43 protein-coding genes (1 of these 43 running past the window's edge) are annotated in these 46,622 nt (G+C 61.2%); 21 read left to right on the top strand and 22 right to left on the bottom strand.

The window, feature by feature from the left end; all coding sequences use genetic code 11:
- From ABL914_RS03225 to ABL914_RS03200, 6 genes are all read left to right on the top strand, one after another.
- Positions 1–376 (top strand): antibiotic biosynthesis monooxygenase family protein (locus ABL914_RS03225; protein WP_391561710.1); only part of this gene is annotated, 376 nt, incomplete at its 5' end.
- Entirely contained in the window at positions 373–717 is a 345-nt protein-coding gene (locus ABL914_RS03220; protein ID WP_391561709.1) for an arsenate reductase, read from the top strand. The genes ABL914_RS03225 and ABL914_RS03220, both read left to right, overlap by 4 nt.
- Entirely contained in the window at positions 699–1,289 is a 591-nt protein-coding gene (gene pnuC, locus ABL914_RS03215) for a nicotinamide riboside transporter PnuC (protein ID WP_391561708.1), read from the top strand. Before ABL914_RS03220 ends, pnuC begins: the two co-directional genes overlap by 19 nt.
- Positions 1,286–1,801, top strand: coding sequence for an AAA family ATPase (locus ABL914_RS03210; protein WP_391561707.1), 516 nt, complete (start codon positions 1,286–1,288; stop codon positions 1,799–1,801). The genes pnuC and ABL914_RS03210 overlap by 4 nt, the downstream gene beginning before the upstream one ends.
- A 13-nt stretch (positions 1,802–1,814) precedes the next feature.
- Positions 1,815–3,353: a hypothetical protein gene (locus tag ABL914_RS03205; protein ID WP_391561706.1), complete on the top strand. Its 1,539-nt coding sequence runs from the start codon at positions 1,815–1,817 to the stop codon at positions 3,351–3,353.
- Between the two features lie 145 nt (positions 3,354–3,498).
- Positions 3,499–3,699 carry a hypothetical protein gene (locus ABL914_RS03200; RefSeq protein WP_391561705.1) on the top strand — a complete coding sequence of 67 codons (201 nt, stop codon included), beginning with the start codon at positions 3,499–3,501 and terminating at the stop codon, positions 3,697–3,699.
- On the opposite strand, the gene ubiG is transcribed toward ABL914_RS03200, so the two are convergent.
- Positions 3,686–4,444, bottom strand: coding sequence for a bifunctional 2-polyprenyl-6-hydroxyphenol methylase/3-demethylubiquinol 3-O-methyltransferase UbiG (gene ubiG, locus ABL914_RS03195; protein WP_391561704.1), 759 nt, complete (start codon positions 4,442–4,444; stop codon positions 3,686–3,688). The genes ABL914_RS03200 and ubiG overlap by 14 nt on opposite strands.
- Positions 4,445–4,509: 65 nt before the next feature.
- On the opposite strand from ubiG, the gene ABL914_RS03190 reads away from it, so the two are divergent.
- Positions 4,510–5,775, top strand: a complete 1,266-nt coding sequence (locus tag ABL914_RS03190) for an aspartate kinase (protein ID WP_391561703.1) — start codon at positions 4,510–4,512, stop codon at positions 5,773–5,775.
- Here the strand turns inward: ABL914_RS03190 and ABL914_RS03185 are convergent, their stop codons facing one another.
- Both ABL914_RS03185 and ABL914_RS03180 read right to left on the bottom strand, forming a co-directional pair.
- On the bottom strand, positions 5,776–6,273 hold the full coding sequence (locus tag ABL914_RS03185; RefSeq protein WP_391561702.1) for a hypothetical protein: 498 nt from the start codon (positions 6,271–6,273) through the stop codon (positions 5,776–5,778). It abuts the gene before it with no gap.
- 65 nt (positions 6,274–6,338) lie between these two features.
- Entirely contained in the window at positions 6,339–6,644 is a 306-nt protein-coding gene (locus tag ABL914_RS03180) for a PadR family transcriptional regulator (RefSeq protein ID WP_391561701.1), read from the bottom strand.
- A 176-nt stretch (positions 6,645–6,820) separates the two neighbouring features.
- Here ABL914_RS03180 and ABL914_RS03175 point away from each other — a divergent pair, with 176 nt between their 5' ends.
- The 4 genes from ABL914_RS03175 to ABL914_RS03160 all read left to right on the top strand — a co-directional run bounded on the left by ABL914_RS03175 (position 6,821) and on the right by ABL914_RS03160 (position 18,256).
- Positions 6,821–7,798 (top strand): NAD(P)H-dependent flavin oxidoreductase, encoded by a 978-nt coding sequence (locus ABL914_RS03175; RefSeq protein ID WP_391561716.1) that lies wholly within the window; start codon positions 6,821–6,823, stop codon positions 7,796–7,798.
- A 622-nt stretch (positions 7,799–8,420) separates the two neighbouring features.
- Positions 8,421–15,059 carry a peroxidase family protein gene (locus tag ABL914_RS03170; protein ID WP_391561700.1) on the top strand — a complete coding sequence of 2,213 codons (6,639 nt, stop codon included), beginning with the start codon at positions 8,421–8,423 and terminating at the stop codon, positions 15,057–15,059.
- A 130-nt stretch (positions 15,060–15,189) separates the two neighbouring features.
- A complete protein-coding gene (locus ABL914_RS03165; RefSeq protein WP_391561699.1) occupies positions 15,190–16,911 on the top strand; it encodes a type I secretion system permease/ATPase in 1,722 nt (573 codons plus the stop codon).
- Entirely contained in the window at positions 16,904–18,256 is a 1,353-nt protein-coding gene (locus ABL914_RS03160; RefSeq protein ID WP_391561698.1) for an HlyD family type I secretion periplasmic adaptor subunit, read from the top strand. The genes ABL914_RS03165 and ABL914_RS03160 overlap by 8 nt, the downstream gene beginning before the upstream one ends.
- A gap of 145 nt (positions 18,257–18,401) precedes the next feature.
- Here ABL914_RS03160 and ABL914_RS03155 read toward each other — a convergent pair whose 3' ends face one another.
- From ABL914_RS03155 to ABL914_RS03105, 11 genes are all read right to left on the bottom strand, one after another.
- A complete protein-coding gene (locus ABL914_RS03155; RefSeq protein ID WP_391561697.1) occupies positions 18,402–19,826 on the bottom strand; it encodes an ammonium transporter in 1,425 nt (474 codons plus the stop codon).
- A 40-nt stretch (positions 19,827–19,866) separates the two neighbouring features.
- The gene (locus ABL914_RS03150; protein WP_391561696.1) at positions 19,867–20,205 is read right to left on the bottom strand and encodes a P-II family nitrogen regulator; all 339 of its coding nucleotides are present in this window, start codon (positions 20,203–20,205) and stop codon (positions 19,867–19,869) included.
- Positions 20,206–20,467: 262 nt separating this feature from the next.
- A complete protein-coding gene (locus ABL914_RS03145; RefSeq protein ID WP_391561695.1) occupies positions 20,468–21,067 on the bottom strand; it encodes a hypothetical protein in 600 nt (199 codons plus the stop codon).
- Positions 21,068–21,221: 154 nt separating this feature from the next.
- Complete coding sequence (locus ABL914_RS03140) at positions 21,222–22,160, bottom strand: IS1595 family transposase (RefSeq protein ID WP_391561694.1); 939 nt, start codon at positions 22,158–22,160, stop codon at positions 21,222–21,224.
- A gap of 48 nt (positions 22,161–22,208) precedes the next feature.
- The gene (locus ABL914_RS03135) at positions 22,209–22,913 is read right to left on the bottom strand and encodes an endonuclease/exonuclease/phosphatase family protein (RefSeq protein ID WP_391561693.1); all 705 of its coding nucleotides are present in this window, start codon (positions 22,911–22,913) and stop codon (positions 22,209–22,211) included.
- A complete protein-coding gene (locus ABL914_RS03130; RefSeq protein WP_391561692.1) occupies positions 22,913–23,470 on the bottom strand; it encodes a pyridoxamine 5'-phosphate oxidase family protein in 558 nt (185 codons plus the stop codon). Before ABL914_RS03130 ends, ABL914_RS03135 begins: the two co-directional genes overlap by 1 nt.
- A gap of 118 nt (positions 23,471–23,588) precedes the next feature.
- A complete protein-coding gene (locus ABL914_RS03125) occupies positions 23,589–25,106 on the bottom strand; it encodes a peptide chain release factor 3 (RefSeq protein WP_391561691.1) in 1,518 nt (505 codons plus the stop codon).
- 38 nt (positions 25,107–25,144) lie between these two features.
- On the bottom strand, positions 25,145–27,154 hold the full coding sequence (locus ABL914_RS03120) for a TonB-dependent receptor plug domain-containing protein (RefSeq protein ID WP_391561690.1): 2,010 nt from the start codon (positions 27,152–27,154) through the stop codon (positions 25,145–25,147).
- Between the two features lie 131 nt (positions 27,155–27,285).
- Positions 27,286–27,858, bottom strand: coding sequence for a Smr/MutS family protein (locus ABL914_RS03115; protein ID WP_391561689.1), 573 nt, complete (start codon positions 27,856–27,858; stop codon positions 27,286–27,288).
- On the bottom strand, positions 27,855–29,048 hold the full coding sequence (locus ABL914_RS03110; RefSeq protein ID WP_391561688.1) for a murein transglycosylase A: 1,194 nt from the start codon (positions 29,046–29,048) through the stop codon (positions 27,855–27,857). Before ABL914_RS03110 ends, ABL914_RS03115 begins: the two co-directional genes overlap by 4 nt.
- A gap of 5 nt (positions 29,049–29,053) precedes the next feature.
- A complete protein-coding gene (locus ABL914_RS03105; RefSeq protein WP_391561715.1) occupies positions 29,054–29,683 on the bottom strand; it encodes a Tim44/TimA family putative adaptor protein in 630 nt (209 codons plus the stop codon).
- Positions 29,684–29,934: 251 nt separating this feature from the next.
- Between ABL914_RS03105 and secB the strand changes: the two genes are divergently transcribed.
- The 4 genes from secB to ABL914_RS03085 all read left to right on the top strand — a co-directional run bounded on the left by secB (position 29,935) and on the right by ABL914_RS03085 (position 33,967).
- Positions 29,935–30,456: a protein-export chaperone SecB gene (secB, locus tag ABL914_RS03100; RefSeq protein ID WP_391561687.1), complete on the top strand. Its 522-nt coding sequence runs from the start codon at positions 29,935–29,937 to the stop codon at positions 30,454–30,456.
- Positions 30,457–30,478: 22 nt separating this feature from the next.
- Positions 30,479–32,098 carry a murein biosynthesis integral membrane protein MurJ gene (murJ, locus tag ABL914_RS03095; RefSeq protein ID WP_391561686.1) on the top strand — a complete coding sequence of 540 codons (1,620 nt, stop codon included), beginning with the start codon at positions 30,479–30,481 and terminating at the stop codon, positions 32,096–32,098.
- A gap of 9 nt (positions 32,099–32,107) precedes the next feature.
- Entirely contained in the window at positions 32,108–33,127 is a 1,020-nt protein-coding gene (gene trpS, locus ABL914_RS03090; RefSeq protein WP_391561685.1) for a tryptophan--tRNA ligase, read from the top strand.
- Between the two features lie 150 nt (positions 33,128–33,277).
- A complete protein-coding gene (locus ABL914_RS03085) occupies positions 33,278–33,967 on the top strand; it encodes a DUF4136 domain-containing protein (RefSeq protein ID WP_391561684.1) in 690 nt (229 codons plus the stop codon).
- Between the two features lie 60 nt (positions 33,968–34,027).
- Here the strand turns inward: ABL914_RS03085 and dut are convergent, their stop codons facing one another.
- Positions 34,028–34,513 (bottom strand): dUTP diphosphatase, encoded by a 486-nt coding sequence (dut, locus tag ABL914_RS03080; RefSeq protein ID WP_391561683.1) that lies wholly within the window; start codon positions 34,511–34,513, stop codon positions 34,028–34,030.
- The gene (locus ABL914_RS03075) at positions 34,482–36,110 is read right to left on the bottom strand and encodes a bifunctional phosphopantothenoylcysteine decarboxylase/phosphopantothenate synthase (RefSeq protein WP_391561682.1); all 1,629 of its coding nucleotides are present in this window, start codon (positions 36,108–36,110) and stop codon (positions 34,482–34,484) included. Before ABL914_RS03075 ends, dut begins: the two co-directional genes overlap by 32 nt.
- A gap of 106 nt (positions 36,111–36,216) precedes the next feature.
- Here ABL914_RS03075 and ABL914_RS03070 point away from each other — a divergent pair, with 106 nt between their 5' ends.
- Entirely contained in the window at positions 36,217–36,615 is a 399-nt protein-coding gene (locus ABL914_RS03070) for a hypothetical protein (protein WP_391561681.1), read from the top strand.
- Here the strand turns inward: ABL914_RS03070 and ABL914_RS03065 are convergent.
- Positions 36,612–37,769: a hypothetical protein gene (locus ABL914_RS03065; RefSeq protein WP_391561680.1), complete on the bottom strand. Its 1,158-nt coding sequence runs from the start codon at positions 37,767–37,769 to the stop codon at positions 36,612–36,614. The genes ABL914_RS03070 and ABL914_RS03065 overlap by 4 nt on opposite strands.
- Before the next feature lie 113 nt (positions 37,770–37,882).
- On the opposite strand from ABL914_RS03065, the gene ftsH reads away from it, so the two are divergent.
- Positions 37,883–39,808: an ATP-dependent zinc metalloprotease FtsH gene (ftsH, locus tag ABL914_RS03060; RefSeq protein ID WP_391561679.1), complete on the top strand. Its 1,926-nt coding sequence runs from the start codon at positions 37,883–37,885 to the stop codon at positions 39,806–39,808.
- Positions 39,809–39,818: 10 nt separating this feature from the next.
- Here the strand turns inward: ftsH and ABL914_RS03055 are convergent, their stop codons facing one another.
- Positions 39,819–40,895, bottom strand: coding sequence for a DUF3667 domain-containing protein (locus tag ABL914_RS03055; RefSeq protein ID WP_391561678.1), 1,077 nt, complete (start codon positions 40,893–40,895; stop codon positions 39,819–39,821).
- 54 nt (positions 40,896–40,949) lie between these two features.
- Between ABL914_RS03055 and ABL914_RS03050 the strand changes: the two genes are divergently transcribed.
- On the top strand, positions 40,950–41,327 hold the full coding sequence (locus ABL914_RS03050; RefSeq protein ID WP_391561677.1) for a hypothetical protein: 378 nt from the start codon (positions 40,950–40,952) through the stop codon (positions 41,325–41,327).
- 171 nt (positions 41,328–41,498) lie between these two features.
- On the opposite strand, the gene rpoZ is transcribed toward ABL914_RS03050, so the two are convergent.
- The gene (gene rpoZ / locus ABL914_RS03045; protein WP_391561676.1) at positions 41,499–41,843 is read right to left on the bottom strand and encodes a DNA-directed RNA polymerase subunit omega; all 345 of its coding nucleotides are present in this window, start codon (positions 41,841–41,843) and stop codon (positions 41,499–41,501) included.
- Between the two features lie 116 nt (positions 41,844–41,959).
- The gene (locus ABL914_RS03040; protein WP_391561675.1) at positions 41,960–43,468 is read right to left on the bottom strand and encodes a replicative DNA helicase; all 1,509 of its coding nucleotides are present in this window, start codon (positions 43,466–43,468) and stop codon (positions 41,960–41,962) included.
- Positions 43,469–43,587: 119 nt separating this feature from the next.
- Between ABL914_RS03040 and ABL914_RS03035 the strand changes: the two genes are divergently transcribed.
- The 3 genes from ABL914_RS03035 to ABL914_RS03025 are packed head-to-tail and all read left to right on the top strand — an operon-like array spanning position 43,588 to position 45,212.
- On the top strand, positions 43,588–44,070 hold the full coding sequence (locus ABL914_RS03035; RefSeq protein WP_391561674.1) for a UPF0262 family protein: 483 nt from the start codon (positions 43,588–43,590) through the stop codon (positions 44,068–44,070).
- A gap of 18 nt (positions 44,071–44,088) precedes the next feature.
- On the top strand, positions 44,089–44,787 hold the full coding sequence (locus ABL914_RS03030; RefSeq protein ID WP_391561673.1) for a glycoside hydrolase family 25 protein: 699 nt from the start codon (positions 44,089–44,091) through the stop codon (positions 44,785–44,787).
- Complete coding sequence (locus tag ABL914_RS03025; protein WP_391561672.1) at positions 44,784–45,212, top strand: cytidine deaminase; 429 nt, start codon at positions 44,784–44,786, stop codon at positions 45,210–45,212. Before ABL914_RS03030 ends, ABL914_RS03025 begins: the two co-directional genes overlap by 4 nt.
- A 183-nt stretch (positions 45,213–45,395) precedes the next feature.
- Here ABL914_RS03025 and ABL914_RS03020 read toward each other — a convergent pair whose 3' ends face one another.
- A complete protein-coding gene (locus ABL914_RS03020) occupies positions 45,396–46,196 on the bottom strand; it encodes a methyltransferase domain-containing protein (protein ID WP_391561671.1) in 801 nt (266 codons plus the stop codon).
- Positions 46,197–46,208: 12 nt separating this feature from the next.
- Positions 46,209–46,622, bottom strand: the 3' end of a protein-coding gene (locus tag ABL914_RS03015) for a M14-type cytosolic carboxypeptidase (RefSeq protein ID WP_391561670.1). It continues 729 nt past the right edge of the window; only the last 414 of its 1,143 coding nucleotides appear in the window; its start codon lies off the right edge, out of view — the gene reads right to left on this strand; it ends in the stop codon at positions 46,209–46,211.

Raw genomic sequence — 46,622 nt, 5'->3', positions numbered from 1 at the left:
GACCCAGGGTTGGCCCGCACTGGGTCCCCGCTTTCGCGGGGATGACGAATGCGTTAGGGGGGAGGCCATGTTCCTGGTCGTCTTCCGCAACCGCAAGCGCGCCGATATCGATGCGGCTGCCTATTCCGCAGATGCCGACCGCATGGAGGACTTGGCCCGCGCACAGCCAGGTTTCCTCTCGTTCAAAAGCTATACCAGCGATGATGGCGAAGTAATCGCGCTCAGCGAATGGGCCGATGCCAAGGCCGCGCAGGCCTGGGGCAGCCACCCTGATCACGCCCGCACCCAGGCCAGGGGCCGCGCCGAATTTTATGAGAGCTACACGCTCTACACAGCCGAATTTCCCCGCACCCACAGTTTTGAGAGGCCCGCGTGAGCATCACCCTTTACGGTATCCCCAATTGTGACACGGTGAAAAAGGCCTGCACCTGGCTTGATCAGCGCGGGCTGGATCATGTGTTTCACGATTACAAGAAAGCCGGGACTGATCCCGAAAAACTGGCCCAGTGGTGCGCAGCAGCAGGCTGGGAGAGAGTGCTCAACCGGGCTGGAACAACCTTCAGAAAGCTGCCCGATGCCGATAAGGCCGGATTGGACGAGGCCAAGGCAATTGTGCTGATGGCGGCCAATCCCAGCTGCATCAAGCGGCCGATTGTTGAACATGGTGGCGGCTTGCTGATCGGCTTCAAGCCCGAAGATTGGGCCGCCGCACTGTGATTGCCAGCTGGACTGAAATCGTCGGGGCCGCACTGGGCCTGATCCAGATCTTGCTGCTGGTGCGCCGCTCGGTCTGGAATTTCCCGGTGGCGATGGCGATGGTCAGCCTGATCGCCGTGACCCTGTATGAGGCGCGGCTCTACGCCGAAACCGGATTGCAGGCGTTTTTCTTCGTGGTCAACGCGGTCGGCTGGTATCAGTGGCGCAGCGCCATCGATACCGGGCATCGGGTGCCGGTGGGCTGGATGCGCTGGCAGGGCCGGGCGATTTGGGCCGCGATCACCGCGTTGCTATCGCTATCGCTGGGCTGGATGATGTACCGCTTCAGCGATGCCGCGCTGCCGTTTGCGGATGCAGCAGTAACCGGGGCCAGCGTGGCCGCGCAATTGCTGCTGAACCTGCGCCGGATCGAAAACTGGGTGCTGTGGGTAGCGATCGACGTGGTTTCAATCGGCCTCTACCTCAGCCGCGATCTCTATTTTCTGGCGGTGCTCTATTTTGCTTTTCTGATCATTTCGGCAATCGGCTTGCGGCAATGGATGGCAGCCGGGAAAGGCACGGCCGCAGCATGATCACCGTCTGTTTTCACGGTGCCGAAAGCACCGGAAAATCGGTGCTGGCCGAAGCGATCAGCCGCAAATTGGGCGCCACCTGGGTGCCCGAATATGGCCGGACCTATTGCGAGGAACGCGGCACCGATCTGGCCATGGCAGACCTGTTGGCGATCGCCGAAGGCCAGGCTGCAGCGGTCCGGGCGGCGCAGGCAAATGGCCCTGGCTTGCTGATCCTTGATACCGATCAGTTGATGACCGCAGCTTGGGCTGAAATGCTGTTTGGGCAAGTGCCCGAAGCCTTGATGCACTATCCCAAGGCCGATCTCTATCTGCTGTTCGAAGCCGATGTGCCATGGATCGATGATGGCACACGCTTTTTTGGCAAGGGCCCGCTGCGCAGCCGCTTTGCAGCGCTGGCCGAAGCGATGCTGGTGCGCGCGGGCGTGCCGTTCCGCCGGATCACCGGCAGCTGGGCCGAACGCGAACAGCAGGTCGATGCCGCAGTCAGTTCCATGCTGACAGTGTCTTGAGGGAGATAGCATCATGAAAGTGCGTACATTTGCCGTTGTGGCCCCGGTCCTGGCGCTTGCCAGCATGGCTTGGGATGCAGCCCCGGCCAGCCGGAAAAATCCCGGCTGGAATCTGTCGGCATTGCCGATGATCGCCAAAGTTGATCGTCGGTTTCAATCCTACAACATCGAAATGGTCGAAGTAACGGGCGGCCGGTTTTGGGCTCCTTATGGCGGACCGCCCGAAGAGGTCTATCGCCAGCGCCCACCAATCGATCTGGCCAATCCCCGGCTGCGCCGGATCGCCAGTCTGCTGGGGCCGGCCTATGTCCGGATCAGCGGAACCTGGGCCAACAACACCTATGTTCCGCTGGAAGGCGAAGCAATGGCCGGTCCGCCGCCAGGCTTCAAACAGGTGCTGGGCCGCGATCAGTGGCGCTCGGTAATCGCGTTTTCGCGCGCGGTTGATGCCCCGATCATCACCAGCTTTGCCGTATCAGCCGGGACCCGTGATGCCGCGGGCCGCTGGCAAACCGATCAAGCCCAGCGCCTGTTAGACCTGACCCGCGCTGCCGGCGGCAAGCTGGCGGGCGCAGAGTTTTTCAACGAACCGAATTTGCCAAGCCTTGCAGGCGTTCCAGCGGGCTACAACGAAGCCGACTATCTGCGCGAATTTGCAGTCTTTCACGATTGGGCCCGCAGGGCCGCCCCAGAAATGAAAATCCTGGGCCCCGGAAGCGTCGGCGGGGCAATTGTCGATGGCAAGGTTCCAGCCAATGCCAGCGGCGCACTCAATTCCGATAGCTCGCAAACCCTGATTGGCGGAACAAAAGGCAAGGTCGATGCCGTTTCCTACCATTTCTATGGTTCGGTTTCCCAGCGCTGTGCCTTCCTCAACATCGGGACCGCGCAGAAGGACGAGGCGTTGAGCCCGGCCTGGCTTGACAAGACACTGCGTGACCAGGCCTTCTTTGCCGATCTGCGTGACCGGTTTGAGCCGGGCAAGCCGCTGTGGCTGACCGAAACTGCGCAGGCAGCCTGTGGCGGAAGCCCCTGGGCATCCAGCTTTCTCGACACGTTTCGCTACCTCAACCAATTGGGCGTTTTGGCGCAGCGCAACGTGCAGGTGGTGATGCACAATACCCTTGCCGCATCAGACTATGCCCTGATCGACGGGGATACGCTGGAACCACGGCCCAGTTTCTGGGCTGCGGTGCTGTGGCGCCGAACGATGGGGCAAGTGGTGCTGGCATCGCCGCCGGTGACGCGTGAAGGCCTACGGATCTTTGCCCACTGCCTGCCTGATAGCCGAACCGGAATTGGCTTGCTGGCAATCAACACCGGCACGGCTGCGGCGGATCTGCCAATCACGGCCCGCGGCACAAGCTGGACCTTGCGCGCGGTTCCGCTCGATTCGCGCAAGCTTCTGATCAACGGGCGCGAACCGGCCCTTGCCGCAAGCGGACAGATCAGCGGTCTGGCCGGGCGAAGCTTTGCCAAGGGCCTGATCGTCCCTGCCCATGCGATTGTCTTTGCCCGCATTGCCGGGATATCAAACCCCGCCTGCCGTTAGATTCTGCTTCAGTAGCGCCGAAGCGGGCCGTTGGTGGCTCCACGAAAGTGGAAAAGCCTCCAAACCTGGCCGTGCCTGTAATTTGCCCGGCTTGACCTGATCCGAATTCCAAGCTTCGTTGGCCTCGCAAAGCGGGGGCATAGTCATGGATTTCGTCAAGGCACTGGTGCCAGGAACAGTTCTGACCCTGGTGGTCTGCGCATTGATGGGTGCGGGCGGATCGAAAGGCGCGTGGCTGAACATCACGCATCACTATGTTCAGGGCTATGGGTTCTATTGGTCGTGGGTGCTGTTTGCGCTGGCAACCGGCCTGTCATGGATCCTGATCGCAATTACGCCAAAGTAGCGGTCACGATATAGTTCAACGCCAAATCGCTCGACAGGTGCAGGCCTTGCATTGGTGACCAGGCGATCCCGCGCGGGGTGCGCATTGTCAGCCCGGCTTCGGCCAGTAGCCCGCTCAGCTCCTCTGGGGCAATGAAATCGTCCCAATGGTGTGTGCCGCGCGGGACCATGCCCAGCCGTTCTGCCGCTTCCACCATCAGCAACCGTGATTTGGCGGTGCGATTGGGGGTGGACATGATCATCAAGCCGCCAGGGGCCAATCGGGCCGCCAGCGCCGCCACAAACGCCGCCTTGTCGGCCACATGTTCGATCACCTCCATTGCCGTGACCAGATCGAATTGGCCAAGTTCAAGAGCCGCCAGATCGCCGCAGTGGTAGTTGATTTCAAGGGCCCCGCCTGCGGCATGGGCCTGGGCAGCGGCAACGTTTTCTTGCGCCGCATCAACCCCGGTTATTTGCGCGCCCAGCCGGGCCAGCGGTTCGCACAACAACCCCGCCCCGCAGCCGACATCAAGCGCCGTCCTGCCGGAAAGCGGGCGAATTCCGCGCGAATCCGTGGGGGAATCCGTGCTCCAATGGTCATCAATTGCCCCGCGCACAAAGCCCAGCCGCACCGGGTTAAGCCGGTGGAGCATCGCCGATGAACCCTTGGGATCCCACCAATCGGCTGCCAATCGGCCGAAATGGGCGGCCTCTTCAGCCCGAATCGTCGGCACCATCATCGCGGGAGAACTTGCATTAGCCATGCACCCTTCCTAACAGGACGCCCGCCCGGACGCGAGTGCTGGGTTGCAAACGTGGAGCATTCGCCGTGGGGCGCATCGTGATGAAATTTGGCGGCACGTCGATGGCCGGGTCTGAACGGATCCGCCGCGTCGCCAATATCGTGCGCCGCCAGCAGGCCGCCGGGCACGAAGTGGCCGTGGTGGTTTCAGCCATGGCGGGTGAAACAGACCGGCTGGTGGGCTTTGCCCGCGAGGCCAACCCGCTTTATGATCCGGCCGAATACGATGTGGTGGTTGCCGCAGGTGAACAGATTACATCGGGGCTGCTGGCGATGACCCTGCAGGCACTGGGCGCGCCGGCGCGTTCATGGCTGGGCTGGCAACTGCCGATCCAGACCGACGGTGCCCATGCCAAGGCCCGGATCGAGGCGGTTAACAGCGATGCGCTGCTGGCCAGCATGGCCGCCGGAGAGATCGCGGTGATCCCGGGCTTTCAGGGGCTGTCCCCGCAGGGACGCGTAACCACACTGGGGCGCGGCGGATCGGATACCTCGGCAGTCGCCGTGGCGGCGGCAATTGGCGCGGAACGCTGCGATATCTACACCGATGTTGATGGGGTCTATACCACCGATCCCAGGATCGTGGCCAAGGCCCGCAAGCTCAAATACGTTACCTACGAGGAAATGCTCGAGCTGGCTTCGGTTGGTTCCAAGGTGCTGCAAACCCGCTCGGTCAGCCTGGCGATGAAGGAGGGAGTGCGCGTTCAGGTGCTCTCCAGCTTCATCGACGATGACAGCCCGCTGGCCGACGAAATACCCGGCACGATGATCGTCAGCGACGATGAACTAGAAGGATTGGATATGGAACGCCAGCTGATCACAGGCATCGCTGCCGACAAGAACGAAGCCAAGGTGATCCTGACCCGCGTGCCCGATCGGCCCGGCGCGGTCGCCACGATCTTTGGCCCGCTGGCAAATGCCAATATCAATGTTGATATGATCATCCAGAACGTCGGCCGCGACAAGGGTGAGACCGACGTGACCTTCACCGTCCCCGCTGCCGATCTGCTGCGCGCGCAGACCCTGCTGGAAGCGCAAAAGGATGCGATCGGCTACAACCGGATCATCACCGATAGCAAGGTTGCCAAAATCAGCGTGGTTGGCGTTGGCATGAAAAGCCACGCCGGGGTGGCCGCCACAATGTTCCGCGCGCTGGCCGATCGCGGGATCAATATCCAGGCGATCTCAACCAGCGAAATCAAGGTTTCGGTCCTGATCGACGAGGATGAGACTGAGCTGGCGGTGCGGGTGCTGCACACCGCCTATGGGATGGATGCGGACGAGGCTGGCTGATCACGCCAGCCTTGCCCGGCCTATTCTGCGTCGTAACAATCCGCCGGCAGCCGCGCTAACCCACCAGATGCCTGCAACCACAATTGCGCCTTGATAAACCGGCAGCGTGTCCATCCACATCGCGCGGAAGAACCATTCGAAAAATGATCCACCCAGCATGGTCGCTGCAATCAGGGTGCCGCCGATCCCGTTCCCGATATAGCCACCAAGCACGGCGATGGTCATGGCCCGACCTGGCTTCCAAAGTCCGAGCAGAAACGCGTATGGAACCGGCGCCAAAATGAAGATCTGATAGAAGTGAGCCTTGAAGAAGGCCATATCGAAATTCGCAAGCGCGAAGACCAGTTTCGGATAGGCCAGGTTGTTCAGCAGGACAGCCAGCAGAATGCCACAGTAGAACAGCCAATTCGTGCGGATCTCTCGAAGCGAAACGGCGCCAAGCGAGCCCATTGCCCAGCCTAGGTGCCCCTGATCCAGCGCGTCATATTCGCCGCGCATCGCCTGCGCCCAATCTGAGCTGCCTTTGCCGGAAATCCGGGCCATGATCCAATCCGCAAGCCATTTCATGCCAATGCTCCCTTCAATCCAGTTGTCAGCTTCGGACACCGGGTCTCTGCCAGCACCTGCAGCCCCGCCTTGGTGATCCGGTAGCCATGGCGGGGCGGGCGTCCGGACCGTTCGGGTTCGAGCCAGCAGCTTTCCAGCAAGCCGCGCTCATCCAGCCGCATCAGGATTGGATAGAGGCTGCCCGATTTGAGCCCGGTCGCCTTGCTCAGCGCCAAACCATAGCTCCATTCCTGCCGGGCCGAAGCGATCGCTTCGAGCACTGCGAGTGTCTGGCGGGACGGTGGGCGGTTTCGCTGCATCATCGCTTAAGTCTACATATATAGATTTTGCCGTCAAGCCTCGACTGCAGACACCGCATTGGCGAATTGTGGCACCGGCGCGGTGCATTGCGCTGGAGTCCTTGCGGAGCCCCGCTTATAGGCCGGTTCCAGCCATTCTTTCCCCAGGGGGCCAAGTGCACAATAAAACCCATGCGCTGATGCGGCGCGGCATCGAATTCCTTGGTAGTGAGCATGCCGTGCTGTGCGGCGCGATGAGCTGGGTTTCCGAACGCAATCTGGTTTCCGCGATCAGCAATGCCGGCGGGTTTGGCGTGATCGCCTGCGGGGCGATGACCCCTGACCTGCTGGACGCAGAAATCACCGCGACCAAAGCGCTTACCGCGCGGCCGTTTGGCGTAAACCTGATTACCATGCACCCGCTGCTGAACGATCTGATTGCGGTCTGCGCGGCGCACCGGGTCAGCCATGTGGTGCTGGCCGGCGGGATCCCCCCGCGCGGGAGTGTTGAGGCGATCAAGGCGTTTGGCGGCAAGGCGCTGGTCTTTGCCCCTACCCTGGCGCTGGCCAAGCGGCTGCTGCGCGGCGGCGCGGATGCGCTGGTGATCGAAGGCAGCGAAGCGGGCGGGCATATTGGCCCGGTGGCGACATCGGTTCTGGCGCAGGAGTTCCTGCCCGAACTGGCGGAGGATCATGTGGTGTTCGTGGCCGGCGGGATCGGCCACGGCGATATGATCGCGGCCTACCTTGAGATGGGCGCATCGGGCGTGCAGCTGGGCACCCGGTTTGCCTGCGCCACGGAATCGATTGCCCACCCCGATTTCAAGAAGGCCTTCTTCCGCGCCAATGCCCGCGATGCGGAAAGCTCGGTCCAGGTCGATCCGCGCCTTCCGGTGATCCCGGTCCGGGCGCTGAAGAACAAAGGCACCGAGGAATTCACCGCCAAGCAGCGCGAAGTGGCTGCATTGCTTGATGCCGGTACGATCGAAATGCTGGAAGCCCAGCTGGAGATCGAAAAGTTCTGGGCCGGGGCCCTGCGCCGCGCGGTGATAGATGGCGATATCGAAAATGGATCGCTGATGGCCGGACAATCGGTCGGCATGGTAACCGAGGAAGCCCCCGCCGCGCAGATCATGGCGCAGCTGATGGCTGAAAGCGAATTGGCCCTGGCCCGCTGACAGCCTGGCGCAAGCAAAGCCCTGACCGGCGCCCAGGTTAGGGAAAGGTTGCGAATCGTGGTTACCGCTCATCGCGACTCGGAACCGGCCTATCGCAGAAGAACCCTCAATTTGTCAGGTTCGTGTCAGATAAGTTATTGACCTGCAAAAGAATTTGTTCGTCCCAAAATTGGACAATTGGCCGCAAATGCCGCCAGACCCGCGCTCAACACCCTCAATATATTTGGTTTTTCCGAATTTTCGCGATCTGAACCGGCAAATTCGGGCTTAGGGTTAATTGCCTTGTCGCTCGTAGCACCCAGGTCGTATTCTTAGGGCCTGCCAAGGTTCTCGCGCCGGTCGCTCGAAAAGAAAGAACCCAGCTCTCACTGAAACCGAAAACCGAAAGTGCGCGATTCTGCGCATGGGGGATAGTACCAATGCAACAGGTCATCCAATTGCCAGTCCCAGGAACCGTTCCACGCTTTGCTGCGTGGGGCATTCGATCCTGGCTTAGGCCCTAGGCCAAGCGGCGGGATCACCTGCCCCCACACTAGATTGACCGTCGAAAGACGAACCCCCGTGCTTGCAGCGCGAGGAATGCAACCCTTGAGATTTTGAAAATTCTGGAAGGAATATGAAAATGGCAAATGTCCGCCTCGCTAAGATCGATCTCGCCTATCTGCTCAAGCAGGTAAAAATCGGCACCGATTACACCCAGCTGTTCGGCGCGCTTGATCCCGCCGGTGTGCGCGAAGTCAACAGCGCCAACAACAACCTGGTTGGCGCCTATGACCAGTTCGGCAACTATACCCCGGGCGCAAACCCGCTGGGCGGCAGGACCACCGCCGATACCGATTTCCTGCGGTTGACCTATACCAACACGCCGGGCGAGGATGCCCAGGGCACAACCTATGCACAGGTCGATCCCAACAACCCGATGGAAATGGGCACTTCGGTTGTGCTGGATTCATCGGTGCGTTTGATCACCAATCTGATTTCCAGCTCGATCACCGATCCGCTCAGCCCGATCTACAACCCCGCGGCTGTAGCCGCGCGCGATGCTGCCGCCCAAGGAACCGGCGGGGGCGACGTGCCTGTGGGCAGCACCGTCTATCCGCAGACCGGTACGACCACTGCTGCCTTCATCGGCGATCAGGGCGTTCTGGGCGGCGCGGCCTTCAACGAATTCTTCGTCGCATTTGGTCAGTTCTTCGATCACGGGCTGGATTTCATCAGCAAGGGCGGCGGCTTTGTCGCGATCCCGCTTTCGCCAAATGACCCGCTGTACATCGATCCGCTCAGCCCGGAATACATCCACGGCGCTTCGAACATCATGTACCTTAACCGCGCAAAGCTGAGCAATCCGGCTAGCGATTTTGACGCGAACGGCAACCTGCTGCCCGGCGCAGTAGCCAGCTACAACAACAACACCGGCTTCATGATCGATCAAAGCCAGACCTATGGCAGCCACGCCACGGTCAACGCGCTGCTGCGCCAGTATGATGATCAGGGCCGCGCAACCGGCCTGCTGATCACCAGCGCCGAAGACGGCAATGTGACCAGCTTTGACGGATCGGTTTATACCTACAACGATCTCTCCTTGGCGGCGAACGCCGATATCACGGCCAAAGCGTTGCACAACATGGCAACCTGGGCCGATATGGTGTTCAACGCAGCCCGGATCGGCGTGATCCTGACCGATGCTGATTCGCAGGATGTTCCGGCCATTCGCGTCGATAACACCGGCAAGCTGCTCTACACCCCCAATGGCACACTGTGGTCAACCGCGGTCCCCGCCGGCTGGACCGGACTGGCCGGCCAGGATGCCAGCGATCCGTTCGTCCGCAACGAAGATGGCACCGTGGTGCGCACCAACCAGACGATGTTCGCCGATATGGCGCAGGGCACTGATACCGGGTCGAACGATCCGCTGGTCCGTGATGACCTGCTGGCGATCCACTATGTTTCGGGCGATGGCCGCACCAACGAAAACATCGGCCTGACGGCTGTGCACAACATCTTCCATGAAGAGCACAACCTGCAATCGCGCAACGTGATGAATTCGGTCATGACCGAGGCAGCTGCATTGAAGGCGGCCGGATCAACCGACGCTGAGGTTGCGGCCTTTGTCAACGAATGGACCCGCGTAACCGGGACCGCTTCGGATGGCGTAACCGGAATCGGCTACTACGATAGCGAAGGCGTGGCGCAGGTCCTTACCGTCGCAGGAATCAACATTGATAGCGCCACCGGCGGCACCGCATGGGATGGCGACTATGTCTTCCAGGCCGGACGCCTGATCACCGAAAGCGAATACAACCACATCGCGATCAACGATTATGTCCGCTCGCTGGCGGTGTATCTGCCTGAATTCGTTTCCTACTCAACCGACGTTGTGCCCAACGTCAGCCTTGAATTCTCGCAGTCGGTATTCCGGCTCGGGCACTCGATGCTGACCGAACAGCTCCAGGTTGCGATCACCGATGTTAACGGCAAGAACCCGGGCGAAGTGGGCTATGTCGAAACCTTCGAAAACGTCGATCTGTTCGACGCGTTCCTCAACCCCGGCTTGTACGAAGCAACCGGCAGCTCGGAAGTCACGCTGGGTCTGCTGCGCCAGCAAGCCAACGGGATTGACGAATTCGTTACCCCGGCGCTGCAGCAGACGCTGGTTGGCGCGCCGCTCGATCTGGCCGCGCTCAACCTTGCCCGCAGCCGCGATGTCGGCTTGCCGACGCTCAACGAACTGCGCCAGCAGGTCTATACCGGCCAGGTAGCATTCAACGCAGACAATGCCGGCAGCGCGCTGGCTCCCTATACCAGCTGGCAGGATTTCGGTGCTCATCTGCGCACCCCTGAATCGCTGGTCAACTTCATCGCCGCCTATGGCCGTGACAACGATCCGTTGGCGCACAATTGGGGCATCGATGAAGCCCGCGCCGCCTATCAGGCCGGGACAGCCACTCTGGCCGATATCCGGGCCGCGGCGCAGGCCGTTCTGGACGCCTATAGCAATGCTGCCGATCCGCTGCATGATGATGCCGTGGCCTTCATGGAAGGCGCGCCCAGCTACAACGAAACATCGGGCCAGTGGGAATTCGGCGAAGGCGATCAGGGGATCTGGGATATCGATCTGTGGATGGGCGGCCTGGCCGAACGTCCGACCTTCGATGGCCCCTTGGGCACCACCTTCTCTTACATCATGCTCGATTTCGGTCAGCGCCTGATGGATGGTGACCGGTTCTACTACCTCTACCGGATGCCGGTTGGCCACCACCTGGGTGACGAACTGCTGAGCCACACCTTCTCGGAAATGATCGAGCGCACCACCGGGCTTGAACACACTGGTTCGGCGTTTGGCGATCAGACCGCCCGGTTCATCCTTGACAGCACCGGCGCGCTGACCAGCGTCGATAGCAACAGCAACATCAACGATTTCTTCGATGCCAGCCAGCACATGCTGCCTGATGGGCTAACCCCCGCCAACGAAGGCCACATCATCGTCTCGGGCGGTGACGGCAACGATTACATCGCCGGCGGTCTGGGCGATGACTACATCTACGGCGATGCCGGCAACGATACGATCCAGGGCAGCCAGGGCAACGACAACATCTTCGGCGGCGACGGCGATGACTGGATCTACGACGACGAAAACGACGATACGATCAACGGCGGCAACGGCAACGATCACATCTTCGCCGGCGTCGGGGTACTCGATGTGGTTCATGGCGCGGCCGGTAACGACGATGTCCATGGCGGCGACGGGATCGACGAAGTCTACGGCGATGACGGCGACGACGAAGTGTTCGGCGAAGGCGATACCGACCTGATGATGGGCGGCGAAGGCAATGACTACATGAACGGCGGTGACGGGGTCGACGAAATGTTCGGCGGCAACGGCAACGACTGGATGCAGGGCAATGTCGGCGATGACAACATCAACGGCGGTTCGGGCAACGATCTGCTCGAAGGCGGGCTTGGTGCGGTGGCCAACGACGGTGACCGTCTGAACGGCGATTCGCCGATCGGGCTTGGCCGGACCATCATCGAATGGAACGGTGATGGCACCCAGGGCGATATGGACATCGGCTCTTATGAAGACGCTGATATTCCGATCACTGCCAACCTCCAGAACTCCAACCAGAACGGCACCGGCTCTACCCTGATGGATACCTATGCCTTCCTCGAAGGCCTGGTTGGATCGCGGGCGGGTGATGATCTGACCGGCGCAGATGCGGCAACCAGCACCAGCAACGGTGCCAACAACTATCTGATCGGCGGTGGCGGAGACGACACCATGCGCGGCCTGGGCGGCGACGACTTCATCTTTGGTGATAGCGCGATCGTTGACAACAGCCTCTACAACGATCTGGATGCCCGCTATGGCAATGCCCATTCGGCAGTGACCGGGGCAACCATCCACCGCGGCGAAGTGCGCACCACCTATGCCGATGGCTCCAAGGGCCACGTGCTGGGTGATAGCGGCCCGATTGGCACTGCCGACAAGGTCGTGTTCACCGGTGCGCTTAGCGAATACACTGTCACCAAGATCGCCTATGTCGATCCGCTGGGCAATTCGCACAACGCCTTCCGCATTGAAGATACCGTTGCAAATCGCGATGGGAACGATGTGGTTGTCGATTGCGAATTGGCGCAGTTCTCTGACGGCACCTATTCGCTGGTCCCGCCGACAGTGGCGATCACCGATCCCAACGGCAACGAAGGCAATGCAGGTACACACAATGCATCCTTCACCGTTGCGCTCAGCAACAGCTACATCCTGCCGGTTACGGTCAGCTACACCACGAACGACGGCTCGGCGACGACCGCCGATCTGGATTACGATGCCAATTCCGGGACGGTGACTTTCCCCGCCGCCCTTGCATCGGCACCGGCTGGCTCTGCCACAATCGACGTAGTGGTGCGCGGTGATACGCTGTTCGAACTGAACGAAACGTTCACCGTGGATCTCTCGGCTCCGACCAATGGCGCAACCCTGGCCGATAACCAGGGCCAGGCAACGATCACCAACGACGATGCCATGCCAAGCCTGACGATCGCTGATGTCAGCATCGTCGAAGGCCACACCGGAAGCAAACTGATGACCTTTACGGTCACGCAGTCGGCGGTGTCGGGTGTAGAAACCACGGTCAACTGGGGCTGGGCCGATAATACGGCCTGGGCCGGGCTTGATTTTGTCGGAAGCTGGGGCACCGTCACCATTCCGGCAGGCTCAACCACCGGAACCTTCACCGTGGAAATCACCGGCGATGTCACACCGGAACCGAACGAAACCTTCACGGTTTATCTCTCTGGGGCGGTCAATGCCACGATCGCCGACAGTTCGGCAACGGGAACGATCATCGATGACGATCTGAACCTGCGGATGAACCCGCTAACCCCCAGCAACACCGCGTTGCCCGGGACCGTCCAGTTCGCAACGATGTCATCCGAACCTGGTGCAACCTTTACCTACCAGCTGGTGGCATCAAGCGCGCCCAGCGGCGGGTTCACGGTCAGCCCGGCTGGGGCAGTCAGCCGCACCGGCACCGCAATGCAGGCAGGGGAAACCTACACCCTTGATGTGCAGGCAACTGAAACCACCACAATGGCAGCCACAACCGAAACGATCACGATCAAGACCGGAACGGCTGCTGGTGATACCCTGACTGCTGCAGCGGGTGATACCCTGCTGTATGGCAACACCGGCGATGACACGCTGGAAAGCGGCGCCGGCGATGATGGCCTGCTGGGCCAGGGTGGCAACGATACCGGATCCTATGCCGCTGCCGCGGCAGGGGTAACGGTTGCGCTCAATGTTGCCGGGGTTCAGAACACCGGCGGCGCTGGCAAGGACACCCTTGTCGGGATCGAAAACCTGACCGGTTCGGCGCACAACGATCTGCTTCGCGGTGACTCGCTCGCCAACCTGCTCAGCGGCGGTGCCGGAGCCGACACCCTGCAGGGCAATGGCGGCAACGATACCCTGACTGGCGGAACTGGAGACGACATCCTGAGCGGCGGCGCCCACGGCGTGGGTGGCGGCGATACGGCTGTCTTCACCGGTAATGTCCTCGATTTCGGCTTCACCTCGTCAGGCCCAACGTTCTTCGTTGTGAAGGACCTGGTCGGAACACAGGGCAGCGACATCGTTGAAACCATCGAAAAGTTGCAGATCGGTGCCACCACCTATGCGGTGACCATCGATGCGCTGGCCAATGGCAACACCATCGGCAACGCCGCTGGCACCGGTTCGATGATCCTGCTGGGCCGCAGCGGCAACGATACGCTGAACGGCGGAACCGCTGCTGACATTCTGGTTGGCGGGGCCGGCATCGATTGGGTCAACGGCGGCGACGGGGACGATGTGTTCGTCACCTACTCCACCGAAGGCCATGATGTTATCGATGGCGGCAACGGCGCCGGTGATACCTTCAGCCTGATCGGCGATGCCAGCGCAGAAGTGTTCCGCATCTATTCAGCGACAGCCTGGCTGGCGCTTGGTGTGGGCCATACCTTGATGGATGCAGCAAGCGGGATCGTTGTTACCCGCAACGGCACCACCGATGCCCAGATCGTTGCCGAACTTCGCAATGTTGAGGAACTGCGCGTGCTTACCAGCACCGGTGGAGCCGCTGCCGGGGCCTTGGCCGATGGCAACAGCTACACCGGCGGAACCGGCGATACGGTTCAGGTGATCGGCAACTTCGTCGGAACGGGTCTTGCCTACAACACCATCACGGTGAGCGGCGATGCCAACGATACGGTTGATATCACCGGCCTGGCATCGGACCACCGCGTGGTGTTCAACACCGGCGGAACCGGCGGCAACGTGATCGGCGATCTGCGCCCGCAGGACATCGTGAACGGGACCGGCGGCAGCCCAGCTGCTGGCCAGCATCTGCAAGACCAGATCAGCGGTGCGAACAGCGTTACGGCCGTTGCGTTCAACGAACCGATGCTGAATGACGTTGCCGGCACTGTGCAAGACCATCTTGCCGGTCAAAGCTGGCAGAGCAACTGGGCCAGTGAAAATCTGATCCAGCCCGGACAGTTGACTGGGCCGCAGCTTGGCTTGTCGCTCAACCAGTCGGTGTCGGGCCTTGGCCAGACATTCGAGAACCTGGCGCCGATGGCCCAGCAACTCGAAACCGACGATCTGGGTATGGGCCGCGAACATGGCACGCAAACCAGACTCCATCGGAACTTCGAGCTGGGGATCAACCAATCGGCTGATGAACTCTCGTTCCTCAACCAGGATCACCACTTCCTGTTCTGATGGGCCCCCCGGTAAGGAGGCGAGGCATCTGCCTCGTCTCCTTGCTTAGGGGATATAAACCTTTATCGCGCAGTGATGCTCTAAGTGGGGGCTTGGCATTATGGCATTGAGTGAAAGAATTCCGCCGGCGATGCGCGGCGCCTTCGCCGCCTGCAGATCGCATTTCTATGCGGCAATCGGATTCAGCGCGCTGATAAGCCTGCTTAATCTGGCACCAACGATCTACATGATGCAGGTCTATGACCGCGTTGTGCCGACCGGCGGGGTTACCACGCTGGTCTGGATCACGGTAATTCTGGGGATTGCGCTGGGCACACTGGCAGCGCTGGACAATGTCCGCGCACGGCTGATGGCAGCCGCCAGCCTCAAGCTGAATGAAGAACTTTCGGGCCGGATCATGGCCAAACTGGTATCGGCCCAGCGCAGCGCCAGCACCGGCCAGGCGATGCGCGAATTTGATACGCTGCGCCAGACGCTGACCGGTCCGGCTGTCACCGCCATGTTCGATGCGCCGTGGACCCCGATCTATTTCATCGTCGCGTTCCTGATTCACCCGCTGCTGGGGCTGATGATCGTTATCGGCAGCGCGATCCTGATCGCACTGGCGGTGCTGAACGAACGCAATTCGCGCGCCCACAGCAAAGTCGGAATGCAGGCCAGCGCCGCCGCCTATCAGGCCCAGGAAGCGCTATCCTCGCAAGCCGAACTGATCGGGGTGCTGGGGCTGCGAAAAGCCATGGTCAAGCGTCAGCAGGTGGCCCGCACCAAAGGGCTCCACGCCGCAGCCGATGCCCAGCGCGGCGGGCTGACATACAGCGGATTGATCAAGTTCACCCGCATGCTGATGCAATCGTTGGCGCTGGGGCTTGGTGCTGTGCTGGCGATCAACGGGATGATTTCTTCGGGCACAATCATCGCTGCCTCGGTCTTGCTTAGCCGCGCATTGCAGCCGGTTGAACAACTGGTGGGAACCTGGAGCCAGATCCAGTCTGCACGCCAGGCGCTTGAAACGCTGGGGCAGCTGCTGGGCGCAGCGGGCACCGAAGATCGCGAATACCACCGCCTTCCCGAACCGACCGGCCATCTGTTGCTGGCCGGGATTACCATGCACAATGCCAAACAGGATGCGTTCATCCTGCGCAGTGTCAGCCTTGAATTGAAGCCTGGCGAAGTTGTGGGGATGGTTGGCCATTCCGGAGCCGGCAAAAGCACCCTGATGCGGATCGCGGCGGGTGCACTTACCCCGCACGTCGGCGAAGTCCGGATCGATGGCGCGAATTTCACCGATTGGGAGCCCGACGCACTGGCAAACCATATCGGCTATATGCCGCAGGCTTCGGCGCTGCTGCCAGGCACCATCGCCGAAAACATCTCTCGCTTTGCCGCGCTGCGCGGTGAAAACCCCGATGAAGTTGCCGATCGCGTGATCGAGGCCGGCAAGCTGACCGGGGTCCATGAGATGATCCTGCGTTTCCCCGGCGGATATGATGCCAAAGTTGGCGAAGACGGCTTTGGCCTTTCGGGCGGACAACTTCAGCGGATCGCGCTGGCCCGCGCGCTGTATGGCGCACCCAAAGTGGTGGTCCTGGATGAGCCCAACGCAGCGCTCGATTCCGAGGGCGAACGGGCGCTGTTGTGGGCGATCAGCAATGCCAAAGCGCGCGGTGCGGCGGTGCTGGTGGCGGCGCATCAGGGCCAGATAATCAACAGCTGCGATCGCCTGGTGGTGCTGCGCAATGGCGCGATTGAGCACCAGGGCACCAGCGCCGAAGTGATCGGCGCCTTGCGCGAAGAGGCCGCCCGCGGCAATGTCCTGGCGATGCAGCGCGATGCGGGAGGAGGCAATGTCTGACATGGCATTCGATACGTCCGCAATGGAAGATCAAATCGCAACAGCCGGCACGCCGAAGAAGGAAATCCGGCGCGGCCTGTGGATTGCAGGGGGCTTTTTTGGGCTGCTGCTGGGCGCCGCAGCACTGATCCCGCTCCACGCCGGGGCGATGGCCCAGGGGATCGTTGCGGTTTCCGGCAGCCGCCAGCTGGTCCAGCACCGCGAAGGCGGAATTCTTTCAGAACTGGGCGTCAATGAGGGCCAACTGGTCCGCGCCGGGCAACAGCTGGCGTTGATTTCACAATCAAGCCTGACCGCTGATGAGCGCAGCCTGAGCGGTGAAGTGATCACGCTGCTGGCCCAGCGCGAACGGCTGAAGGCACAAATTCTGGGGCTGGGCGATTTTGCCGAGCCGACCGAATTTGCCAAGCTTAGCAAAGACGATCGGCTGCTGGCTGATGAAGCGATGCGGGGCCAGCGGCAAGTGCTGCGGGCCCAGCGGGATTCGCTGGGAGTGCAACGCGGCGTCCTGGGCCAACGCGCCGGGCAAAGCCGATCAATGATTGACGCTGCGCAGTATCAGGCCAGCGCCAATCGCGAACAGCGCCGGCTGATCGGGGAAGAACTTGATGGGCTGCGTGACCTTGAACGGCGCGGGTACGTATCCAAAACCCGGGTGCGCGAACTTGAACGCGCCGCCGCACAGCTTGATGGCGAATACGGCGCGTTGACCGCCGAGATGGCCAGATCGCGTCAATCGATTGGTGAGACCAAACTGCAGTCGGTTTCGCTGGGCAGCCAGCAGGTTGCCGATTCCGCCACCGAGATGCGCGAAGTGCAGGTTCGCCTGGCTGAATTGCAGCCCCGGCTGGTCGCCGCGCGCGAACAGCTGGCGCGGGCCACCGTGCGCGCACCCACCGATGGCCATGTGGTTGATCTCAGGGTCCATACGGTTGGCGGCGTGATCGCACCGGGCGAAACCTTGATGCAGATCGTGCCCGATAACCGGGAACTGGTGATCCAGGCCAAAATGCTGCCAAACGATGCCGATACGATCAAGATCGGGATGATCTCGCAGGTTCGCTTCAGCTCGTTGCACGATCGCAATCTGCCCGCGCTTGACGGCAGAATCAGCAAGGTTTCGGCCGATGCGCTTGAGGACCAGCGCACTGGGCTGCACTACTTCACGATCGAAGTGATCGTGCCGGCCAGCGAGCTGGACAAGATCCGTTCGGTCCATGGTGAAAGCGCGATCCGCGCGGGCATCCCCGCCGAAGTGCTGATCCCGCTGAAGAAACGCAGCGCGCTAAGCTATCTGCTCGATCCGATCTTCAGCACGTTCTGGACCAGCGGGCGCGAACGCTAGGCTTCGATTCCATCCCCAGCAAAAAAGAGGGCCGGAGCGGCGACGCTCCGGCCCTTTGTCAGTTGGTGTTCGCAGGAGGAACACGGGGAGGCAGGATCGGGGAGAGGAGGAGGGAAAGCCTCGACCCTGCCAAGCTTGATGAGGCTCAATAGTTGTAGGCGCGTTCGCCGTGTTCGGTGAGGTCAAGCCCTTCGCGTTCGGCCTCTTCGCTGGGCCGAAGACCAAAGACCTTGTCGATGGCATAGAACAGCACTGCCGATACCCCGCCCGACCAGATCAGCGTGACCGCGACCGCCTTGATCTGCTTGCCGACCTGCGCGGCCATATCGTATTGGACCACTCCGGCCGGGAAGACATAATAGTCGAACACACCCTGCCCGCCGAGCGCCGGATCAGCGACGATCCCGGTGGCGATTGCCCCCACGATCCCGCCAATGCAGTGAACCCCGAACACGTCCAGCGTATCATCATACTTCAGCCGGTTCTTCACATAGGAGACGAAGAAATAGCAGATCGGCGATACGATCAGACCCAGGTAGATCGAGGTCATCGGCGCGGCAAAGCCTGAGGCCGGCGTGATCGCGACCAGCCCGGCGACAGCCCCGGTAACCGCGCCCAGCAACGAAGGGCGCTTGTGATGGATCTGCTCAACCACCGCCCAGCTCAGCGCCGCTGCGGCGGTTGCAACGAAGGTGTTGATGAAGGCCACCGCGGTTACCGCATTGGCTTCAAGGTTGGATCCGGCGTTAAAGCCGAACCAGCCCACCCACAGCAGCGATGCTCCGATCATGGTCATCGTCAACGAATGCGGCGGGGTGGCTTCGCGGCCATAGCCCACACGTTTGCCGATCATCAGGCAACCAACCAGCCCGGCGATCCCGGCGTTGATGTGAACCACGGTGCCGCCGGCAAAATCCAGCGCGCCCAGATCCCACAGGTATCCGGCATCCTTGGGCGCATCGACCAGGAAATCGGGCCCGGCCCAGAACCACACCATGTGCGCAATCGGGAAATAGACGATCGTCAGCCACAACACCATGAACAGCATCAGCGGCCAGAACTTTACCCGTTCAGCAAAAGCCCCGACAATCAGCGCCGGCGTGATGCAGGCGAACGTCATCTGGAAAATCACGAAGACGAATTCAGGCAGATAGACATTGTTTGAGAATGTGGCGGCATAGGTGCTTACCGAAACGCCCGAAAGGAACGCCTTGTCGAACCCGCCGACCAGCATCGGCCACGGCGAATTGGTTGAGGTAAACGCCATGGTATAGCCCCAGCCGACCCAGACCAGCGCCGCGATGCTGACGATCATGAAGACCTGCATCAACACGCTGAGCATGTTCTTGGTGCGCACCAGCCCGCCATAGAACAGCGCCAGCGCCGGAATGCTCATCATCAGCACCAGCACCGAGGATATCAGCATCCAGGCGGTATCACCCTTGTTGACCATGGTGGCCATCTGTTCGGCCGAAGGGGCCTTGATCGGGCCCTCGGCTGCGAAAGCGGCGGAAGCGGAAAGCAGCGTGGATGCCGCCAGTCCAAAGCCGCCAAAAAGCTTGCGGTTCATTGATTGTGTCCTCCTGTTGGCGCTGCGGCGTTGAAGCCCTTCACAGCGCGGTATCCCCGGTTTCACCGGTGCGGATGCGGGTGGCCGCTGCCAGATCGAGCACGAACACCTTGCCATCACCGATCGCATCGGTGCTGGCGGCTTGCTGGATTGCCTCGACCACCTGGGGTGCCAGATCATCGCTGACCGCGATCTCCAGCTTCACCTTAGGCAGCATATTGGTGGTGTATTCGGCGCCGCGATAAATCTCGGTCTGCCCTTTTTGCCGCCCGAAGCCTTTTACTTCGGACACCGTCATACCCGCCACCCCGATCGCGCCCAGCGCATCGCGGACTTCGTCGAGCTTGAACGGCTTGATGATGGCAATGATGAATTTCATGGCCTGTCCCTGTTTGCATAACCGGCGTCACTGCCGGCTTCGCATATGCAGCAAGGGCCGTGCCAATCTGCAATTAAGACAGAAAATCAGCGCCCTGAACGCAACAGGGTTGCGCCGATCAACCAGCCAACGCGCATTTCTTGCGCAGATGCCTAAATTTTGGGCATTGTGTACGTGAGAAAGCAAGGAGGTTCGCAAGTGCAAAAAGAGCGTGACAGTCAGGGGATTGAGATCACCCCAGCGATGATCGAGGCAGGTGCCATCACGCTTGCAGATAACTCGGAGTGTTCTGTAAGGATTTTGGCCAGATTGGTTTTTGAAGTGATGGCGGATCAGTATCTAAGAGACCTTCAAGCTCCCACTCATCTTCAACTAGCTCATTCATTACCGCTCGCGCATATTGAGACAAATCCAAGCAATGCTGCTTGAATTCCAGCATCTCTTTGAAAGCTATCTGCCTCATCGTTGATCGGAGCCGGCCTTCGCCTTTGAGAGTGATAATGAACCCATCGAGATGAATGATCGAATCTCTGGGTTCTTTATCTTTCCAACTTACGCCGGACAGGCCGTGAACGTAGTGGTTTCGATGGCCGATCAAGATGCTGAAACCGACGCTCAAGTGAGCTAGGTGATCGCATAGCTCGTCAGCATCCGTGATTTGCCTTCTAGAAGCCTCAAGAGCGCTCAGAACCCCTCTAGTTCCCATATCCATGGCCACGGCGAGGGCGGCCGCGGTGCTGCTGCCGATAAGTTCGGCAACAATTTGGCGCAAAGTCCGTTCGGCTGCATTCCAAAATAGTAACGCCCAGGTGAACTGCGTAGCGAACTCTGATAGGCTATACTGGTGAGGATCATCCGCCATGACTGAAACCGATCAAGAGAGAGAAAACGAAGTGCTGCGGCGCATGTTGAAAACAGCGCCGAAGCCCCACGTTCCTAGCAAGCCAAAGCCTGCCGAGTCTCACTTGAAATAGCGCCTTCGCTTTTGCCCCTTGCGCGGGGGAGCCTTGAACGGCTCACGCGGCGCTAGCAGTCCGCCGATAGGTCAGGCGCTTGCCGACAGCGCCCAGCAGGGAGTGTTCGGCGCGCTCAAAGTCATTCAGCTTGCGGGTGTTGTAGCGGAAGTCGAACTCGGTGCAGTAGCGTTGCAGGTGCGCCTTGCTGACATGGTGATAGACGCCGATGATCCCGCGCTTGAGGATCGAGAAGTAGCCTTCGATGGTGTTGGTATGGAACACCCCGGCGCGGCCATATTCGCCCTTGGAGTGGGCAACCACGCCGTGGCCGACATACTCGGTGCCAACCGCCTTGTAGCCGCTGTGATCGTCGGTCATGAGCCACGATCCACGGTCGGCATTGGTGACCAGAACGTGGCGCAGGGTGTTGCCGTTGACATTGGCGACATGGAATGAACGGACGCGGCCACCGCGTTCGACAAGCGAGACAACAGCCTCTTTCGACTTAAGGGAAACGCGGCCTTCTTGCGCGACCATGTAGCGGCGCTGCTTGTTGCTGCGGTTCTTGATCTTGCCGCCAACATAGGTTTCATCGGCTTCGATGGTTTCGCCATAGCCGCCCATGGGGCCGGGGTGCGTGTCCTTCATGGCTTCACGGATGCGGTGCATCATGAACCACGCTGTCTTGTAGGTAACGCCCAGCATACGGGCCATCTGGTGGCCGCTGATGCCCTTCTTGCTGCTGCAAAGCAGGTGATTGGCCAGCAGCCACTTGTTCAAGGGAACCTTGGAGCGTTCAAACACGGTGCCGACAGTGACGGTGTATTGCTGGCGGCAATCATTGCACTGGATCAACCCGGCGCGATGATGCCCGCCCTGCAAGCGGGTAGCGCCAAACGATCCGCAATGCGGGCAGAAAGGCCCAGTCGGCCAATGCAGCCCTTCGAGATATTCGCGGGCTGCGATTTCGTTGGTGAAGCGAGGTGCGGTAATGTCCATGCCAATTGTAGTGACATTTCAACGCTGCTTTGTCAAGTATACAATTGCCTAAATTTTGGGCAACTCCAGACGGGCCCAGACCGGCAGGTGGTCTGATGCCCGCGCAGCCAGGGCTGAATGGTGGACCTGCGCCTCGGCCACGGTCCATTCCGCGCTAAGGGCGATCCGATCAAACCGGGCTATCGGCTGGCGCGCGGGAAAGCTGCGGCCCGGGGCCAGCACCCGCCACGGAGCCGCAAATTCGCCCAGTGCCCCGCGCCGGACACTCCACTCGTTGCAATCACCCATCACCACCGTGGGGCAATGGTGATCGCAGCGCGCCAGGTGGGCCAGGATCGCGCGCAGTTGCTGGCGGCGGCGCAGGCCCGATAGATCAAGGTGCATGCCGACAACCCGAAACCGCTGGCCGCCCGCGATCAGATCGGCGCGGATCGCCCCGCGTGGTTCGATCACCGGCAGCGGCACCACGGCGGCTTCGGCCAGCTGGATCGTGCGCCGCACCAGCAGCGCATTGCCATGCCAGCCCAGACTGTCGGGCCGGTGGTTAAGCGGCACCGCGCGGTAGGGGCTATAGTCTTCAATATGATCCAGCGGCAGCACGCTTTCGCGGCGCCCGATCCGCCGATCGGCTTCTTGCAGCGCGACGACATCGGCATCGATCTCGTTCAGCACCGCCAGAATCCGATCAGGATTGCGCCGCCGGTCCAGCCCCACCGCCTTGTGGATGTTATAGGTGGCAAAGGTTAGCTGCATCAGCTCCCGGCGATATAGCGATCGCTGGCCCGCGTTGGCAGGCCATCGATGCTTTGCGTCCGCCCCGCCATTTTGGCTGCCCACTTCGCCGGATCTTGCTGGGCGTGGTATTTGGTCAGCGTTTCGCGGTGCTTGCCAAGCTCCATCACCGGCACACCCCAGCCGCAGCTGGTTTGGACGGAATCAACCGTGATATCAAATATTTGCCGGGTTCCAGGCAGCAGCGTGAAATGCCCTGCCAGTTCCGCCCAATCTGGATCTTGCGGCAGCACCGGCCGGCCGTGCCCATAAAGGCGCAGGATCAGCGCGGGCTGTTCAAAATTGCACATCATGATCGTGATCCGGCCATCTGCAGCCAGATGGGCGTGGGTCTCGTTCCCGGAACCGCCCAAATCGAGATAGGCGACCCGGTTTGGGCCCAGCACCTTGAAGGTTCCGTCAAGCCCCTTGGGGCTAAGGTTGATCCGCGCGTCTGGTGCAGCGGTGGCCACGAAATAGACCGCCTGCCGGGCGATCATGGCTTCGTGTTCGGCGGTGATGTGATCGGTGAATTCCATGCGGGTCAGACTAGGTCAGCATACGGGCTTCGACAAGCCCGTGCCCCATGACGCCCCGGCCCACTCCATTCGTCATCCCCGCCTGCGCGGGGATGACGAATGGAGTGGTGGCGGCTGCCTATCTTTCCTTGGTCGCCGAAAAAGCGAGTTCGGGGTTCTTTTCCTGCTGATACGATACATCCCAGGCAGACCGCGCCATGAATACCAGATCGCCATCACGATCTTTGGCCAGGTTTGATTTGCTGATATCGGCAAAAGCCTTGAGCGCAGCCTCAGTGCCCTTGATCCAGCGCGCAGTATCGAACGGCGAAGGTTCAAGCACGGCCTCAACCTTGTATTCCGCCTCAAGCCGCGAAATCAGCACGTCAAGCTGAAGCTGCCCGACCACACCGACAATCCATTGCGCGCCAATTTCCGGATAGAACACCTGGATCACGCCTTCTTCCGAAAGATCATCCAGTGCCTTGCGCAGCTGTTTGGTTTTGGTCGGATCCTTCAGCACCACCCGGCGCAGAATTTCCGGCGCAAAATTGGGCAGGCCGGTAAACCGCACCTTGTTGAATTCGCTTAGGGTATCGCCCACCCGCAGCGTCCCGTGGTTGGGAATACCGATGATATCGCCGGGCTGCGCGGTATCGGCAAGTTCGCGGTCCTGGGCAAAGAACAGGATCGGCGAATGGATCGCCACCGGCTTGCCCAGCGCCGATGGGATCAGTTTCATGCCGCGCTTGAAGGTGCCTGAAACCAGCCGCATGAAGGCCACCCTATCCCGGTGCATCGGATCCATGTTGGCTTGCACCTTGAAAATGAACCCGGTCACTTCCTTGCCTTCGGGGTTGATTGTGCCGGCACTGCTGGGCTGCGGGCGCGGCGGCGGCGCATAGTCTGCAATCGCCTCGATCAGCTCGGTCACGCCGAAATTCTTGAGCGCCGATCCGAAATAGACCGGGGTCAGATCGCCATTGCGGTAGGCCTCGATATCGAATGCGGGATAGCCGGCCTGGGCCAGTTCGATTTCCTCTGCGATGGTCGCAGGAATTTCCCCCGTATCGCGCTTGCCCAGAAATTCGCGGCTATCACCTTCGGGGCGGCTGATCTGGCCCGAGGCGAAATCGAGCACACCCTTGAATTCACCGCCCATCCCGATCGGCCAGGCCATCGGGCAGACATCCAGCGCCAGCGCATCGGCCACTTCATCAAGCGTCTCGAACACGCTGCGCCCTTCGCGATCAACCTTGTTGACGAAGGTGATGATCGGCACCGAACGCAGCCGGCAAACCTCGAACAGCTTGCGGGTCTGTGGTTCGATCCCCTTGGCGGCATCGATCACCATGATCGCCGAATCAACCGCGGTCAGCGTGCGATAGGTATCTTCGGAAAAATCTTCGTGGCCCGGGGTATCAAGCAGGTTGAACGTTATGCCCTGCCGCTCAAATGTCATCACCGAGCTGGTCACCGAAATGCCGCGCTGCTGTTCGATCTTCATCCAATCAGACCGGGCCCGCCGCGCCGCGCCCCGCGCCTTGACCTCGCCCGCCAGATGGATCGCGCCGCCTTGCAGCAGCAACTTCTCGGTCAGCGTGGTCTTGCCCGCATCGGGGTGCGAGATGATAGCGAAGGTGCGGCGATTGGACATGGAGGCGGCGCATAGCGGGGCGCACCCCTTTGGCCAAGCTAGAACGAAGCAACCCTTAAGGTGAAGCGGATCGAGCGGCCTGCCGCCATCACCAGATCCTTGTTGAATGACGTGGCCAGCAGCTGGACATCATCGGTCAGATTCTGGCCGACAAGCCCCAATTCGATCCCCGGATGATCCTTGAACGGGCGCCAGGCCAGATGCAGGCTGAGTGCGCTGTAGCCCTGGGTTGGAGTATCGAAAGCACCAAACTGATCCTGCCGGGCATGCCACATGTAATCAAATCCGGCGTCAAACCGGGTGCTGGTCCATTTCAACCCGCCGCCAATCCGCCACGGCGCGATCCGCGGCACATTGCTGCCATCATCCAGGCTGGCGCGGGTGTAATCGCCCATCAAGCGCAGCGCCAGAAGCCCACTGGGCTGTTTGATCAAATCAAGCCGGGCCTCAGCCTCTACCCCGCGGAAATGGGCGTTTTGCTGGCGGTAGAATACTTCGCGCAGGGGTTGGCCAGTGCCCGCCAGGCAATTGCCCAGATCATCGCAGGTCCGCCCGGTCAGATCGCCATAGACATAGTTTCCGAACCATGTGGAATAGATGCTGCCATCGAATTCGAACGGCCCGCGTTCAACCCTCAGGCTCATTTCCAGCCCTTTTGCGCGTTCTGGAACCAGCGCAGGATCGCCGGTTTCATAGGTTTGGGGGCCATCGTGGCCGCCGCGCGCAAACAGCTCGGTCAGGGCCGGGGCGCGCCCGGTGGTAGATGCGGTGAAGCCCAGCTTGATTCCGTCTGACAGATCAAGCAGCGCGCCCACTGCCCCGCTCAGCGGTGTAAATTCGCGGGTCGTGAACAGGTTGGATGCCGGCGTTCCGGTAACGCGGACTCGTTCAATCCGGGCCGCACCTTCAACGTGAAGCCCATCCGAAAGCGTAATTTCGGTAAAGGCATAGGCGGCCAGATTGCGTGAGGTGGCAGGTTGCAGATAGCTGTCTGCTTCACCAATGGCCGAAAAATCGCGGTGCTGGTATTCCAGCCCGATTGCGGCATTGCTGATCGGCCCAATCCCGCCCAGCAACAATTCCCCGCGCAGATTGCCTTCCTTGTTCCTGAAGGTGGTTACGATGGTGCCATCGGGCTCCTTCTCCGAATGCTCGTAATCGCCATAGGAACCGTCAAGGTGCAGCGCTTCCTCATCGCCCAGCAGGAAGACGCTGCGCGAGATCAGCTTGGTCTGGCGCATATCGATATAGGCGGCTTCGGCCGGAATTCCGTATTGGGTATCGTAATGCGTCACCGCCAACCCCGAATGGCTGCCGCCCGGGCTGAACAGCGATCCGCCCACCGATCCGCCCCAACCCCGGAAAAACGAATTGGCCTGCACGCCCAGCGGGGTCTGGTAATCGCCGGTATGGCGATAAAATCCATCGGCATGCAGCGCCAGATTACCGCTGCGGGTATCGATCAGGGCGGATACTTCTGCGGCATCGTTGACCGTGCCAAAGCTGGAGGTGAATTCGCCGCGCAGCGGATCGCCCGCGCGCCGCATCGGCACCCGATCATTAAGGACGTTGATCACCCCGCCGATTGCCTGGCTGCCATAGCGCAGCGTGGCCGCGCCGCGGACCACTTCGATACTGCGGGCTGAAAGCGGATCAAGCGGCGTGCCATGATCGGGGCCGATATCCGATACGTCTGAAATGCTGGTGCCATTTTCCAGCAGCCGGACCCGGTTTGAATCCATCCCGCGGATGATCGGCCGCGATGCGCCCTGGGCAAAGCCCGAAGCCGAAATGCCCGGAACCGATTGCAGCGCATCGGCAATGCTGGACCCACCGGACTGGCGGATCTGATCGGCATCGACCTTGGCCGGAATCGCCGGGGTATCCTGCGCCGAATGTGCAAACGGCGTGGCGGTGACGACAATTTCCTGGCTTTGCTGAGAAGCGGCTTGTTCGCCAGCCTCATTGGCCAATGCCGGCATGGCAAACAGGGCCATAGCCATCACTGCCACCAGCGAAGTGCCGGACAGGAAAGGTGCAGACTTCATTTTGATGCGAAATTCCAATGGTCAAAGCGGCGGTCCAGACTGGCTGGACCATGGTTGTGGCTGCTGCTAGCTGAACCACGGATTAGTGACAAGATACTATCACATGCCGCCAAGCCGAATCGTCGCAATTCTTAACCGCGTCGGCGCAGGATCACATAGATTGCGCCGGCGCCGCCGTGCCGCCGGTGCGCGCCGCGGACGGCGGCGATATCGCTGCCGTGCGGTCCGATTGCCAGCCAATCGAGCACTTTCGCACGGATCGCACCGCGCCGGGTGCCGCGATCGGCCGCTTCGGCCGGGCGCGGGCGGCCGGTGATCACCAGCACCAATCGTGCCTGCAGCGCCTTGGCCTGGATCAGCCCGGCATCAAGCCTGGCATGCGCCGCATCCAGACTGTGACCATGCAGATCCAGCGTGAAATCGGGCATGGCCAACCCCCGGGCCAGCTTTTTGTCCCAGGATCCGTCGAGGCCCCTGGTATCGATCGGGCTGGGCCGAGCCGGGCTGAGCGCGGCCGGTTGCAAGATCGGCCGGCTGGTTGCCGCGGGACGCGGCGCGCGCTTTGCTGCCTTGGGCGCGGCGGCTTCGGTTTCGCTGATCGCAAGTTCTGCCAATGGGGGGCGCACCATTCCCGGCAAAGGCCGGACCGTATGCGCCACCCGCGCCCAAAGTTGCGCTTCCTCGCGGTTCAGGCGGCGCTTCATTGCGGGCTGGAAAGGCGCGTCAGCGTGCCCTTGGGCAGCAGCAGCACGGCATCGCCGCGCCCGCTCATTCCTCCGGCCGTCACCCGGGCCTCGGCGCCAAAGCCCCAGAAGCTGTCAAACCGGTTGGCGCCCTTGATTGCGCCGCCGGTATCCTGTGCGATCCACAGCCCATCGGCCTCGCTTCGGTCAAGCGTCAGAAACACCGGCGCGCCCAGCGGCACAAACATCGGATCAACCGCAACACTATCGCGCGCGCGCACCGGAACCCCCAGAAAGCCCAGCGGCCCATCCCCCTTCAGTTCCTGAAAGAAGACATAGCTTTTGTTTTCACGCATCAGCGCCCGGCCTTGTTCGGGGTTTTCGCGGATGTACTGCATGATCCCTTGCATCGATCCAGAATACTGTCCCGGGCCGGTGCCCAGCAGCCCGCGCTGGCGCATCACCCCGCCAATCCCGGTATAGGGATGGCCGTTCTGACCGGCATAGCCGATCCGCAATTGGGTGCCATCGGGCGCGATCAGCCGGCCAGAGCCCTGCACCTGGAGGAAGAACAATTCGACCGGATCGGCCGCCCAGCCAATTTCCAGCCCGCGGCCCATCAGCGCACCGTCCTCTATATCGGCGCGGTCATGATAGGGTACAAATTTGCCGCTGGCATCATAGCGCCCCAGCGGCTGGCCACCCTTTTCGGTTGGCGGGGCATCGCCCACTTTGGCCCGGACCAGATCGCGCGGCAGCCCATAGACCGGCACATCAAAGCCGCTGCGCCGGGTGCGCACGCCGGAAATTGCCGGTTCGTAATAACCCGTCACGAACGCCTTGCCATCGCCCACCTGAACGGCTTCAAACCAGGTATCAAAGAACCGCTTGGCGCGGGTTTCGGGCCAGCGCGTTGCGGCTTCGCAGGCGCCCTTCCAGTCATCAGGCCGGGTCAGGCCCGATTGATCGGTGCGGGTGATCAGTTTGGGGCAGCTAAGCCGAAATGCGGCCAGCGCGCCGCGCGCGTCGCTATCGGAAAAGTTCAGTTTGGAAATCGCCGGGCCTGGCCGCAGGCCTGCGGCGAAAGCGTTGGTCGCAGCCCCCCCGGCAATCGGCGGGGCCGGCGGGATCAGCCGGATACACGAAGCCAGCACTGTGCCCAGCACGGCCAGGGCAAGCCAGCGCCAGAGGCCCGCTACACCCCCGCGCACCGCGATCAGGCCTCGTCTGTTTCGTCGAGAAGCCAATCGGGCCCGGCGGCATTGGCGGCGCGCGCAAACGTCCACTGGTCACGCGCTTCGATCGCGTCGGTCAGCGATCCGGCAATTACCTCGCCAGCGGCATTGCGGGTTACGGCGGCGATATCCGCCACAAAGCGCACCGCAATCCGCGCCATTCCGGCATCGACCACGGCTGCGGCGATAGTTGCATCGGTAATCCGTACCAGCCGGTTTTCCAGCCGTTCGCCGGATTTTTCACGCGCCGCAATTGCAGCTTCAAACGTTTCCATCACCGCCGGATCGCACAGCTTGGCCAGCGTTTCACGGTCTCCGCTCCAGAACGCTTCCAGAACCATCCGGTAGGCGCCCTTGGCCCCTTCAACGAACGCGGAAATATCGAACCGCTTGTCGGCCATCGCCACTTCTTTCAGCGCGCGTTCGATTGCCGGGGTAATTCCGGGCACCATCACCCGCGGCACGGCGCCATTGGCGCCGCGATCCGCCAGATCGGGAACCTGGATTTTCGGCGTGACATCGCCCTTCGGCTCAAGCCGGGGCTGCTCATCATGTTCGGCGCGTCGGCCCAGCACACGGATCAGTTGCAGCCCCAGAAAGGCCGCCACCATGGCGAGGATCACAATTTCAACGGTCTTGTCCACGTTTACCAGTCCTTGGCCGCACTTGCGGGGCTTCGCGCATCTGTAACGTCAAATAGGTAGTCTTGACAAATGAACAACGCGTGGACGCGGGTTTTCTGGGTTGGGCTGGTGTTGCAAGGCGCGCCTGCGCACGAATTGCTTTCCGATTGCCCGGCTGGGCCAGCAGTGCTAGGCGCGCCGCCAAATCCCTATCCGTTCCAAAGAAAGCAAGCGAAGCCATGTCCGACGACGGCACCATCATCACCGACCTTGGTCTTGACGCTCCCCAGCCCAACGGCGCCGATACCGGCCCGGCCGTGGGGATCATCAATCAGTACATCAAGGACCTTTCGGTTGAGAACCCGAACGCGCCGGAATCGTTCCAATGGACCGATACGCCGCAGATCGACGTGCAGTTCAACATCGGCGCGCGCGAGATGAGCGAAGAAGTGAGCGAGATCGAGTTGAAGATCTCGATCAATTCGAAAGGCCCGGCCGGCACCCAGTTCATCGTTGAACTGGCCTATTGCGGGCTGGTTGGGATGCGCAATCTGGATGACCAGAGCAAGCACGCGTTTACCTATGCCGAAGCGCCGCGCCTGCTGTTCCCGTTTGCCCGCAACGTGATCGCCAATGCGGTGCGCGATGCCGGTTTCCAGCCGCTGCTGCTTGAACCGATTGACTTCAACGGGATCTACGTTGCGCAGCTGGCCGCCCAGCAAGGCGAAGGCGCGGGCGCGCCGCCGATGGGCGAAGCCTGATTCTGCGAACCGGACCCCGCTGATGAGCCTGATCAAAAATGTCGGGACTATTGGCGGGCTGACCGCGATCAGCCGGGTGTTCGGCTTTGCCCGCGATATGCTGCTGGCCCGGATACTGGGCGCGGGGTTGGTCGGCGATGCCTTTCAGCTGGCATTCACCCTGCCCAACACTTTCCGGCGGCTGTTTGCCGAAGGCGCGTTCAGCGTGGCGTTTGTTCCGATGTACAGCCGGGCTCTGCACGGCCACGATGGCGAGCCGGGCAGCGAAGCCCGCGCCGAGGCCTTCGCGAGCGATGTCCTTTCGGTGTTTCTTTGGGTACTGCTGGGCTTTTCCGCCTTATGCATGGTGTTCATGGGTGGGATCGTCTGGCTGCTCGCCCATGAGTATGCGAAAATTCCGGGCAAGTTCGAACTGGCAGTGCTGCTGAGCCGGATCACATTCCCGTATTTGTTCCTGATCAGCATTGTGGCGATGCTTTCGGGCCTGCTCAACGCACGAACGCGATTTGGGCCGGGTGCGGTGGCGCCGGTGCTGCTGAATATTGTCCTGATATGCGCAATCCTGCTGGGTGGCCGCTTGCGCGGAACAAGCGGCGATGATCTTGTAGTGGGTTACTGCCTGGCCGCAGGCGTCTCTATTTCGGGTCTTGCCCAGATGCTTTATCTCATGTGGGAGACAAAGCGGGCCGGGGTCCGCCTCAAGGTGCAGCTGCCGCAATTCACGCCCGAAGTGAAGCGGCTGGGATTGTTGATTCTGCCGGCGACTTTCGGGGCAGGCATCTATCAGATCAGCCAATTGGTCGACACGTTCTTCGCCACTTCGCTGCCACAAGGTTCGCTGACCCTGCTCAAGATGGCCGACCGGCTTAATCAGATGCCGCTGGGCATTGTCGGAATCGCTCTGGGCACCGCGATCCTGCCAATGCTGTCGCGTCACATCCACACCGGCGAGGCCAAGGAAGCGCAGCGGCTGCAATCGAACGCTTTCGAAATTGCCACACTGCTGACCCTGCCCGCAGCCGCGGCGCTGGCAATCTGCGCTGATGCATTCTGCACGGCCTTTTTCGTAGGCGGCAAGTTCAAGCCCGAAGACGGCGCGGTGATGGCGCAGATCGTTGTTGCGCTGGTGGCCGGACTGCCGGCCTATGTCATCGTCAAGATCCTCAATCCCGGGTTCTTTGCGCGTGAAGATACCCGCACCCCGGTGTGGATCGCGCTGATCTCGCTGGTGTTCAACATCATCCTGAACGTATTCGTGGTTCGGCAGTACGGCATTGTCGGCCTGGCCGCCGCCACTGCATGTTCGGCCAGCCTCAACTGCCTGATGCTCTATGCCATCCTGCATAAGCGTGGCTGGTTCCGCTTTACTGCGCCGCTAGCGGGCAAGATCGCGCGTCAGATGCTTGCCAGTGCCGCAATGGCCGCCATTCTTTGGTGGCTAACCCCGCAGCTTGCGCCATACTATTCGGGCAACTGGGTCGAGCGCACCTGGTCGTTGGCGTTGATCGTGGGGGCCGGGATGACGGTGTTCGTTGCTGTCGCCGTTGCATCCGGCGCGATCGACAAATCGGTGCTGGCCCAGCTGCGCCGCCGCCGTCCGGCCCGTACCAAGGCTGACGACGAAATCATTGAAGTAGAGTAAGGTACAGACATGCGCGTCGTCTCTGGCATCCAACCCACTGGCAAGCCGCACCTGGGCAACTATCTGGGCGCGATCCGCAATTATGTGGCCTTTCAGGATCAGGCGGAGGCAGCGGGCGGGGTCAGCCTTTATTTCCTGGCTGATCTTCATGCAATCAGCCTGGCCCACGATCCGGCCGAGCTGACTGCTAACACCCGCGAAATGGTGGCAACGCTGGTTGCTTGCGGACTTGATCCGGCGCGCAGCGTGCTGTTCAATCAGGCCCAGGTTCCCCAGCATGCAGAGCTGCAATGGCTGCTTTCGGGCACCGCCCGGATGGGCTGGCTGAACCGGATGACCCAGTGGAAGGACAAGGCCGGCAAGAACCGCGAAGGCCAATCGGTTGCGCTGTTCACCTATCCGGTGCTGCAGGCTGCCGATGTGATGCTTTATCAGGCCACCCACGTGCCGGTGGGCGATGATCAGAAGCAGCATCTGGAGCTGGCGCGCGATATCGCGCAAAAATTCAATAACGATTTCTGCACCGATGCCGCGCCGGTTTTCACTCTGCCCGAACCGATCATCCCGCCTGAGGCCGCCCGGATCATGAGCCTGCGCGATGGCAGCGCCAAGATGAGCAAAAGCGATCCTTCGGACATGAGCCGGATCAACCTGACCGACGATGCCGATACGATCATGACCAAGATCAAGAAGGCCAGAACCGATCCCGAGCCCTTGCCAAGCGAGGCAAAGGGCCTTGAAGGCCGCGCCGAAGCTGCCAACCTGGCTGAAATTTATGCTGTGCTGGCCGGGATCAGCCTGGCCGATGTGCTGCGCCAGTTTGGCGGACAGGGCTTTGGCCAGTTCAAACCGGCGCTGGGCGAATTGCTGATCGAAAAACTGGCGCCGATCAACCTGCGGTTCAATGCACTGCGCCAGGATACGGCCGCGCTTGATGCAATCCTGCGCGATGGTGCGGCCCGGGCGCGCGCGTTGGCGATACCCACGCTGGATGCCGCCTATGCCGCGCTGGGGCTGTTGCGCGGGTAGTTGGATCTGCCGGGCGAATCCCGTGCAGGCACACTTTTGCCCATTCAAGGCTGATTAAGCCGGCTTGGCGCAGGGGTTAAGCGATCTTAGGATTTCCGCCAGCTGGCACGTGATTCGTGGGCGGTGCGGTTCAACAGGGAGACGCAGGATATGTCGCAGGTTCGCTTCACCCCATTGGGTCTGATCAAGGCAGGATTGGCATCGCTGATGCTGGCTGCGCTGGCGGCCTGTGCCACCCCGTTCAACGCCAATGTTCAGCGCTATTCACAGGCGTTGCCGGCCCCGCAAGGGCAGACATTTGCCATCGTGGCAGAAGATCAGGCGCTGGCCGGCGGCCTCGAATTTTCGCAATACGCCGGGCTGGTTGCGGGCAAGCTGCAGGCGCTGGGCTATGTTCCGGCCGCCGATCCCGCCACTGCCGATATGATCGTGCGGTTTGATTATGGGGTGGACAAGGGCCGCGAAAAAGTGCGCCAGTCTGCCCATGTCGATCCGTTCTGGCAGCCCTGGTATGGTTATGGCCGGCGTTCGTACTGGGGGTCGCGCCGCGGCTATTACAACCCATATCGCCCGATGGGTGCCTGGGGCTATGGATACTATGACCCATGGTTTGATGGCGGCTATGAAAGCTACACCGTCTATATCAGCGGGATCAGCATGAAGATTGACCGCCGCGCCGATGGTACGCGCCTGTTCGAAGGCCGGGCCGAAGCCGCCAGCACATCCAACCGCTTGCCATACCTGGTGCCAAATCTGGTTGAAGCCCTGTTCACCGATTTCCCGGGGCGCAGCGGCGAAACCGTGCGGATCAGCGTTGCGCCGGAAAAGAAGAAGCGCTGATTTCAGCGAATGTGAAAAAGGGCGGGCCCGGCTGGGTCCGCCCTTTTTGGTTTGTGCGGCCTAAGTCTTGAGCGCAAAGACTCCGCCAGTCGAACCGAACCCGCCTTCGCCGCGCTGGGTTTCATCAAGTTCCTCGACGGCCTGCCACACAGCGCGGGTCACCGGGGCCAGCACCAGCTGCGCCACCCGATCACCCCGGCGGATCTCAAACGGTTCGCTGCCATGGTTGATCAGGATCACTTTCAGTTCACCGCGATAATCGCTGTCGATCGTGCCGGGGGCGTTGGGCACGGAAATCCCGTGCTTCAGCGCCAGGCCTGATCGTGGGCGAACCTGGATTTCAAAGCCTTGTGGGATCGCCATGGCAAGGCCGGTGGCCACTGCGTGACGCGCGCCCGGCGCAAGCGTTATATCCTCAGCCGAAACCACATCCATCCCGACTGCCCCATGGGTGGCATAGGCCGGCAAATCCAGCCCCTGACCGTGCGGCAGGCGCTTTACCTGAAGCGCAATATCAGGCTGGAGACTTGGCGGGTTTGAGGGCATCGGCGATCCTTTCGACAATGGCGCGGGCCACCTGGTCCTTTGCCATTTCGGGAAGGTCTTCAACACCCTTGGCAGTGACGATATGCACCAGATTTGCATCGCCGCCCATCACGCTTTTGCCCTTTTTCACCGCAACATCATTGGCAATGATCCAGTCCGCGCCTTTGCGTTTGCGCTTGTCCTTGGCATTTTCCACCACGCGTTCAGTTTCCGCGGCAAAGCCGATCACCAGCTTGGGCCGCTTTTCGCTGACCGAAACCATCGCCAGCACATCGGGGTTTTCGGTAAGCCGCAGGGCCGGCGGGGCTGAACTGCGCTTTTTCATCTTTTCGCCCGATACGTCCTGCGCGCGCCAATCGGCAACCGCGGCAACCATCACCGCAACATCGGCCGGCAGCGCCTTCTTTACCGCATCGACCATCTGCACCGCAGTTTCTACATTGATCCGGTCCACCCCCAGCGGCGTTGCCAGATGCACCGGCCCCGAAACCAGCGTCACCCGCGCGCCCAGCTGCGCCGCAGCCGCAGCGATCGCATAGCCCTGTTTGCCTGACGAACGGTTGGCAATGTAGCGCACCGGATCGATCGGTTCGTGGGTTGGCCCGGCGGTGATCAGCACATGCCGGCCCTTAAGCGGGCCATTGGGATCGATCGCGGGGCCTTGGTCAGCTGCGAAATCAGGCTGCGCTTCAAGCGGATTTTCCAGCACCGCGGCTTCGAAGATTTCCGGCGCGAAACTGGGATCGCCCTTGATCACATGGTTGATCGCATCAGGATCGGTTGGCGGGGCGGCCTTCGCCCGGCCTTTCTTGGACAAGATCGGACTGGCCAGCAGAACTTCGGGCGGCGGCACATCTGGCAACGGCTCTGGTTCGATCTCGATAAATTCGCCTTCCAGCAGATCTGCATCAAGATCGATCGGCATTCCCTTGCCCGATCGCGTGATAAGACCGGCAGAAAGTCCGCCATGGCCGGTATCCGCGCCATCTTCCCCGGCCAGATCAGTTCCGCCAAATTCGAGCGCCAGATCCGGCGCAGGCAGCAACTTGGCCGCATCAAGACCCAGCAGCTGGCAGATCGCGTTCCACACCGATGCCGGCTCGGGCAATCGGCCCGGGCCATATTCGCCGCATGCCATTGGCCCTTCATCGGGATCAAGCACCTGCACACCGCGTTCGATCAGGGTCTTGATATTGTCTTGCGTGGCTTTGTGTTCCCACATCCGCACGTTCATAGCCGGCACGGCCAGCACCGGCTTGTCCGTGGCCAGCAGCAGCGTGGTGGCCATATCATCGGCAATGCCGTGCGCCATCTTGGCCAGCAGATCGGCGGTGGCCGGGCAGACCACAACCAGATCGGCCGAGCGGCTAAGCTGGATGTGGCCCATCGTCGCTTCACTGGTAAGATCCCAAAGCGTGGTGTGAACCGGGTTCTCGCTGAGCGCGGCCAGGGTCATGGCGGTGATGAATTTGGATCCACCCTCAGTCAGCACACAGCTGACATCGCCGCCGCCCTTGCGGATCAGGCGGACGAGTTCACAAGCCTTGTAGGCAGCAATGCCGCCGCCCACTATCAGAAGGATCTTCGGTTCAGTCATCGTGGTACGCTTGTGCAACGCCATCCCTTCATGCGCAACAGGCTATGCCAATGCGCCGCAATGCGCCATGATGGCTAAATCGGGGTTAAACGGGAGGGTTACCAAAATGCGAATGGCCATTACCGCGCTGATTTTTCTGGCGGGCATGTTCAACCTGTTTCTGGGGGTCTCGTTCCTTTACGATCCGGGCGGCATGGGCCTGCAATTTGGTGTTTCGCCCAACGGCCCGCTGGGCATGGCGGTGTTGCGGGCGGATTTCGTGGCCTTTTTCCTGGTAGTCGGCTTTTGCATGCTGCGCGGGGCCTGGCGCCGCAACGGCGATCTGTTGCTGGTGCCGGCCGCCTTGTTCGCGGTGGCCTTTACCGGCCGGGCAATCAGCGCCCTAGCATCCGGCACCCAGCCGGGCTTTTTTGAACCGATGGTGGCCGAGGCGTTGCAGGTTATCCTGTTGATGATCGGCTGGCGGGTTATCCCGCACCACAAGATCGAAGAACTGACCAGCTAGGCCGGGGAATCGGCTTTGCGCGCGGCTCCGATCAGGCCCTTTAGCGCCATCGGCACAAACGCCAGGCCCACGAACATGCCGGGCGCGATCACCGCGCCCCAATAGAAATTATCTGGCCGGCCGGCGATCATGAAGGCTGCACCATAGCCAAAAAACAGCAGCGCTGCGGTGGTTCCCAGCGGGCTTTTCCAGCCGGCCCAGCCCACCATCATCAGCACCACTACCGGCCCGGCCAGATAGTGCGGCAAAAAGCGCAGGTTGCTGGACAGGACCACGTTCGAAAGCCAGCCCGAAAGCCCGCGCAGTTCAAGCCACGAAGGCCCGATCGGATCACCCGGCTGGACCAGCATTGCCACTTGCTGCAGATGCCACGCCAGACCGGCAGCAAAGGCCAGCACCAGCGCGGTCCATGCAGCTGCCTCTTTCCATTCGCGGCGATAGAGCGCCAGTGCGCCCATCAACAATACGAAGGGCAGCGCATGTTCGCGGATCGCCAGGGCCAAACCGGCGGCCATCACCGCGCCCAGCCACTTGCGCCCCGGCCGGTGCAGCGCCAGCGCCAATGCAATCAGCATCCCGGCCCACAATTCGTGCAGCACGAAATAATAGCGGTTAAGCCCCAGACTGGCCCCGACGAAGATCAATGCCGCGCCGATCCGGCGGACTTCGGCGGTGCCGGGTTCATCGCCCAGCCGGTTCCACCAAGCCCAGATCACAGCCAGCATCAGCGCCAGCGCCGCGGCCAGTTCGCCAGGAACCAGCAGGTCGGCGCCCTTGCCGGTATCACCCAGCCACGTATCAATATAGGCCAGGGTCGGCAGCCGCACCGCCACACCGGGGCGCAGCGGATAGTGCGCCTTGCGGTGCTCCTCAGCCGCAACAGCATAGTAATTTTCACCCTGGCCGATCCGCGCAATCACCCGGTCATACAGCGCAAGGTCTTCATCGCGCGGGCGGTTCTGCTGAGCCTTGGCGGGGCTATCACCGGCCACCGCTTCAGCAAAACCGGCGGTGTTGGCTTGCTGCAGCCCGGCAGCGATCGGGACCATGGCAGAGGCAATCAGGACCAGCAGCAGCACCGCCAGCAGCAGCCGGGCCGGCAATCTGCGCCACTGGCTGAAACGATCATGCGGCGCAGCGGTGTCTCTATCCATGGGGTCCCCGTTTTTTGCGCTTGTGCATGGCGCGAAGGCGAAAGGCAATTGCGCGTTAACTTGCGCTTCGCCGCTGCCACCCTACATAGCCCCTTGAAAGGATTTTTGGCGCAATGAACGATGAACAGCCCAGCGGCACGCCCTGGATGAAGAACCTTCTGGTCTGGGGCGGGATCTTCCTGGCTTTGGCCGTGGTGGTTTCTATGTTCAATGCCCGCGGTGAGGTTGCGGCAACGCCGATTTCCTATTCGGAATTCAAGGCCAAGGTACAAGCCGGGCAGGTTGAAAAGGTTGAAGTTGGCGAAACCAAGATCACCGGCAAGGCCAAGGACGGCAAGACCTTCACCACCACCCCGGTCCCCAACGATACCACCCTTACCCCGCTGTTGCAGCAAAGCGGCGTGAACTTCACCGGGGCCAAGCCTGATGAAGGCAATATGCTGGTTTACCTGCTGGTTCAGGTGTTCCCGATCCTGCTGATCCTGGGCCTGGCGATCTTCATTATTCGCCAGATGCAAAAGGGCGGCGGCGCCGGCGGTGCAATGGGTTTTGGCAAGAGCAAAGCCAAGATGCTGACCGAAAAGCAGGGCCGCGTGACCTTTTCCGATGTCGCCGGGATCGACGAAGCGCGCGAGGAACTGGAGGAAATCGTTGACTTCCTGAAGGACCCGACCCGCTTTTCCAAACTGGGCGGCCAGATCCCCAAGGGGGCGCTGCTGGTTGGTTCGCCAGGCACCGGAAAGACCTTGCTGGCCCGCGCGATTGCGGGCGAAGCAGGCGTTCCGTTCTTCACCATTTCAGGTTCGGACTTTGTCGAAATGTTCGTCGGCGTTGGCGCGAGCCGCGTGCGCGATATGTTTGAACAAGCCAAAAAGAACGCGCCGTGCATCGTTTTCATCGACGAAATCGATGCGGTTGGCCGGCATCGCGGGCATGGCCTGGGCAATTCAAACGACGAACGCGAACAAACGCTCAACCAGTTACTGGTCGAGATGGATGGTTTTGAAGCCAACGAAGGCATCATCATCATCGCCGCCACCAACCGTCCCGATGTGCTTGATCCGGCGCTGCTGCGCCCTGGCCGGTTTGACCGGCAGGTAACGGTGCCACTGCCCGACATTGAAGGCCGCGAAAAGATCCTGGGCGTGCACATGAAGAAAGTGCCGCTGGCCCCTGATGTCGAAGCCCGCACTCTGGCGCGCGGCACACCGGGCTTTTCGGGTGCCGATCTGGCCAACCTGGTCAACGAAGCCGCGCTGCTGGCCGCGCGCCGCAACAAGCGGCTGGTCGCCATGCGCGAATTTGAAGATGCCAAGGACAAGGTACTGATGGGCGCCGAACGGCGCTCTATGGTGATGGACGACGAGGAAAAGAAGATGACCGCCTATCACGAGGCCGGTCACGCCCTTGTGATCGTTCACGAACCGGCACACGATCCGATCCACAAGGCCACGATCATCCCGCGCGGCGGCGCGCTGGGCATGGTCATGCACATGCCCGAACGCGATCGCTATTCGTATCACCGAGACAAGATGCACGCCGATCTGGCCTGCGCTATGGGCGGGCGTGTGGCCGAAGAACTGATTTTCGGGCATTCCAAGGTCTCATCGGGCGCCAGTTCAGACATCCAGTATGCCACCCGTCTGGCCCGCGCAATGGTGACCAAATGGGGCATGTCGGACAAGCTTGGCCCGCTGCAATATGAAGAAACCCAGGAAGGCTATCTGGGCTATGGCGGATCTTCCCGGACCATGGGTTCGGACGAGACCAACAAGCTGATCGATGCCGAAATCCGGGGGCTGGTGGATGGCGCACACAAGCGCGCGACCATGATCCTCAAGAAGAACATCAAGCAGTTGCACCTGATCGCGGGGGCCATGCTTGAGCATGAAACGCTGAGCGGGGATGAAATCACCGAACTGCTCGCAAATGGCACGATCGACCGCAGCGACAAGCCGGGCAGCGCCCAGCCGATCGCCGAAGTCAAAGGCTCTGCCATTCCCAAGGCTGGGCGGCGGACTGCGGGCGCGGCGGCCTGAACGGGGTTTTCTAGCCCCCGGTCTGCGCCAATATCAGCATCGAAAACAGGATCATCGCGGCCACTGCAATGCCCAGCAGGGCAACCGTGCGCCACACCGCGCTACGCCGCGAAAGGGCATAGGTCCCGCGCAGTTGCCGATACATGTGCCACGGCACAATTAGCAGCGCGGCCGGTACAATCAGCGGAGCCTGCACGGCTAATGCCAGTGTCACCACCACCACTAGCAGCGACATGAAGCACAGCGAATAGGTTACGAACACGGTGTGGTCGTAAAGGTGGAACCGGCGGCGCCAGGCAAACAGCAGCCACACAAACGGCACCGAAATCGGGATCAAGGCCCAGCTGAATTTGTAGGCATTGGTTTGCAATTTGTAGAACACCAGCCCGGGATTGTTCTTGAGCGCTTTCAGCGTTCGATCGATTGCCGGCACATCGCTTTGCGCGTTAAGATCTTCGAACTTGGCGTCCTTGACCTCTTGCATCACCCGCAACGCTTCCTGCGCGCCCGCAATCTTCCCATCGATCGCATCAGTTGGCTGCCCGGTTCGGGCCAGTTCGGCGCGGCGGGCCTTAAGCTCGTCGAGTAGCTTGGCTTGGGCCGGCAAGCCTTCATTGACCACCTGCCCGTTGACCTTGACCAGACTGCCCGGATCGAATGCACCCGCAAACTGATTGACCGCGGCAAACATCAGGAACACCACAAACAAAAACAACGCGATCGGGCTGACATAGCTGGCCCGGCGGCCATCGATGTATTCGCGGGTCAGCTGGCCCGGCCGCCAGGCCAGCAGCGGCAGGGTGCGCCAGATCTTGCCTTCAAAGTGGAACACCCCGTGCAGCAGATCGTGAAAGAATGCTCCGATCGTCTTGTGGACGTGCGCCGCCTGCCCGCAGGCGTGGCAATGCCGGCCAATCAGCGCAGTCCCGCAATTTAGACAGGCCGCTTCGTGGGTGTGGCCATCTTCTGCGGCTTCGCCGTGCCCAGGTTCGGCCACGCGCGCCAGCAATGCACCTTCGGCAATCGCACCAACCACTTCACCGGGTCCTGACAAAACCATGCTCCCTTGCTGCCTGGCAACGTTCATGGTCTTGTAAGGCAAAGGCGGTCAAGCACACTGCAAATATCGGGAGATAAATTGATGAAGCGTTTGCTTGGCCTGCTGGCCCTGTTGCTGGCGATACCGATGGCTGCATTGGCCGCGCCGGGCGATATGAATGTAGCCACATTTCTGGCCAAGGCCGATGCGCTGCGGGCCAAAGGGGCAGGCGCGCTGTTTTCCAGCGACGTGGGTCTGCTCAAAAGTGAGGGCAAGGCCGCCGGAGAGCACTACAAGGCCCGGCTGAATCGGGAAAAAGCCGAAGGCCGCCCATCAAGCTGCCCGCCGCCGGGGACCAAGATCAAATCCGATGATCTGCTGGCCTTCCTGCGCACCTATCCAGCTACGGTGCGCCCGAAAACAAGCATGAAACAGGCCATGGCCGATTACTTCATCAAGAAGTACCCCTGCCGGACCTGATTCGGAAGCAACCAGATTGGGTCTACTCGCCTGAGCGTGCCGGATTTCGTGTTCTGGGGGAGCGAGAATGATGTCATTCGAGAACCGGCGCGCAGCGACCATCAGGTCGTGAGCACCGGAAGCGCAGAAGGATATCGTTCGCAACCCGCCAGAACGCGAAAGCCGGTATGCTCAGCCCTCGTAGTCACCACCGATTGAGGTATTGCGCACCGGCGCGGCTGCGGTGATCCGCAGCGCTTCGGCCGACTGGCTGAGCGAGCCGACTTCATCAACCTCATCATCATCATCGGGCAGAACCCGCTGAAGCGAACCGATCACCGATTCCTTGAGGTTGGCCGGGTGCACGGTTTCATCCGCGATTTCGCGCAGCGCCACCACCGGGTTCTTGTCACGATCACGCTCAATCGTGATTTCTGCCCCGCCCGAAATTTCCCGCGCGCGCTGTGCGGCCATCAGGACCAGATCGAAGCGGTTGGGGATCTTGTCTACGCAATCTTCAACGGTAACGCGCGCCATTGGGGGCACTCCAAAAAACGAGGAAATCAGGATTGTCTCGCGCTTAGCGCCCAAGCGTTTGGGAAGTCAAGAAAAAATCGCATAAACAATTGATTTAAAGCGATAATTTTTATGAATCAGTCTTCGTTATACTGGCGGTACTGATCGCGCGCGAGATTGCCGAATTTGGTGAACTCGCTTTGGAAATGAAGCTGGATGTTCCCGGTCGAACCGTGGCGCTGCTTGGATATGATCACCGTTGCCTTGTTGACCACTTCAAGATGGCGTTCCATCCACTTGTCGTATTTGGCGATAGCATCGGGCGAGCTGGTCTCGCTGGGTTCGTCCGGCTTGGACGCATCGTGATAGTATTCCTCGCGGAAAATGAACCAGACCATGTCGGCGTCCTGCTCGATCGAGCCCGATTCGCGCAGGTCCGAAAGCTGCGGCCGCTTGTCCTCGCGGCTTTCAACTGCGCGGCTTAGCTGCGACAGCGCGATCACCGGAATTGCCAATTCCTTGGCCAGAGTTTTGAGCCCGCGGCTGATCTCGGAAATTTCGTTGACCCGGTTGTCATTGGCCCGGCCCGATCCCTGCAGCAACTGCAGGTAATCGATCACCACCAGGCCAATATCGTGCCGCCGCTTAAGCCGGCGCGCGCGGGTCCGCAGGGCAGAGATCGAAAGCGCCGGGGTATCATCGATGTACAGCGGCAGTTCGGCAAGCCGCTGGCTGGCGAAGGAAATCCGCTGGAAATCCTCGTGGCTGATCTTGCCCATCCGCAACCGTTCGCTGCTGATCTCGGCCTGTTCGGCCAGGATGCGGGTGGCCAGCTGATCGGCGCTCATTTCAAGGCTGAAGAAGGCCACCGGCGCGCCTACCGATTTATCGGGGGCGATCCCGTCTTGGAGATCGCGCAGGAACCGGTCTGCGCAGTTGAAGGCAATGTTGGTGGCCAGCGAGGTTTTGCCCATCGCCGGTCGTCCAGCCAGGATGATGAGATCCGAATCGTGCAGGCCGCCAACCTTGCCGTTCAGATCATCCAGCCCGGTTGTTCGGCCCGATATGTGCCCGCCCGAATTGAGCGCGCGTTCGATCTGCTGGATCGCGGCCAGGCTTGATGTGCGAAAGCTTTGCGCTTCGCTACCCACCGCCGCGCCTTCGGCCACTTTGTAAAGCGCGGCTTCGGCCCCGGCGATCTGCTCCATCGGCTCAACGCTTTCGCTGGTATCCAGCGCCGAATTGACCAGGTTGCGGCCCACCGAAACCAGTTCGCGCAGCAAGGCCAGATCATAGATCTGCCCGGCCAGTTCACGCGGTGCCAGCAAGCCTTGCCCATCCGCGGTCAACCGCGCCAGATAACCCACCCCGCCCAGCTCCTTCAGCGCTTCATCCGCTTCGAAATAGGGCCGCAGCGTTACCGGGGTGACCACCGCCTTGCGATCAAGCAATTGCAGGATCCGCTCAAAAATGCGGGCGTGCACCGGTTCAAAAAAGTGATCGGGGTGCAGCGGGCTGACCAGCTCCTCGATCACCCGGTTGTCGATCAGCGCGGCCCCCAGAAAGGCGGCCTCAGCCTCAACATTGCTGGGCAGCACCCGCGCGGCGGTTTCATCGGGGCGGGGGAAAGGGATCGGTTCGGCCATAAGCCGCGTTCAATGCGCGCTCGCTGCCCGACCATCAAGAACCTTGTCGCGCACGATTAGGGATAGCTCTGTGAACAACTATTGCCCGCCCCTGCTGCTTCTGCAAAAAGCGCCCGGCCATGGCGAGCCCCCGGATCATCCATATCGAGCTTGATGAAGCGACGATCCTGTGGCGCAGCGCCGATATCGAACAGGAACGGCGGATCGCGATTTTCGATCTGATCGAAGAAAACCTGTTCAAGCCGCTGCGCGCCTGGGAAGCCGGGCATCAGGGCCCATACCGGCTGAAACTGGCGGTTGATGATGGCCGGCTGACGCTGGAAGTGTCTGACGAGGAAGGCCAGTTGCTGGAACAGCTGGTGCTGGGCCTGGGCCGATTCCGCCGCCCGATCCGCGACTATTTTGCAATCTGTGACAGCTATTACCAGGCAATCCGCAAGGCCACTGCGGCCGAAATCGAGACGATCGACATGGCCCGGCGCGGGGTTCACAATGAAGCGGCGGAAATGCTGCTGGAACGGCTGGAGGGCAAGGTGGAAACCGATCATGCCACCGCCAGAAGGCTGTTCACCCTGATCTGCGTGCTGCATATCAGGGGTTAGGGGAAACAGGGCTCGCTTATGGCAAGACGTTCATCCAGTCGCAGGCGGCTGCGCCTTATTGGCGCGATGCTGCTGCTTGCGCTGCTGGTGGCTGGCTGGGGCTGGTGGACAATCCACCATTGGCGCCCGCCAGTTGCTTCGTTTCCGGTCCAGGGGATTGAGGTTGGCGCAGAGGATGGGCCAGTCGATTGGAAGGCCGCCAAGGCGATCGGCGCCAGTTTCGTCTATCTCGGCGCCTCGGCCAGCGCCTTTGCCCGCGATCCGGCTTTCGCCAGGAACCTTGAGGATGCCCGCGCAGCCAAATTGCAGGTGGGCGCGGTCCACCAATACGATCCGTGCCAGCCGGCCGAACGCCAGGCCGCCAATTTCATGACCGTGGTTCCGCGTGACAAGGCGATGCTGCCCCCGGCAGTTGACCTTGATCTGCTGGCCGATCAATGCCCGATAAAGGTGGGCGACGCCGCCGTGCAGAGCGAGCTGATGACCTTCCTCAACCAGATCGAAACCCATACCGGCAAACCGACGATCCTCAAGATTTCGCAGCGCTTCGAAAAGCGCTATCACGTGGCGCGCAAGCTTGATCGCAATCTGTGGCTGGAACGCCTGCGGTTTGAGCCTGACTATGCCGGGAGGCCCTGGACCTTGTGGACCGCGAACGCCTTTGTGAAAACCGAAGCCGGCCCAAAGCCGCTGCGCTGGGTGGTGCTGGGCCGATGAGCTGGACCAGAGACAGCCTGATTGCCGCCGCGCGCGACGCCGCGGACAAGGCCTATGCCCCCTATTCGGGCTTCCACGTTGGCGCGGCGCTGGGTTTTGCCGATGGCAGCGTGATCACCGGCGCCAACGTTGAAAACGCCAGCTATGGCCTGACGCTGTGCGCCGAAACGGTCGCGGTTGGCAAAGCGCTGAGCGAGCAATGGCGCGGCAAGCTGGAAGGCGTGGCGGTGATCGGCGGCAAGGCCGGCGCGGTGGGCGCGGGCAATCCGGTAACGCCATGCGGACGCTGCCGCCAGATGTTGGGCGAAATGGCCGCGCTGGGCGATAGCGATCCGACAGTGTGGTGCATTGGCGAGAGCGAAGTGCTGGAACTGGCGCTATCGGCGCTGCTGCCCCATAGCTTTGGGCCAGAGGCGCTAGCTTAGGGCGGTGTGCGCAATATCTGAAGCATCGGGGCAAAGTCCGCCTACCCTGAGCCTGTCGAAAAGCTGTCCTGGTTCTTCGCGCGTCATGCACAGCCGCCAGAAGAAAACGACAGCGCTTCGACAAGCTCAGGGTAGGCGGAGGTAGGAAGAACGTTTCAGATTTTCTGCTGACCACGCAAGCGTTCAACCGGCCCCGCGCAGCCGCTTTCCCAATTTCGCCAGCCACAGGCCGATATATTCTTCGGGTGAGAACAGATTGGCCAATCGGGCTTTTTCAGCAAAGCCGCTGGGATGCGCCAGATCGAGCAGCGCCGGGTTATGCGAGGCGGCCTGCTCCAACCCCGCACGGAACCGGCTTTGGCCATTTGAGAACACCACCATGTTTTGCCGGTACCACCAGCAGACATCGCTGTTGAGCCACAGCCGCGGCCGGAGCACATCGTGGAGCGTGTAACCGCGATCTTCAAACTTGCGGGCCCAATAACTCAGCGGTTGCTCATTCACATGGTGCTGGCCGCCCTGCCCGGAAATCGCCGCGGAAAACAGGATCGTATCGGATAACGCCGCAAGATTGGCCACGAACTGGTCAGCCTGCGGCGGTTCGATGTGTTCGGCCACTTCCAGCGTCATCGCCAGATCGAACCTTTCGGGCTCGGAAAACGGCTGCGAAAGATCGGTCGGCTCGAACGCGGAGCGATCGATCAGCAGGCGGTCTTGCCGGGTCCAGGGGCCATCGCGGCCCTTGATCCGCAAATCGCCAAACGCCTTCAGCCAAACCCCGCGCCCACAGCCGATGTCGATCACGCTGGCGGGTGGCGGCGCACCGGCTGCGGTCAGGCAATTACGCAAGACCGGAACCGTAGTTACCGCCGACCGGGAAGTGCGAACGTAGTCCCGGTCATAAAACCGCGAGGAATAGAACCAGCGCAATTGCAGCCTTTCAAGCGAATTACTTACAACAATCTGACGATTAGCCAGCGACATCAACAGGCTCTATCAGGCCAGCGTCGCTTCGGATAGCCACTCCAGCAGCGATCCCATACAGTCCCGCCCCAAGATCGCGCTGCGTTCCGGGCTCCAGCCCTGGGCCTCGCACGGCAGATCGTTGTTGTCCTTGAACGGCATTTCCAGGGTCATTGCCACCGCGCCAAAGCGCTGCGCTACCTGGTTGGTGGACATGGTCAGATTGGCCTTGCCTGCGCCGGCCACCGGATAGCCCAGCCGGGTCTGAAAATCCGGGGTGCGGCGTTCGAGGATCGTTTTGTAGCGATCAAAGCCGGCCTGCTGCTGCGGGCTGTGTGATGGTATCCCTTCAAAGCCGGCCAGGAACACCGCCGGGATCGCTTCATCGCCGTGGACGTCGATCGCGAAATGCACTCCGGTTTCATCCATCGCATTGCGGATTGCCAG

Source organism: Novosphingobium sp., assembly GCF_040079535.1.
GTDB lineage: Bacteria > Pseudomonadota > Alphaproteobacteria > Sphingomonadales > Sphingomonadaceae > Novosphingobium.
The sequence above is the reverse complement of the archived record's forward strand: the minus strand, read 5'-3'. Positions and strand labels throughout refer to the sequence as shown.

Excerpts from the sequence above, each read along its gene's own strand:
- ABL914_RS03140 (WP_391561694.1), bottom strand. The coding sequence starts at position 22,160 with ATGGACATTACCGCACCTCGCTTCACCAACGAAATCGCAGCCCGCGAA.
- ABL914_RS03210 (WP_391561707.1), top strand. The coding sequence starts at position 1,286 with ATGATCACCGTCTGTTTTCACGGTGCCGAAAGCACCGGAAAATCGGTG.
- ABL914_RS03170 (WP_391561700.1), top strand. The coding sequence starts at position 8,421 with ATGGCAAATGTCCGCCTCGCTAAGATCGATCTCGCCTATCTGCTCAAG.
- ABL914_RS03085 (WP_391561684.1), top strand. The coding sequence starts at position 33,278 with ATGTCGCAGGTTCGCTTCACCCCATTGGGTCTGATCAAGGCAGGATTG.
- trpS (WP_391561685.1), top strand. The coding sequence starts at position 32,108 with ATGCGCGTCGTCTCTGGCATCCAACCCACTGGCAAGCCGCACCTGGGC.
- ABL914_RS03145 (WP_391561695.1), bottom strand. The coding sequence starts at position 21,067 with ATGGCGGATGATCCTCACCAGTATAGCCTATCAGAGTTCGCTACGCAG.
- ABL914_RS03035 (WP_391561674.1), top strand. The coding sequence starts at position 43,588 with ATGGCGAGCCCCCGGATCATCCATATCGAGCTTGATGAAGCGACGATC.
- ABL914_RS03070 (WP_391561681.1), top strand. The coding sequence starts at position 36,217 with ATGCGAATGGCCATTACCGCGCTGATTTTTCTGGCGGGCATGTTCAAC.
- ABL914_RS03150 (WP_391561696.1), bottom strand. The coding sequence starts at position 20,205 with ATGAAATTCATCATTGCCATCATCAAGCCGTTCAAGCTCGACGAAGTC.
- murJ (WP_391561686.1), top strand. The coding sequence starts at position 30,479 with ATGAGCCTGATCAAAAATGTCGGGACTATTGGCGGGCTGACCGCGATC.
- ABL914_RS03135 (WP_391561693.1), bottom strand. The coding sequence starts at position 22,913 with ATGCAGCTAACCTTTGCCACCTATAACATCCACAAGGCGGTGGGGCTG.
- ABL914_RS03055 (WP_391561678.1), bottom strand. The coding sequence starts at position 40,895 with ATGAACGTTGCCAGGCAGCAAGGGAGCATGGTTTTGTCAGGACCCGGT.
- ABL914_RS03075 (WP_391561682.1), bottom strand. The coding sequence starts at position 36,110 with ATGACTGAACCGAAGATCCTTCTGATAGTGGGCGGCGGCATTGCTGCC.
- ABL914_RS03155 (WP_391561697.1), bottom strand. The coding sequence starts at position 19,826 with ATGAACCGCAAGCTTTTTGGCGGCTTTGGACTGGCGGCATCCACGCTG.
- ABL914_RS03200 (WP_391561705.1), top strand. The coding sequence starts at position 3,499 with ATGGATTTCGTCAAGGCACTGGTGCCAGGAACAGTTCTGACCCTGGTG.
- ABL914_RS03160 (WP_391561698.1), top strand. The coding sequence starts at position 16,904 with ATGTCTGACATGGCATTCGATACGTCCGCAATGGAAGATCAAATCGCA.
- ABL914_RS03040 (WP_391561675.1), bottom strand. The coding sequence starts at position 43,468 with ATGGCCGAACCGATCCCTTTCCCCCGCCCCGATGAAACCGCCGCGCGG.
- ABL914_RS03175 (WP_391561716.1), top strand. The coding sequence starts at position 6,821 with ATGCGGCGCGGCATCGAATTCCTTGGTAGTGAGCATGCCGTGCTGTGC.
- dut (WP_391561683.1), bottom strand. The coding sequence starts at position 34,513 with ATGCCCTCAAACCCGCCAAGTCTCCAGCCTGATATTGCGCTTCAGGTA.
- ABL914_RS03115 (WP_391561689.1), bottom strand. The coding sequence starts at position 27,858 with ATGAAGCGCCGCCTGAACCGCGAGGAAGCGCAACTTTGGGCGCGGGTG.
- ABL914_RS03105 (WP_391561715.1), bottom strand. The coding sequence starts at position 29,683 with ATGGTGGCGGCCTTTCTGGGGCTGCAACTGATCCGTGTGCTGGGCCGA.
- ABL914_RS03180 (WP_391561701.1), bottom strand. The coding sequence starts at position 6,644 with ATGATGCAGCGAAACCGCCCACCGTCCCGCCAGACACTCGCAGTGCTC.
- ABL914_RS03165 (WP_391561699.1), top strand. The coding sequence starts at position 15,190 with ATGCGCGGCGCCTTCGCCGCCTGCAGATCGCATTTCTATGCGGCAATC.
- ABL914_RS03025 (WP_391561672.1), top strand. The coding sequence starts at position 44,784 with ATGAGCTGGACCAGAGACAGCCTGATTGCCGCCGCGCGCGACGCCGCG.
- ABL914_RS03065 (WP_391561680.1), bottom strand. The coding sequence starts at position 37,769 with ATGGATAGAGACACCGCTGCGCCGCATGATCGTTTCAGCCAGTGGCGC.
- ABL914_RS03205 (WP_391561706.1), top strand. The coding sequence starts at position 1,815 with ATGAAAGTGCGTACATTTGCCGTTGTGGCCCCGGTCCTGGCGCTTGCC.
- ABL914_RS03120 (WP_391561690.1), bottom strand. The coding sequence starts at position 27,154 with ATGAAGTCTGCACCTTTCCTGTCCGGCACTTCGCTGGTGGCAGTGATG.
- rpoZ (WP_391561676.1), bottom strand. The coding sequence starts at position 41,843 with ATGGCGCGCGTTACCGTTGAAGATTGCGTAGACAAGATCCCCAACCGC.
- ftsH (WP_391561679.1), top strand. The coding sequence starts at position 37,883 with ATGAACGATGAACAGCCCAGCGGCACGCCCTGGATGAAGAACCTTCTG.
- ABL914_RS03030 (WP_391561673.1), top strand. The coding sequence starts at position 44,089 with ATGGCAAGACGTTCATCCAGTCGCAGGCGGCTGCGCCTTATTGGCGCG.
- ABL914_RS03050 (WP_391561677.1), top strand. The coding sequence starts at position 40,950 with ATGAAGCGTTTGCTTGGCCTGCTGGCCCTGTTGCTGGCGATACCGATG.
- ABL914_RS03020 (WP_391561671.1), bottom strand. The coding sequence starts at position 46,196 with ATGTCGCTGGCTAATCGTCAGATTGTTGTAAGTAATTCGCTTGAAAGG.
- ABL914_RS03185 (WP_391561702.1), bottom strand. The coding sequence starts at position 6,273 with ATGCGCGGCGAATATGACGCGCTGGATCAGGGGCACCTAGGCTGGGCA.
- ABL914_RS03130 (WP_391561692.1), bottom strand. The coding sequence starts at position 23,470 with ATGGAATTCACCGATCACATCACCGCCGAACACGAAGCCATGATCGCC.
- ubiG (WP_391561704.1), bottom strand. The coding sequence starts at position 4,444 with ATGGCTAATGCAAGTTCTCCCGCGATGATGGTGCCGACGATTCGGGCT.
- ABL914_RS03125 (WP_391561691.1), bottom strand. The coding sequence starts at position 25,106 with ATGTCCAATCGCCGCACCTTCGCTATCATCTCGCACCCCGATGCGGGC.
- secB (WP_391561687.1), top strand. The coding sequence starts at position 29,935 with ATGTCCGACGACGGCACCATCATCACCGACCTTGGTCTTGACGCTCCC.